Below are 50,393 nucleotides of genomic sequence, written 5' to 3' on the forward strand. Positions count from 1 at the left end.
AAATCCAGTGAACAGCAATGTTCGTGCGGGTTCAAGTCCCGCTCTGAGTACAAAAGCTTCAAACAATGTTTGGAGCTTTTTTTGTAATATTAAGTTATGTTTTTTGTATATATATTGTTTTTAGAAAAGCTCAACGGATATTATGTTGGAATAACCGATGAAGTCCAGAGAAGGCTTTCAGAGCATAATACTATGGTTTATCAAGGCTCGTTTACTTCAAAAGGAATTCCTTGGGAGTTAAGATTTAGTTATGAATGTGAGTCAAGTGCACAAGCATATCGTTTAGAGTTGTTTATTAAAAAAATGAAGTCCAGAAAATTCATAGAACGGTTGATTGAAGACAAAAACATTATTAAAGATATGCTAGTAAGTTATAGTTCGTGAGGGTTCAACTCCGAAGCTTCGGAGCCGCTCTGAGTACAAAAGCTTCAAACATAGTTTGGAGCTTTTTTTATTTAATGCCTTTAAATTTCTTATGGGAACTTTTGTTATCAGTAAAAAATTAAATGATTTCTACAAATTTGAGTTTGTTTCCCGAAAAGGGAAGACCATATTCGTGAGCAGTAGTTACGAATTGAAATTTGAATGTGAAGAAGAAATAGAATTGTTAAAATCATCAACAGAAAATTTTAACTATTTAAAGTTTAAAACTTCGCGCGGAAAGTTCTTCTTTAAAGTCATATTAAAAGAAAAGATATTTGCAACAAGTAGAAAATATTCTACAGAATTAATGATGCAAAAAGGAATCGAAGAAATTATAAAATACATTTCAAAATCAGAAATTTTAGATTTTGCAAATGAAGATGTGATATTTGGAGATTTATAAAGCTACTTCTGTTAAATAAAAAAAGCCACGCAATGCGCAGCTTTTTTAAAATAATTAGGTTCTAATTATTTTTTTACTTCTTCTTTAGCGTCTTTAACGGCATCAGCAGCAGCTTCAACTTTTGCAGCAGCAGTATCAACAGCCATAGCAGCAGTATCAACAGCAGCAGCAGCAGTGTCAATAGCTTCAGTAGCAGTTGAATCAACAGCAACTTCAGCGTTAGCATCAGCTTGTTTACAAGATACTACAGTTAATGCAGCGATAACAGCTAAACTTAAAAATACTTTTTTCATCTTACTTAATTATAAAAGGTTAATTATTAATTCGACGCAAAGATATAAATTTTTTAATACGTTAAAATAAATTTTTAACTTTTTTTAAAAAACATATATTTTACTTCGAATTTAACTTACCAATAACCGTGCCATAAATTAATATAGTGTAAATGTTTACTATTGTTTTTTTGAACTAATGATTTTTAATTCTTTAACTAAATTTTCTGCACCAGCAAATTTATCGATAATGAACATTATATAGCGAATGTCAACCATGATATTTCTACATATTTCTGGTGAATAGTAAATGTCGCTCATGGTTCCTTCCCAAACTCTGTCAAAATTCAAACCAATAAGATTTCCGTTAGCATCTAATGCTGGACTTCCTGAATTTCCTCCAGTGGTGTGGTTTGTAGCAATGAAATTCAAAGGCATTTTACCATTTATACCATAAACACCATAGTCTTTCTTATTGTATAAATCGATCAATTTTTTTGGTACATCAAATTCATAATCGCCAGGAATGTATTTTTCCATAACACCATCAAGGTAGGTAAATGGTTCGTAAATTATAGCGTCATTAGGTTTATAACCCTTAATTTTACCGTACGTTACGCGAAGTGTACTGTTCGCATCTGGAAAAATTCTGTCTTTTGGGAATAATTCTAATATAGCTTTCATGTAGGTTCTTTGAGTAGCCATATTTCGTAAATTAATTTCGTCATACTGTGGTGCGACATTTTTGAAATGAGCATCGGCCATAGCTTTTATAACTTGAAATCCTTTATCGTTGTTTAGTTTTTCTAAAACTGTTTTACTGTCCCCATTTAGTAACTGTTTGATTTTATCATAACTTACCAACTGCGATTGGGTATAGACGTCTTGGGCTAATTTTTGAGCATCGCTATATTCTATGGAATTTGGTAAAAATTGTTTTGGAAATTTTTTAGAATATATGGTTAGCAATTGTTCAAAAACCTTTTGATCTAATATTGGATTGTATTCTTTATAAAAATCACCAAGACCATTAACTAAATTATTTCTCCTGTCAGTGAAAGACTGTTCTCCTTTGCTAGTATATATTTGTTCTAACTGATAGAGTTTATATCCAACAGAAAGTAATTCCGTATTGCGCAACGCTATTTCGGTAAACAAATCTCTGGCTAATGCATATTCTTTAATGGCACTATAATTTTTTTCAAAATCGGAGAGAAGTGAGCCATATTCATTTAGTTTTCCTTCTTTTATAACTTTGTCTTGAAATTCGGCTTCGAATTTTTGTTTAACAGAAACCGCATTTGATTTTTTTAATCCTTTGGCTTCCCCAATCCATTTTTTCCAAGCATTAGCAATCGATGCGTTTTTTGCAGCATATTGAATCTTAATTGCATTGTCTTTTCGCATAAATTCATTTTGAATTTTCAAAGTGGCGTCTCGAACTTCGATTTTAGCTGGGTTTAAATTGTTTACAATCTGTTCCACAGCAAAAGAAGGTAAATATTCTTGTGTTCTTCCAGGATAGCCCATCACCATTGTAAAATCATTTTCCTTCAAACCTTTAATAGAAATTGGGAAAAAATATTTTGGTTTATAAGCGACATTTTCTGGGGAATATTCCGCTGGACGATTGTTCTTATCGGCGTAAATTCTGAATAAAGAAAAATCACCTGTATGTCTAGGCCAAACCCAATTATCAGTATCAGAACCAAATTTTCCAATTGCACTAGGTGGCGCACCAACCAATCGAATATCTTTAAACGTTTCGGTTACAAATAGTAGGTATTGATTGCCGTCATAAAAAGTCTTAATGTTGTTTTCCTGCCAAGTTTCTTTTGGTAATGATCTGCTTAGCATTCCAATGTTGTCTTGAATTTTCTTCTGTTTTTCGATTTCTGTAGATAGTGAAGAAACACCTTCCAAAACTTTCGTTGTAATATCTTCAATTCGAACTACAAATGAGACTACCATTCCTTTATTGGTTAATTCATCTTCCATTTTATAGGCCCAAAAACCATCAGTAAGATAATCGTGTTCTGTTGAAGAATGATTCTGTATGGCATCAAAACCGCAATGATGATTGGTTAAAATCAAACCCTTATCCGAAATTACTTCCGCAGTGCAGCCACCATCAAATTGAGGCACAGCATCTTTTATGCTTGATGTGTTAACCGAATAAATTTCTTCGGCAGTTATTTTCATACCAAGATTTTTCATTTCAGTCTCGTTCATTCCTTTTAATAAAGAAGGAATCCACATGCCGCCTTGTTGAGCAGAAACTTGTACAAAAACAAATAAAAGGAGTAATCTTATAAATTTCATAGGGTTGATTTTATTTAGTAATGCAATAATAGAATTTTTATTTTTTTTTGAGGATTACTTTATAGTTTCATTAAGAATATGTCTCATAATAACGGCTGTCGCGCCAATATTCATTTCGACAAATGTTGCGCAGATATGGCCTTTTTCGTTACGAATATCAGCATTGGAAATCAAATTGGAAAAGGCATCATTCAGTGCGTTTTGATTCGAAATAGATGCACATCCTTCCTGGTGAACTAACGCAACCGCTTCTGGAAAATGAGAAAAGTTGGGACCAACAATGATCGGAATTCCAAAAGTTGCTGGTTCTAATATATTGTGAACACCTGGATTTCCAAAACCGCCACCAACATATGCAATGTCAGCATAACTGTAGATTTTAGTTAGAATGCCAATGGTGTCAACGATTAAAACATCATAACTTGACAAATCACAATTTTCTTTTTCGGAAAATAAAATAGTCTTTTTAGCAATCGATTTTTTTAATTCCTGAATTTGTTCGGATTTAATATTGTGTGGTGCAATGATAAATTTCGCATTTTCATTGCTTTGATTGATATAATGCACAAGCAAACTTTCGTCTTTTGGCCAAGAACTTCCAATCACGATTGTAGTTGTATTGTTTTTAAATTGTTCGATAAAGTCTAATGAATTATCTCTTTCCAAAATAGCAACAACTCGGTCAAATCGAGTGTCTCCTGAGATTTTTACATTATTGAAACCCAAACTTTGAAGTAGTTTTTTTGAGCTTTCATTCTGCACAAAAAAGTAATCAAATGTTTTTAAAGCGTTTCTGTAGAATCCACCATACCATTTGAAAAAGGCCTGGTTTTCTCTAAAAATTCCAGAAATTAAATAGGTTTTGATGTTTGTTTTCTTCAATTCATTCAAATAATTAGGCCAATATTCATATTTGATAAAGAAAACTAAATCAGGATGAACCAACTTTAAGAATTTTTGAGCATTAGTTTTGGTGTCCAAAGGCAAATAAATAGTCACATCAGCAATAGTATTATTTTTTCGAACTTCGTAACCCGACGGCGAAAAAAAAGTCACAACAATTTTATGTTCTGGAAACTGAACTTTGATTTTCTCCATTACGGGCAATCCCTGTTCAAACTCTCCTAAGGAAGCCGCGTGAAACCAAATTGTTTTGTCATCTGGGTTTATTTTGCTTTCCAAAGTCTGAAAAACTACTTTTCTTCCATCCACAAAAAGCTTGATTTTGGGACTAAATAGCGCCAGCAATTTCACAACTTGTGCAGCAAAAAGTAGTAGTAAATTATATAGAAATAGCATCCTAAAAAATTTGATGTGCTAAAATACGTTTCTTTTGTGGAACATGAAATTCTACTTCAGAATTTCTTACTTTTGTATCTCAAATTGCAGAACTATGAAAAAATTACAAATGGTTGACTTAAAAAGTCAATACGAAAAAATAAAAGCCACAGTTGACGCTTCTATTCAGGAAGTTTTGGATACTACAACCTATATCAACGGGCCAAAAGTTCACGAATTTCAAAAAAACCTTGAAGAATATCTCGACGTAAAACACGTAATTCCATGTGCAAACGGGACAGATGCTTTACAAATTGCAATGATGGCATTGGATCTAAAACCTGGAGATGAGGTTATAACGGCCGATTTTACCTTCGCAGCAACTGTTGAAGTTATTGCATTATTACAATTAACACCCGTTTTAGTAGATGTTGATTTTGTGAATATGAACATTTCTATTGATGCTATTAGAAAAGCGATTACCCCAAAAACAAAAGCCATTGTTCCAGTGCATTTGTTCGGAAGAGCAGCGAATATGGAAGCCATTATGGCTATTGCCAAAGAGCATAATTTGTTTGTAATTGAAGATAATGCGCAAGCCATTGGCGCTAATTGTAAATTCTCTGACGGAACCAAAAAGAAAGCTGGAACGATTGGACACGTTTCGTCAACATCATTTTTCCCTTCAAAAAACTTAGGGTGTTATGGTGATGGTGGAGCAATTTTTACGAATGATGATGCCTTGGCGCACACGATTCGCGGCATTGTAAATCACGGAATGTATGTTCGTTACCATCACGATGTTGTTGGTGTGAACTCCCGTTTGGATAGTGTTCAGGCAGCGGTTTTAAATACTAAATTACCTTTATTAGATAGTTATAATGCGGCTAGACAAAATGCAGCTCGTAAATATACTGCAGCTTTTGAAGGGCATAAAAATATTATTGCTCCAAGTATTTGTGATATCTGTGACTGTCACGTTTTTCATCAATACACGTTACGAATTATAGATTCCGATAGGGATGCGTTGATGCAACACCTGTTAGATAAAGGAATTCCATGTGCTATTTACTATCCAATTCCGTTGCATTTGCAAAAAGCCTATTTGGATCCACGATATAAAGAAGAAGATTTTCCAGTAACAAACCAATTGGTGAAAGAAGTAATTTCGTTGCCAATGCACACTGAATTGGAAGACGACCAAATAAAATATATTACAGAGAGCGTTTTAGAATATTTTAAATAGTTTATAGCCACAGTTTACAGTCACAGCAACTGTATACTGCGACTGGGATTGAAAACTTACTAAATGAAGATACTAGTAACAGGCGGTTTAGGTTTTATTGGTTCACATACTGTTGTAGAATTACAAAATGAGGGTTTTGAAGTTGTCGCTATAGACAATCTTTCTAATTCTTCTATTGAAGTTCTCGACGGAATTGAAAAAATCACAGGCAAAAAACCAATTTTTGAAAATATTGATCTTCGGGATAAATCAGCAGTTCAAAACTTCTTTAAAGCACATCATAATGTCGCAGGTGTAATTCATTTTGCTGCGTCAAAAGCAGTGGGTGAAAGTGTTGAAAATCCTTTATTGTATTATGAAAACAACATTAATTCGTTAGTCTATCTTTTACAGGAATTAATAAATTTACCTGATGCTAATTTCATTTTCAGTTCTTCTTGTACAGTTTACGGTCAGGCCGAAAGGATGCCGATTACAGAAAATGCCGCTGTGCAGCCCGCAAATTCACCTTATGGAAATACAAAACAAATCGGAGAAGAAATTATAACTGATGTAGCAAAGGTTGCGAATATCAATTCGATTTTATTGCGTTATTTTAATCCGATTGGTGCGCATGCAAGTGGTGAAATTGGAGAATTACCGATTGGTGTTCCACAAAATTTAGTGCCATTTATCACGCAGACTGCTTCTGGTGTGCGAAAAGAATTGTCGGTTTATGGAAATGATTATCCAACACCTGATGGAACTTGTATTCGCGATTATATCCATGTGGTAGATTTGGCGAAAGCACACGTTATTGCGCTACAAAGATTATTAAACAAACAAAACCTTGAAAAAGTTGAAATCTTCAATTTGGGTACAGGAACCGGAAGTTCTGTTTTGGAAGTCATAGCGGCTTTTGAAAAAATTTCAGGACAAAAATTACCATATAAAATCGTTGAGAGAAGAAGTGGTGACGTAATTTCAGCTTATGCTAATACCGATAAAGCCAACACTGTTTTAGGTTGGAAATCCGAACTTTCGTTAGAAGAGGCATTGTCTTCTGCGTGGAAATGGGAACAGAAAATTAGAGATTAGCCTTCTTTTAAACTTAAAAAAGCCCGTTTCATTAGTTTTGAAACGGGCTTTTTGAATTTATTTCTTAACAGATTCTTTTAATTTTTTAGCGGCTGCTTCCATTCTTTCCGCGCTTTTCATTTTCATGCTGTCTACTTTGGCATTGGCTTTTTCCTTTAAGGTGTCCATTCTTGCTTCCGCTTTCATTTGGGCCGAATCAATTGATGATGAAACTTCTTCACTTACGGCATCTCTAGCATCTTCTAGTTTTTCCTTTGTTTTTTCTTGGCAGGAAACTAATGTTACAGCTAGGGCTAATGATAAAATTATTGATTTCATAATATTTAGGTTTTAATTTTTAATAATAAATTTGGATCTGGGCAATTCTGCAAGTAGAACGCCAAGGTATTTGAGCTACAAACTCCAGGATAATCACCGCTTTTGTTTTCTATGTCAATAATGATTTGGAAATGTAAATGGGGCGCATAATCGCCATTTATCGGGGGTAAACCAAGTGTAGCAATCTGTTGTCCTTTCTGAACAAAGTTACCCGCTTTTTTGTCTTCTAGGCTATCCAAACTCAAATGACCATATAAAGTGTGGAAAGTTATACTTTCAATTTGATGTTCTAAAATAATAGTCGGCCCATAATCGCCCAAAGCGTCATTGTTTTGCAAACTGTGAATTTTACCCTCTAAAGCGGCATAAACCAGTGCAGATTCATTGATCCATAAATCTAATCCAATGTGAATGTTGCGCTCATCGCTTGTATCGTTTTTAAAAACGGTGCTTCTTTGATATAAATTCCGGATTTCATTGTAGCCGCCATAAGCTATTTTGGCATTGTTTTGATCTAAATAATTTTGGATGAAAAGTTCGTAATCTTTGGCGGTTGTTAATTTTTTACTGGCTAAAGTTTCATTGGTAACCGATAAATCCAAAGCCACATAATCAGCATAATCAATCTCTTTTGATATGACTTTGATGTCTTGCAGGTTTTGAAATAAGGCTATAATTTTTTCCATAACAATCTATTTATAAAACTAATTCGGCATATAATTTTTCAAAAGTGGTATCCAAATCCAAACTAAAACCCGAATGCGGTCTTGATGTTTGAATACTAGAACTCTTGATAGCACTTAACCATCGGAAACGTTCTGAAGTTTCAAATGCCGCTATTGGTCCACCGTCTTTAGTTCCTTTTCCGATTTTTACAAATGAATCTAGATTTTCTTTTAGTTGATCCATATCAAATTCAGAACAAATCGATTTAATTTTTTCGGGTACAACATGATATTCAATTCTTAGATATTTTTGTCTTTTACAAAACAGCATCAATCCAATATTGACAAATTCTTCGCGTTCTACCCTAGGCACAACACGAATAACGGCGTATTCATATAAGTGTTTTTCGAGCATCTTGCGCTTGTTTTAAAAATAGATTTGCATTCGCCAATCGGATGGACAAAAACTTAAAATAAACATCTTTAATTTCATCCGGAGAAAGTGTACGATCTTCCCAATGCAACCAATCTTCTGGAATTTGGTTTACAATTTCTCTAAGAACGGTATCATTTAATTTCGTTGTAAATTCGGCATGAACTTCGTCAAGTTTGGAAGCTTTAGGCAATAAAACATGATCTTTAATTAGAGCAAAAGGCGTAATCGCATTTGCTTCCCAATTGTCCCAAGAATGGTGAAAATAAAAAGCAGCGCCATGATCAATCAGCCACAATTCTTTTCTCCAGATTAAAAGATTGGTGTTTTTAAAAGTACGATCAACATTGGTAATAAAGGCATCGAGCCAAACAATTTTGGAAGCTAATTCTGGTTCGCAATCATTACTCGCAGCATCATAAGTTATCGCTCCGGAAAGATAATGCAATCCCAAATTTAATCCTTGGCTAAACTGCAGCAAATCCTGAATTTCCTCATCTGCTTCAGTTCTTCCAAAAGCTTCGTCGAGATTCGCAAAAACCAATTCTGGAATAGGCAACTCCAAAAATTTAGCGATTTGTCCGCCCAAAAATTCGGCAATCAACGCTTTTACTCCATGACCGGCTCCGCGAAATTTCAAAACATATTTAAAATCATCATCGGCTTCAGCCAAAGCAGGCAAGGAACCGCCTTCGCGAAGTGGCGTGATATAACGTATTACATTTACAGTTCGTAAACTCATAATTTGACTTTCTACTAACAAAGATATCATAAAAAAAACCTCATAAAGTAAATTTCATGAGGCTTTGCTATTTATTTGATTGGCAATTATGCCGAAATCGTTTCTACTTCTTTATCGATTTTATTTACTAATCCAACTAAAACTTTTCCAGGGCCAACTTCTGTAAAACTGGTAGCGCCGTCTTTTATCATTTGTTGTACCGATTGTGTCCATCTTACTGGAGCTGTCAATTGGATGATTAGATTTTTCTTAATTTCATTAGGATCCGAAACTGCGCTTGCCGTTACGTTTTGATAAACAGGACAACTTGGCGTTGAGAATGTTGTTGCTTCTATGGCTGCAGCCAATTCTTCTCTTGCGGGTTCCATCATAGGCGAGTGAAATCCTCCGCCAACAGGTAAAATCAAAGCGCGTTTTGCTCCAGCTTCTTTCATTTTTTCGCAAGCTAATTCCACTGCTTTATATTCTCCTGAGATTACTAATTGTCCCGGGCAATTGTAGTTTGCTGCAACAACTACTCCGTCAATTGCTGCACAGATATCTTCTACGACTTTATCCTCTAAACTTAAAACAGCAGCCATAGTAGAAGGCTTAATTTCGCAAGCTTTTTGCATCGCTAAAGCACGTTGTGAAACTAATTTTAATCCGTCTTCAAAAGATAAAGCACCATTGGCCACCAATGCTGAAAATTCGCCTAATGAATGTCCGGCAACCATATCTGGTGCAAAGTTTTCCAAAGTTTTGGCTAAAATTACCGAATGCAAAAAAACGGCTGGTTGCGTAACTTTGGTTTCTTTCAATTCTTCGGCAGTTCCTTCAAACATGATGTCTGTGATTCTAAAGCCTAAAATTTCGTTTGCTGTTTCGAAGAGTTGTTTGGCTAAAGCCGAATTCTCATATAAATCTTTACCCATTCCGGTAAATTGTGCTCCTTGTCCTGGAAAAACGTATGCTTTCATTTATGCTGAATTTATTTCAGCATCTAATAATGCTGAACGTTAGTTTTGTGTGACAGCAAAAATAGTATTTTATTTAAATAGTGTAACTATAATTATCTTCTTCCGTATAATAGCCGATAAACAAATCCTAACCATGAAAAAAATTATTCTTTTAGTTCTAGTTGCGTTTTTATTATTTTATTTTAATCTTCCGGTTATTGGTTACGGATTTTTGGGGTTCCCAATCATTCTTTTAGCACTTTGTGTTTTGGCAATTATTTTGTTTACCAAGCTTGAAGTAGGAAAAGATAAAAAAGTCCGTTTGATGGAAAAGCCTAAGAAAATCTTTTTCATGTTGCTAGGTTTGATTTTAGTTTATATCATGGTGTTTCCATTATTTACAAGTTTGCCAATGTTCAGAAGTGAATCGTATAAAAATTTAATTGGAAATGTTGTGGACGGAAAGAAAATCTCGAATCATATTGCTCCGATTTCTATTGATGAAATTCGAGTTGTTGATGAAGATTTAGCGCATTTATTAGGCGAAAAAATTCTCGGTTCACAGCCCGCTTTGGGAAGTCAGGTTGAATTGGGTGATTTTTGCATTCAGAAAGTTGGTCATGATTTATATTGGGTAGCTCCGTTATTGCATTCAGGGTTTTTTAAATGGTGGAATAATAGTGAAGGAACTCCCGGATATGTAATGGTTTCGGCAACTAACGAACGTGATGTGAAGTTGGTGGAAAACGTTAATGGCAAAGCAATCAAAATCAAATTCCAGCCAGAAGCCTTTTTTCAAAGTGAGCTCGCAAGACATATTTATTTAAATGGATATACAACGGTAGGTTTAGAAGATTATACATTTGAAATTGATGACGCTGGAAATCCATTTTGGGTGGTCACTTTATTTGAAAAGAAAATTGGTTTCGGCGGAAATGATGCGGTAGGAGTTTTAGTTGTTGATGCTCAAACGGGAACAATTACACCGTATACCATAGCGAACGCTCCGCAATGGATTGACAGAATTCAACCCATTAGCTTCATTGAAGAGCAATTAAACGATTGGGGTGAATATGTTCACGGCTATTGGAATTTTTCTAATGCAAATAAATTACAAATAACAGAAGGATTGACATTGGTTTACGGACACAATAACAGATCGTATTGGTATACGGGTTTAACTTCGGTTGGGAAAGATGAATCGGCTGTTGGATTTATTTTAGTCGATACAAGAACTAAAGAAGCAACGTTCTACAAACAAAGCGGTGCTACTGAATTTGCGGCTCAGAGCTCAGCAGAAGGAAAAGTTCAGGAAAAAGGATATAAGACTTCGTTGCCCATTCCTTATAATATCAACAATATTCCGACTTATGTAATGACGCTAAAAGATGATGGTGGATTGGTCAAAATGTATGCAATGGTTGCCATAAGCGATTACACGATCGTTGGAGTAGGTAACACGATGCGCGAAACCTTGATGTCTTATAAAAATGTTTATAATATGGCCGGAAACAAAATCAATCCGAACAGTGAAAGCAATAAGAAACAACTAAAATCTATTGTAACCCGAATTCACAATGACGTCAAAAACGGTAACAGTTTTTACTATTTTACTGTAAAAGATTATCCAAATATTTTTGTAGGTTCGTCACAGCTTTCTAACCAATTGCCCGTTACTATTGTTGGAGACAGTGTCAAAGTTTCTTTTGATTTAGATTTAGAAGAAGTAATTGATGTTTCCAGTTTTGAAAATTTAAACCTAAAAACGAAAAGTAAGTAACATATTTATAAAGCAAAAGCGTCCTGGTTTATTGGGACGCTTTTTTTATTTATAATTCAATCGAATTTATAATTTTCTTCAATTTCACATCTAATTCTTGGTTGCTGATGATTCCTTTTTCAGTATCAAAATTAGCATTGAAACTTGGTAATGAAAAACTTCCTTTTACGATTCCAGCTTGGCGCGGAAAGCGATCGGATGCAATTTCTAAAACCGAACTTCCGCCTCTAGCTCCAGGCGAAGTAGCTAATAAAAGCATTGGTTTTTCTTGAAATGTTTTCCCATTAATGCGAGACATCCAATCGAAAATGTTTTTGAATGCTGTAGCATAAGCTCCGTTGTGCTCGGCAAAAGATATCAGAATAAAATCAGCAGCACCAATTTTGTTGTAAAAAGTATGTGCTAATTGCGGAAAACCATCATTCGTTTCTCTGTCCATTGAATAAATGGGCATTTCATAATCGTTAAGATCTAATAATTCAACATCCGCATTTTTAAAAAGACTGGATGCGTATTTTGCTAATTGTCTGTTTATAGATGTTGAGCTGTTTGAAGCGCCAAAGGCAAGGATTTTTTTATTCATTTTAGTAGTTTAAATAATAGTTAAGAGCGCTTGATGGTTATTTTTAACTGTGGTGATTATCTTTTCAAACCATAATTATAGCGTTGTTTCTATGGTGATATTTCCTTTTAATAATTTCGAAATCGGACACTTTTCGGCTATGCTAAGCAAGCGTTCTTTTTGTTCAGTGCTTATTTCACTAGAAAAACTTATTGTTCTGAAAATACTAGTTTGAAAGCCTGGTACGGTCACTTGCGATAAATTTAATGAAATTTTAATTTCCGGAATAGTCCATTCTTTTCTATCAATATACATTCGCAATGTCGGCAAAGTACAACTCGCTAAAGATGCTAAAAAAGTTGAAAATGGATCTGGGCCAAGGTTCTTTCCTCCCAAACTTTCAGGTTCGTCCATCATTAATTTTCCGTTTCGCCTAAAAATGGTACATAAGTATTTTTGTGTACCAATTTGACCTTCTATATTATTTTCTAGAAGATATTCCATAGTTATTTTTTAGTAAGTCTTACTTTAGCTGTAAATTATAAAATGTCTCTAAATTCAGGGACTTTGTCAAAAACACTTTTCACAAATGAACACTGTGGAATGATTTTTAGCTCTTTTTCGCGGGCATATTCCACAGCTTTTGTAACCATCTGTTTGCCAAACGCTTTTCCTTTATTTTTTGGGTGTACTTCGGTATGATCAATAATCATTTTGGTACCGTCTTCAAAAACAAAAGTCATTTTTGCTTCTGCTTTTCCGTTTACCTCAATGTAAAAATAACCTGTTTTGTCATTCACATTTAATTTTACTTCACTCATATTTTACTTTTATTGTTGCATTGGAACTTCCATCAACAATAGTTCTGTAGCTGATACTGCTTCAAAACTTACTTTGTCAAAGTCAGTAATTCCTAATCCATCGCGTTCTTCTAATTCTTGTCCGTCCACTTTTACGGTGCCTTTAATTACAAAAACATATAATCCATTGCCTTTGTTTTTATGGTCATAATTCAATGTTGTACCTTCGTCTAGATTACCCATGTGAAACCAAGCGTCTTGATGAATCCAAGCTCCAGCATCATCTTCATTTGGAGATAAAATTTGTTGTAGTTTATTGTGTCTGTCCGTGGTGTCCAAAGTTATTTGCTGGTAACGAGGCTCCACATTCTTTGTTTTTGGGAAAATCCAAATCTGTAACAAATTGGTTCTTTTATCATGATTCGGATTAAATTCAGAATGTTGAACGCCCGTTCCGGCACTCATTACCTGAACGTCACCAAATTTGATCACCTCGGTATTTCCCATACTGTCTTTGTGAGCCAAATCGCCTTCTAACGGAATTGTGATAATTTCCATATTATCATGTGGATGCGTTCCAAATCCCATTCCGCCTGCAACGATATCATCATTTAAAACTCGAAGTACTCCAAATTGAACTCGCTCGGGCTCATAGTAGCTTGCGAAACTGAATGTATGATGTGCATTTAACCAACCGTGATCCGCATGTCCACGAGTGTTAGCTTTGTGTAAAACCGTATTTTTCATAATGTTTAAATTTACTAATTATTATGATACAAATTTACAATATTGGCTTACGAAATTCACTCAATCATAATTGTCAATTGTAATTATAATTTTTTCTCTGGTTTTTAATATCCTTTATAAATTGCTAATGTTCGTTATAATTATATAATTTAGTGCACTTTTCTATAACAAATATTCTGAAGTAAAGCATATGGTCGTAGATTGAAAACACATCACACATTTGATTACATGAGCAAATTTAATAAGGCATTAGTGTTTATACTATTCGTAAGTTATACTACTTTTTCACAGACGCCATTTAATAATATTATCATTAAAAAAAGTGTTTCGCAACAATGGGAATTAGATAGTATTGATAGAAAAGGAACCTTTCGTTTTGTGTCTTATCGTCCTATTTATTTCTCAGCTGCTCGTTGGTCAAGCAAGAGAAATGAAGAACCCTTCAGTGGAAGTGGTGAATTTGTTACTAAGGGTAAAAACTTTTTCGATAACATTGAAGCTAAATTTCAGATTAGTTTTAAAAGTAAAGTATTGCAAGGTATGTTTTTTGGCAAGGCTGATTTATGGATTGGCTATACTCAAAGAGCGCATTGGCAAGTTTATAATAAAAAGCTCTCTCGTGCTTTTAGAGAGTTAAATTACGAACCTGAAATCATTGTGAATTTTCCCATGAAAATTAATTTATTTCACGGGCGAGTTAAAACTTTAGGTGTTATCTTTAACCATCAATCCAATGGAAAAGACATACCGACTTCACGAAGTTGGAATCGCATTATTTTTAATATTGGTTACGAATATGATAATTGGAACATCAATTTAAGACCATGGTATCGTTTGCCAGATGCAGAAGATGAAAATCCTCAAATCACAAAATTTATAGGGGATGGAGAATTAGAAATAGGAACCAATTTTGGGAAACATGAGGTTTATGCAATTATGTCACATTCTTTTTCTACGTTTGAAAAAGGAAACATCCAACTGAATTATGTATTTCCAATTCATGGTCATTTAAGAGGACATGCGCAAGTGTTTCACGGCTATGGTGAAACCTTAATTGATTATAACGTTAGCCAGACAACTATTGGGCTAGGCGTTTCTTTTGCGAATTGGTAATATAATCTGTGGATTTTGTATAGGAAATAACTAAAAGTTCCTGCTTGCAAAACAATACTGAAATTATTTAGACCTAAAAAAAGCGGAACTCAGTCCGCTTACTTTTTTAATGTTTATGACCTGTGTGATCCGTATGTCCTTGTGCTTCTACTGGAAGTAACTTAAAGCTTGAAGCAATGAATTTTTCACCTTTAACTTGACCAGTAACTTCTGCTTTTCTTACAGTGGAGCAAAATCCGTCCTTACCGTGAGCATCACCATGTTTATTGATATCAGTTCCTTCAACGAAATAGGATTTTCCATCGATACGAACTGCTAAGTCGCAACCTTTTTTATCGGTCATTCCAAATTGACATTGTCCACAAGCAGCTTCAACTGTTTGAGTTTTTGGGGTGTCTTGTGCATTAACAGAAAGGCATACAAAAAGTACTAATACTGATATAATCTTCTTCATTATTTATGAATTTACGGTTACTAATTTGGCAGCCTCTTTGGCTTTTTCAACAACGCCTTCTATAGGTGTTTCTACAGAATCGCTTGTTAAAGCTACACCCATTCTACGAAACGGACGAGAGGTTGGCTTCCCAAATATACGAAAATCTGTTTTAGATAGGCCCGCAATTTCAGCAATTCCGTTAAATGTTGGATTGTTTGAATTCTCGGAGGCTAATATTACGGCACTTGCTCCGGCTTTTTCTAAAGTAATTTCAAAAATAGGCAAGCTTAGAATCGCACGCAAATGCAGTTCAAATTCGTTAAAATTTTGCGTTCCAGCCAAAGTTACCATTCCAGTATCGTGTGGTCTTGGAGATAATTCCGAAAAATAGACACCTTCATCAGTAAGGAAAAATTCTACTCCAAAAAGTCCTGCACCACCGAGAGCTTCAGTCACTTTTTTAGCCATGTCCTTTGCTTCAAATAAGTCTTTATCAGCTACTTTTGCAGGTTGCCAGCTTTCCATATAATCGCCACGCTCTTGGCGGTGTCCAATTGGTGCGCAGAACAAGGTAGGATTTCCATTTTGAGTAACGGTTAATAAAGTAATCTCGGAATTGAAATGCACAAATGCTTCTACAATAACTTCTACCACATCGCCGCGCGAACCTGCAACCGCATAGTTCCAAGCTTTTTCTATGTCAGATTCAATTTTTATTGTTGATTGTCCTTTTCCAGATGAAGACATTAATGGTTTTACAACGCAAGGCATTCCGACTTCGGTAACGGCTTTTTGCAATTCTTCTGCTGAAGTTGCGTACCTGTAGTGGGCTGTTTTTAGTCCTAATTCTTTTGCAGCCAAATCACGAATTGCTTTTCGATTCATGGTGAAATTTGCCGCTTTCGCGGATGGAACTACGGTAATTCCTTGTTTCTCATAATCGTAGAAACGTTCAGTGCGTATTGCTTCAATTTCGGGAACAATAAAGTCAGGATTGTGTTTGGCTACAATTCGATCAAGTTCTGAACCGTCGAGCATATTGATAACTTCAAAACTGTGTGCGACTTGCATTGCTGGTGCATTTTCGTAGCTGTCAACTGCAATTATGTTTTGTCCGATTCGTTGTGCGGCGATTGCAAATTCTTTTCCTAATTCGCCCGAACCTAATAATAGTATTTTTGCCATTTTATAGTACTTGAAAATTCGTTATTGAAGGCTGCTTTTTATTTATTTTTCTGCCGATGTTTGAATTGCGAAAGACGAATATTAATTTGTACTGCCGATTGCGTTAGGGATTGAGGCTTTGTTTGAGCTCTTTTTTAGTGCATGCCAATGCACTAAAAAAAGCGAGTGCCGAAAGCCCGACCTGAAAGGTAACGCCGAAATTAATTTATAAAAAAGCCCCGATTTTACTTGGAGATAATGGTTTATGCTAGCACTTCTTTGATTCTTTTGAAGGCTTCGGATAATAATTCTTCGCTAGTTGCGTATGAAAAACGAATGCAATCTGGGTTTCCAAACGCATCGCCAGTAACAGAAGCAACATTGGCTTCGGATAATAAGTACATGGACAAATCATCTGCGTTGTTGATTAAGGTTCCGCGCAATGTTTTTCCAAAAAAGGATGAAACGTCTGGGAAAACATAAAATGCGCCTTCGGGAACATTGATTTTCATTCCCGGAATTTCTTTTATCAATCCGACTACTAAATCGCGACGGCCTTTGAAGGCAGCGACCATTTCGTTTAAAACACTTGGATCGGCATCAACTGCTGTGATTGTGGCTCTTTGTGCAATAGAATTTGCTCCAGAAGTTACTTGTCCTTGCATTTTCGTACAGGCTTTTGCAATGAATTCTGGCGCACCAATGTATCCAATTCTCCAGCCGGTCATCGCGAATGCTTTGGCAACGCCATTAACGGTTATAGTACGGTCAAACATTCCTGGAATAGATGCCATACTGCAAAAAGTGCCTGAGAAGTTGATGTGTTCGTAAATCTCGTCGGCGGCAATGTAGATGTTTGGATATTTTTCTAACATTGTAGCAATGGCTGTAAATTCTTCGCGAGAATATACAGAGCCACTGGGATTGCACGGAGAACTGTACCAAATCATTTTGGTTTTTGGCGTAATTGCTGCTTCTAATTCTTCGGGAGTGATTTTGAAATCATTTTCAATAGAAGTTGGTACTTCAACCGGAATTCCACCAGATAATTTTATGATTTCGGAATACGAAACCCAATATGGAGCTGGAAGAATTACTTCGTCGCCATCGTTTAACATTACCTGAGCGATGTTGTACAAGGATTGTTTTGCACCTGTTGAAACTACTACGTTTGCTGGTTTATAATCTAAATTATTATCTCTTTTGAATTTTCTGCAGATGGCTTCTTTCAAATCCATATAGCCGTCAACGGGAGAATAGGTTGAATAGTTTTCATCAATCGCTTTTTTGGCAGCTTCTTTGATAAAATCGGGTGTGTTGAAATCAGGTTCGCCTAAACTTAAACTGATAATGTCTTTTCCTTGGGCTTTCAGTTCTCTTGCTAATGCCGCCATTGCAAGTGTTTGGGAAGTGGATAAATTATTGATTCTGTCCGATAATGGATTCATTGTTGTGCCGTTGTTAGTTAGAAATTTAAAAAGTAAAATTAAAAAAAATATCCCAATTTGTGGTTGGGATATTTGAAATTATTTATGCTACTTGGGGTTGCTGTCCTAAATCTCTTAAATGTTTGAAATGGGCAACAACAGCGCCTCTCATTGTTTTAAATTCATGATAAGGCAAGTTGCATTCTTTTGCAGTTTCTTTTACGATTTCAGCAATTTTTCCGTAGTGAATGTGACTGATGTTTGGGAAAAGATGGTGTTCTACTTGGTGATTTAATCCGCCAGTGAACCAATTAATAATTTTGTTTTTAGGAGCAAAATTAGCAGTGGTATACAATTGATGTATCGCCCATGTGTTTTCTATTTCGCCATCTTCATTCGGAACAGGATTTGTAGTTTCGTCAACTACGTGTGCCAATTGAAAAACGATACTTAATATCAATCCCGCCGTATAATGCATAACAAAAAATCCAATTAAAACTTGCCACCATACAATTCCTAAAACCATTGGAACAGCAATCCAAACTGAAAAATAAATTACTTTGGTAATAATTAAGGTGGTCCATAATATTTTTGGACTCTTAGCTTCTCCGTATGACAATTTTCTTTTTAAATAACCCCTCATTTGTTTGAAATCAGTAGTTAATGACCAGTTGAAAGTCAATAAACCATATAGGATGAAGGAATAATAATGTTGAAATTTATGAAAACTGTACCATTTGGCTTCTTTGGTGAAACGAATGACTCTTCCGGCATCCAAATCCTCATCATGCCCATGAATGTTGGTATAAGTGTGGTGTAGCACATTGTGTTGTACTTGCCAATTGTATACATTTCCGGCCAATATATAGATGCTGCCACCCATAAATTTATTTATCCAAGATTTGTTAGAATAAGCGCCATGATTCCCATCGTGCATCACGTTCATTCCAATTCCAGCCATCCCAATTCCAATTACAATTGACAATAAAAAGAATACCCAAAAAGGCATTGAGGTTAAAGTAAGGATTAAGAAATAGGGCGTCAGAAAAACGGTAAAAAGGATCACAGTTTTTAAATGTAATTTCCAATTTCCAGTTTTTTCAATATTATTTTCTTTGAAATAAGTATTTACACGAGAATTTAAAGTTCTAAAAAACTTAAGTGAATCATTTTTAGAAAAGACAGGTGTTGTTGGATTCATATTTTTGATATTCATAATTTTGTGTAAATGTAATTATTAATATTTTTTAAAGAATATAAACAAATCATAATTATTAACGAAAAGCACTATTTTTGTTCAAAATTCAATTTATGGAAGAAATTATTAAGCAATTCCCTAATCTTACTGAAAATCAAACACTACAGTTTCAAAAGTTAGAAGCGTTATATCACGATTGGAACGCAAAAATAAATGTTATTTCGCGTAAAGATATTGACGAATTATATACCAAACATATTTTGCACTCATTAGCGATTGCCAAAATACAGCCATTTGAACCCGGAACTTATATTCTGGATGTTGGAACTGGCGGCGGTTTTCCTGGAATTCCGTTAGCGATTTTGTTTCCAGAAACGCGTTTTTATTTAATTGATATTATTTTAAAAAAAATAAAAGTCGTTCAAGCTGTTGCCGAAGCCTTAGAATTAAAGAATGTAAAAGCAGAACAATTGCGTGCAGAGCATGTAAAAGGCGACTATGATTTTATAGTAAGTCGCGCCGTTACCAATATGCCCGATTTTGTTTCGTGGATTAAAGATAAAATCAAAAAACAAAACAAGCATAAGCTAAACAACGGAATTCTTTACTTGAAAGGCGGCGATTTAGCAGAAGAATTAAAAGATTTCCCAAGAGCAACCGAATATTCTATCGCCGATTTCTTTTCAAATGCATTCTTCGAAACTAAGAAAGTGGTGCATGTTCCTCTGAAGTTTAAAGCATAAAAAAAGTCTCCGATTGGAGACTTTTTTGTTTTTAGTTCTTAACAATCTTTTTAGTTATGCTTCCGTTTTCCGTTCCAATGGAAATTAGATAAACTCCTTTAGATAATGAAACTGGAATTTCAAGTGTTTCATTTATGGTTTGATTTTTTAACTGGTAAATTGTTTTTCCAAGAATGTCTGTAAGATGGATCGTCGCACTTTCAATAGTATAAGAAGAATTAATTTCTAGCGAATTACCCACTGGATTCTTTACCCAAAGACTATTTAAATTTTCCGCAATTGGCGTTGATAAAACCGGATTTAAAATTTCATTCAAAGCAAAGGCTACATTAGCTGGTGTGAGTGTAATATGATTTTCATTTGTTGTTGGAATATAAGAAGCCGCGAATGGTGTAGTAGAAGCCGCATTTACATTAGAATATAAATTGGTTGAACTCGAAACCGCCATCGAACTCAGTGTTGGTATAAAATCGAAATACAAGATATTTAGATTCGTAAAAAACTCGGTTAACAATGCGTTACTGCCAAAAGAACTGCCTAGAGCTGTTAAATCAAATCTGCCTCCTGGAGCAGAATCTAAACCGTTTGTAAATGTGGGAGATTTTGATTTAGCAAGACTTTCGTAAACGGTAAACCAGATAAAAAGGTTCGTTTGAGCTCTAAAACGACTGACATCATTTGTAACGTTGGCCAACGGAGTAAAACGAAGATCGATAATCGCTCGCTGCGTTGGGGTTATGTTGAAAGTATGCCCCATTACAACCATATCCGGTGTTCCAGTCATTGTTCCGTTTCCAGCGCCGTTCGCGATAGATATATTTCTTGTGGTGGTTGGAAATCCTAAGGTATTCAACTCAGTTTGAAATGCTGTTCTAAAATTTGGAGCACCAGTTGGAACTAAACTCGCCGATGCCGTATTAAATTCAGTAGCACTACCAGCTTGCAAATGTCCTTGAAAATGATCAATCAACATTTCTTTTGCTGCCGGACTTTTTAACAATCCGTCTACAATTCCTTGAACCGTAACATCACCAAGTGGACCGTATGCCATATAATTGAATAAATGCTGGAAACCTATTGGAACATTTGCGCCAAGATGCGGTGAATCAAACGAAAGATACAAACGCGTGTCGGAATTTAAACTATTGGTTTCCATGTAGCGAAGCGCATATCTCGCAATCAATCCGCCCATACTTGGTCCGATAATTACGTTTTTTTCGGTACCAACTTTTTGCGCGTTAATCTGATTTATTAAAGCAACAAGAATCATTGCATTTCGTTGAATATAATCTACGCCGCCGTCAATAACCGTTGTTGTTCCAGGTCTTGTGTACGTTGGAAAATTTAAAACTACAATATCATAACCTTGGGCACGAACAATATCGCCAAGATTTTGACCCGTTGTTCCATAGTTTAAAAGAGAATAAATTGCAGCTGTATTTCTAGTGTCTCCAGGATCAAAGCCGTCCAATAAAAAAATTGGCTTATCTAAAATCCCATCAGTGGTATCCAAATAAACATCATATTCACCCTGTCCTAAAAATGCGGCTGTTTCTCCATATCCTTGATACGGAATTGCAGATGAAATGGTCGTAACTGCATTGGTTACATTAGAATCGTTTTTGTTAGATGCGCCTAAATTTTGATTTTCAATATTAAATACGATGGACTGTTCTATAATTTCACCAGTCGATAGCGCAATTTTAAATCGGATAATCTGCTTTCCGTTTTCAGTGAAATTTATTCTGAAAGTTTGATCAATTAGTACCGATTTCCAGTTTTTCGAATTGTTATAATTAACTGAAACTGAATTTACAGTTCTGTTTGTCGTGTTAAAGATTAAATCATTTTTAAGGATAAAATCAACCTGATTTGTTTTTGATTTTTGAAGTAAAGCACCTAGCAAATTGACGCTGTGTTTTTCAAACGGATAGTTACTGTCTATTTCAGATAATTTAACGCTTTCAAAATCAGTGATTAATAGTGATAATGGAATTTGTTTTTGAGCAAAACCTAAATTCGCTTTTTCTTTGATGATTTCTATTTTTGGTAATCTTTCATTGAAATCTGCTCGTTGCATTTCGTTGTAAACTTGAAGAAAATAATTGGTTGAAATGTCTTCCAATTTTATTTTGGTTGCATTTGAGATACCAAAAACTCTATCGTAAATAATTTTCGTTTCTGATTTATCTTTTAAGAAATCAAAAGATTTGTCTTGTGCAAAAGCTGAAATGGATACAAGTAATAAAGTGAAAAGAGTAATTTTTATCTTCATAATAGTTTAGGTTTTTAGTTTTCGACATTCGAAGGTACAAAAAATTAATAATCAATAACATAAAAAAAGCCCAAGCATAAACTTGGACTTTAAATTCTTCTTTCCTTTAAACGAAAAAGAGTATATTATTCTCCTAAAAACGGATAACGATAATCTTCTGGAGTAACAAATGTTTCCTTGATTGTTCTTGGTGAAACCCAACGCAATAAGTTCTGCATTGACCCCGCTTTGTCATTTGTCCCTGATCCTCTCGCACCACCAAATGGTTGCATTCCAACAACAGCGCCAGTTGGTTTGTCGTTAATATAGAAGTTTCCGGCTGCATTTTGTAATGCTACAGTAGCTTCCTCAATAGCATAACGATCTTGACTGAAAACCGCACCTGTCAAAGCATATTCTGAAGTGCCATCAACCAGCTCTAAAGTTTCTTTCCAATTTTTGTCTTCATAAACGTAAATAGTCATTACGGGTCCAAAAAGTTCGGTCTCCATTGTGGAATATTTTGGATTTGTAGTAACAATTACAGTTGGTTCAATAAAATAACCTTTTGATTTATCATAATTTCCACCAATGATAATTTCGGCATCTTTATCTTTTTTAGCTTGGTCAATATAACGGACTAATTTGTCAAAAGAAACTTCGGTAATAACTGCAGTAACAAAATTACCGAAATCTTGTGGCGAACCCATTTTCATTGACTTAATATCTGCTATCAATTTTTCTTTAACTTCTGGCCACATACTTTGCGGAATGTAAGCTCTTGAAGCAGCCGAACACTTTTGGCCTTGAAATTCAAATGCTCCACGAGAAATTCCCGTAACCACTTGTTTTACATTAGCAGAAGGATGCGCTAGAATAAAATCTTTACCACCTGTTTCTCCTACTATTCGTGGATAGGTTTTATACTGACTAATATTCGTTCCAATTTTTGCCCAAATATCGTTAAATACTCCAGTTGAACCTGTAAAATGAACTCCAGCTAAATTACGATTGGTCAATACTAATTCTGAAATCATAGTTGAATCGCCCATTACCATGTTGATAACACCATCAGGTAAACCAGCTTCTTTGAAGATTTGCATGATCACATTCGCAGAATATACTTGTGATGCTGCAGGTTTCCAAATAACAACATTCCCCATCAAAGCAGCGCTAGAAGGTAAATTTCCTGCGATTGCTGTAAAGTTAAACGGAGTTATAGCGTAAACAAATCCTTCTAACGCACGATATTCAACTCGGTTCCAAACATCAGAATTTGATGCCGGTTGGTCCTTGTAAATTTGAGTCATGAACTGAACATTGTAACGTAAAAAGTCAATCAGTTCGCAAGATGCATCAATTTCAGCTTGATAAATAGTTTTAGATTGCGCAATCATTGTTGCCGCATTAATTCTAGCTCGGTAAGGTCCGGCAATCAATTCGGCAGCTTTCAAAAAGATAGCAGCGCGATGTTCCCACGGCATATTTGCCCATTTTTTTCTGGCTTCAAGTGCGGTAGTAATTGCTTGTTCAATATGTTTTTTTTCTGCCAAATGATAGGTTCCAACGATGTGTTGGTGATCATGAGGCGCGGACATGTTTTTGGTATTTCCGGTACGAATTTCTTCGCTTCCGATATAATTGGGAACATCAATAGTTTCGTTCCACATTTTTGAATAAGCTTCTAAAACGGCTGCTTTCTCAGGAGAATTTGGAGCATATGATTTTACGGGTTCATTAACCGCTTTTGGTACATTAAAGAAACCTTTTGGCATAATATTTTAATTTGAAAATTAAACAATCTGAAAATTTGAAAGTTCCATTTTTTACGGATTTCTCAAATGAAACACAAAAGTACAAAGGATGATTTGATTATATCCAAACACTATCATAAAATAGCAGTAATTCAGTAAACTATTTTAACTAGAATGTAAGTCCATTTAGAATTTTAGAATTAATTTTGAAATTGCATATTGTGTCTATTTATGAAAACTCCGCTACTCGCTTTTAATGACAAAGGAATTTACTGCAAACAAGCAGATGTGTATCTCGATCCTTGGCGTCCGGTAAAAAATGCGATAATCACTCATGGTCATGCCGATCATTCACGTTGGGGAAACCAAAACTACATTACGCATAATACAAACGTTCCCATAATCAGACACCGTTTAGGAGAAATTAATGTTACTGGAAAAGAGTGGAACGAAACATTCGTAATCAATAATGTCAAATTTTCATTGCATCCTGCTGGACATATTTTCGGAAGTGCTCAGGTTCGGGTCGAACATCTCGGCGAAGTTTGGGTTTTTACTGGTGATTATAAAACGGAAGATGATGGAATTTCGGTTCCGTATGAAGTGGTGAAATGCCATACGTTCATTACTGAAAACACGTTCGGATTACCCGCTTTTAAATGGACGCCGCAAGCAGAAGTTATGACCGATGTAAATAATTGGTGGGCAGAAAATAGAGCAGAAGGTAAAACGTCAATTCTTTTTGGTTATTCTCTGGGAAAAGCGCAACGATTATTGAAATATCTGGATACCAATAACGGAACCATATTTACGCATGGAGCGATTGAAAACATGACAAATGTGATTCGTCCGATGGTAGATTTTCCACCAACAACTTTAGTAACTAGAGAAACCAAAAAAGAAGAATTACTCGGAAATATTGTTCTCGCGCCGCCAAGTGCACACGGCAGTACATGGATTCGGAAAATGACTCCTTTTGTAACGGGTTCTGCAAGCGGTTGGATGGCTTTTCGTGGAGCAAGAAGACGTCGTGCTGTTGACAAAGGATTCGTATTAAGCGATCATTGCGATTGGTATTCTTTATTAGATAGTATAAAAGCAACCGGCGCAGAAAAGATAATTTGCACACATGGTTACAGCGATATTTTTTCAAAATATTTACGTGAAATTGGCTACGATGCAAGAACGGAAAAAACGCAATATGAAGGCGATGACGGAGAAACTGCGGAAGTAGAATTAATAGAAAAAGAATCTTAAAACGGTAAATATGAAAAACTTTGCCGAACTTATAAAAACACTCGATAGTTCGAATAAAACGAACGTGAAGGTCGATGCATTAACAACTTATTTTAAGAATGCTTCCGATGAAGATAAAGTGTGGACCATTGCAATTCTTTCGCATCGTCGTCCGCCAAGGCCAGTAAATACAACCTTATTACGGCTTTGGGCGAATGAATTGGCTACTATTCCGTTGTGGCTTTTTGAAGAAAGTTATCACATTGTGGGCGATTTGGCTGAAACAATCGCATTAATAATTCCAGCAACAAAAGAACAATCGGATAAAAGTTTGACTCAGTATTTGCGCGAAATTATTGCATTAAAACCCAAAACAGACGTAGAGAAAAAAGTGTATCTGCAGCAAAATTGGCTGGCACTTAATTATTATGAACGCTTCGTTTTTACCAAATTAATTACAGGAAGTTTCCGAATCGGCGTAAGCCAAAAATTAATGACGAAAGCACTTTCCAAAGCTGAAAATCTGGATGCTGATATTTTGGCCTACAAATTAATGGGGAATTGGAATCCGAATACTATCAGTTTTCAGGAGTTGATTTTGGATGAAAAAAGCAGCGATTACCAATCAAAGCCGTATCCGTTTTATCTTGCGTATGCAATTGAAGGCGAAGTTGCTGGAATTGGAAGTCCTGAAGAATGGTCAATTGAACACAAGTGGGACGGAATTCGGGCGCAAACCATCATCCGTGAAAACGAAATTTATGTCTGGTCAAGAGGCGAAGAATTGGTAACCGATAAGTATCCGGAGTTTCAAAGTTTTCTTGGAGTCATCCCAAACGGAACCGTAATTGATGGCGAAATATTGGCTTATCCGAACAATGAAATCGGGACGTTTAGTGATTTGCAAACCCGAATTGGTAGAAAAACAGTTTCAGCTGCTTTATTAAAATCAAACCCCGTAATCCTAAAAGCCTACGATTTATTGGAATGGAAAGGAACTGACATTCGGAATCTGCCTTATGATGAAAGAAGAAATTTACTTGAGATATTAATAGAATCCATAAAAGATAAAAATTTGCCTTTTTATTTGTCAGACCGAATATCCTTAAACTCTTGGGAAGAAGTTGCCGAAGAAAGAATGCGTGCCAGAGAAATGCGCAGTGAAGGGTTAATGCTAAAACGGAAAAATTCCACTTATCAAGTAGGTCGCAAAAAAGGCGATTGGTGGAAATGGAAACTCGAACCGCTTGTAATTGATGCTGTCCTCACTTACGCCATGCGAGGAAGCGGAAGACGAAGCAATTTGTTTACCGATTATACTTTTGCGTTGTGGCAGAATAATGAAAATGGTCAAAAAGAACTCGTAACTTTCGCCAAAGCGTATTCTGGTTTAACCGACGAAGAATTCCGTAAAGTCGATGATTTTATAAAAAAGAATACACTTGATAAATTTGGACCCGTTAGAAGTGTTACACCTAAACTAGTTTTTGAAATTGGTTTCGAAGGCATCGCACTGTCCAAAAGGCATAAAAGCGGAATAGCCACTAGATTTCCTAGAATTTTACGTTGGCGCCATGATAAAAGTATTGATGAGGCGAATACGATTGAGGATTTGAAAAACATGATTCCCTAAAATGAACAGAGAAGCACTTTTTGCCATCGCCGAAGAATGGTTTGAAAAGCAAGGCTGGAAACCTTTTGCTTTTCAGACGCAAACTTGGACAGCATTTCTTCAAGGTAAAAATGGGTTGCTCAATGCGCCTACAGGAAGCGGAAAAACGTATGCGCTTTGGATTCCAGTAATCTTAAATTATATCAAACAAAATCCAGATTATAAAACCAAACATAAACCTGGACTAAAAGCCATTTGGATAACACCATTACGTGCGCTTTCTGTCGAAATCAAACAAGCAGCAGAACGTGTTTCAAATGATTTGGAAACCAATTTAACCGCAGCGATTCGGTCTGGAGATACATCACAAGCGGAAAGAGCCAAGCAGAAAACGAAAATGCCCGATTTGCTAATCACCACACCAGAAAGTCTGCAACTGCTTTTGGCAACAAAGGAGTATGCTAAAACTTTTAAAGAATGTACTGCCATAGTTGTGGATGAATGGCACGAATTAATAGGCACAAAAAGAGGCGTTCAAATGGAATTGGCGCTGTCAAGATTAAAAGCAGTTGCACCGAATCTAAGGATTTGGGGAATTTCTGCGACCATAGGAAATTTGGAACTAGCGCAAGAAGTTTTACTCGGAACCAATTCGGAAGCATATAAAAATTCGGTTCTAATCAAAGCGCACATCAATAAAAAAATAAATGTAATTTCGATAATTCCAGATAAAATGGACAGTTATCCGTGGCGCGGTCACATGGGTTTGCATCTGATTGATGAGGTTGCTCAAATTATTAAAAGGAGTAGAAGCACGTTGATTTTTACAAATGTGCGTTCAGCTTGTGAATTATGGTTTCAGGCGTTACTCGAAAAATATCCCGAATTTGCCGGAGATATGGCAATGCACCACGGAAGTATCAGTAAAGAAACGAGATTATGGGTTGAAAACGCAATACGAAACGAAGAATTGAAAGCCGTTGTTTGTACTTCCAGTCTTGATTTGGGTGTCGATTTTGCTCCCGTAGAAACCATTATACAAATTGGTGGACCGAAAGGCGTAGCACGTTTTCTGCAAAGAGCGGGAAGAAGCGGACACCAACCCGGCAAACAAAGCACTATCTATTTTTTGGCCACTCATGCTATGGAACTCATAGAAGCATCGGCACTAAAAAAAGCCGTTCGCGAAACCATTGTGGAAGACCGAATGCCGTATTTGAACAGTTATGATGTTTTGGTACAATATTTAAATACGCTCGCCGTTTCGGATGGATTCTTTCCTGATGAAATTTACAAAGAAGTGCAAACTACTTTTTGCTATCAGAACATTACAAATGAAAATTGGCAATGGTTATTGAATTTTATAACGAACGGAAGCCAAAGCCTTCAAGTGTATGATGAATATAAAAAGGTAGAAATTGAAGAAGATGGTAGATTTAAAATAAACAGTAAGCGAATTGCAATGCAGCATCGAATGCAAATTGGGACTATCGTTGGCGATGCTACATTAAATGTGAAATTTATAAAAGGCGGCTACATCGGAAGTATTGAAGAGTGGTTTGCTTCGAAATTACAGCGTGGCGATACGTTCCTTTTTGCGGGGAAAAAACTCGAATTTTATGCGATAAAAAACATGCAGGTTTTGGTACGGAAAGCCAATCCGAAAAAAGTGTCGAGAACGATTAGTTGGATGGGCGGACGAATGACATTCTCTGCACAAATGAGCGAATTGTTGCGTCAGGAATTATATACTGCCAATTCGGATGATCTTACACCCGAATTGAAAGCATTGAAGCCTGTTTTTGATCGACAACGAAAGGAAAGTATTGTGCCCGATGCGAGTCAGTTTTTAATTGAAACTTTTAAAACAAGAGAAGGGTATCACGCTGTTTTTTATCCTTTTGAAGGTAGGTTTGTGCATGAAGCCATGGCAAGTTTGCTTTCCTACCGAATTAGTTTGCTTTCGCCGATTACGTTTTCGTTAGCCTACAATGATTACGGATTTGAATTGCTTTCCGATCAAGAAATTGACTTGGAAGCTGTTTTTGATAATAACTTATTTTCATCGGAACATTTGCATCAGGATTTACAAAACAGTCTCAATGCTACAGAAATGGCACGTCGAAAATTCAGAGATATAGCGGTAATTTCGGGATTGGTTTTTACAGGAATGCCAGGAAAACCGATTAAGACCAAACATTTGCAAAGCGGTTCGCAATTGCTTTTTGAAGTTTTTAGGGATTATGAACCGGATAATTTACTTTTACAACAAGCTTACATTGAGACTTTTGAACATCAATTGGAAGAAGGCAGATTATTGCAATCGATGGAACGAATAGCGCAACAGAAAAGTGTATGGAAGAAATGTGAAAAACCAACTCCATTTAGTTTCCCTATAATCACGGACAGACTTCGAGAGCAATTATCAAGCGAAACATTAGCAGAACGTATTTTGAAAATGACCGTAGCTTACATGAAATAAAATATGGAAATTGAGATAAGAAACAACAAGTTTACCTTACATCCAAGCGGTTCCGTTTTTTGGAAAGAACAAAATGTTTTGCTGATTTCGGATGTGCATTTAGGAAAGATTGCTCATTTTAGAAAAAATGGTTTGGCAATTCCGGAAAGCGCGATTCTGGAAAATTTTGTACGTTTGGATGAAGTGGTAGAATTATTTAATCCGAAGAGAATTATTTTCCTTGGCGATTTGTTTCATAGTGTAATCAATAATGAATGGCACTTTTTCGCCGATTGGGTGCGTAAAACTACTGCAGAAATAATTCTTGTCGAAGGAAATCATGACATCATCGCAAAGCAACATTATTCCGATTTGAATATTGTAATTCATTCCAAACTAATACTAGAAGATTTTCTATTAACGCATCATCCAACTGAAAGTGAATACTATTTTAATTTCTGTGGACACATTCATCCTGGAATAAAACTTAAAGATTTAGGAAGACAGGCACTGAAATTGGCCTGTTTTTTTAATAAAGAAAAACAAATGATTTTGCCAGCTTTTGGAGAATTTACGGGTAACTATTTTTTACGACCGCAAGAAAATGATAGGGTTTATGCGATTGCAAATAATGAGGTAATAAAAATAGTGTAATTTAATTTAAAGCAAAAGGAGCGCTCAATTTGAATGTTGGTACTATCACTTTAAACGTTTTGGTCGTAGTGAAATTGATCATATTGAAATAACCACTCATCGCTCCAAACGGGGAAGACAAAAGACAACCCGAACTATACGAATGTTTTTCGCCGGGTTTTAATACCGGTTTTTTTCCAATCACGCCTTCGCCATCAACCACTTCCAAATCGTTTAAGGAATCGAGAATTTCCCAATGACGCGTGTTTAACTGAACGGAATCCTTACTGTGGTTTTCGATAGTGATTTCATAACTAAAGGCAAAGTGAATCTTATAGTTCTTGAAGTATGTGCCTTCAAAACTAGTCAGAACCGAAATTTTAATACCTCTTGTTATTTGAGTAACCATACGTAAAATTATTAACCGAAGTCAAAATTACAAAAAATACCATTCAACACTATTATTTAGTGTTAATTTTTAGTTAGTTATATCAATTGAGCTAGCAATGCCTTTTCCGATAATTCTATCGTAGCGTTGATTGTTTTCTCGGTAATACACTAAGGCAAAATAGTTGTTTTCTGTTAAATGGAAATTTCCATCAATAGCATTTTTTTCGTCAATTTTCCCCGAGGTATCTGAAATTACATATTGATAATTCGTAAAGCCTTGTTTGATCATAATGGCTTTTTCATAAATGGCTTTTTCAGCATTGTACTCCATTTTGTTTTCATCATTGATGGCAAAATTGTTGAACATGCCATTTACATAAATAGATTTTTTACCAAAATAATTTGGAGCCGAAAGCGAAAAGAAAACCCAGGAATAATCTGCTTCAATTTCATTGTTTTCTGCACCTATGTTTTTCACGATAAAATTTCCGTTAATATCTGGATAATAGGTGTAGGGATTATTTGCCCTTGCATTAGAAGTATACAAATGCGCATTGTAAAGACCACCTTTTGAATCTATAGTAGCTATGCTATTGTTAGCTGCCCGAATATCTTTATTTTCGAAAAACAAAAATTCATTCCCGCCCCAGAACTGAGTTTCGGCGTCATATTTATAAATCAAATCATTACCAATGGTAAACTGTGGTTTGATATTCGTTATGGCATTGTCAAACTTTCCATTTTGCATCAGCATAACTTTTACATTGGTCAACGGGCTTTGAAAATTAATAGTTCCCGATCTTATGGTAAAATCTAAATTCTGTTTTTGCTCAGCAACGCTATTGTTTCGGGCTCTTCTTACTTGCATCGGAACAGCAACTAGTTCTTCAAAAATTATAAACTTTCTTGTAAAAACAACTTCTTTATCGTCGCTTAAAATCTTAATTACATAATTGCCACTTACCCTGAATTGTGTCAATTTATTTGGGAAAGAAAGTCGATAATGTGAATAAATCTGAAGTGCATTGAGCGAATTGGTATAATCCTGAATTCTTTGGTCATCAAAACCGTTTATGTATTCAGCCTTAACTAACTGCGAAGGTTTCCAATCATAATCGCAATGCGTTATCGTATAAAAATAATTGGCTTCATTGCCAAACAAATCATCAAAAAGGAACTGGAATGAATCACCAAGTCTAAAAATCGGAATTGCGTTTTGTCCATTTTGAACAAAGCTAACGGTTTTAATATTGTAGGGCGGAGCGATTTCTTTTTCAACTTGTGAAAAGGAAGCAACAGTAATCAATAATAAGCAGGTGGAAAACAGTTTTCTTAGCATAATTTAGAAATCAGAATTGTAAAGATACTAAAATTTACTTACTGTGATTATGCTAAAACTTAGGTTTTATTTAAAACACACAGGAATAATTTCTCCTTTTGCTAAACAATATTTTTCTACTAATTCAGGGGCGATTTTATTCGTGTAATCTTCTTCAATCACTTTGAAACCAATATTTCTAAGTTTGTCGAAATAATCTCTTCCGTATACGCGGATGTGGTCGTATTGCCCGAATATTTTGGCACGTTCTTTTTGATCCACAATTGAATCGTCAGAAAAAGTGGTCGCGCGTGATAAATCTTGTGGAATCTGGAAAATTCCCATTCCACCCGGCTTTAGGACGCGGTATAATTCCTGCATGGCTTTCGTGTCATCCGGAATATGTTCCAATACGTGATTGCAGAAAATAATGTCATAAGAGTTGTCCTCAAACGGAAGATTACAAATATCCGCTTTAACATCCGCTAAGGGCGAAAGCAAATCGGTTGTGGTATACTCAATGTTAGGTTGCTTTTTGAAACGTTTGTAAAACTCTTGTTCCGGAGCAAAGTGCAGCACTTTTTTCTTTGTTTCAGATGTAAAAAAATCAGTTTCATTCTGAAGATACAACCATAATAATCGGTGTCTTTCTAGCGAAAGCGTACTAGGTGAAAGCACATTATTGCGTTGTGTTCCATATCCGTATGGCAAAAACATGCTGAAACTTTTTCCGTCAATCGGATCAGTGAACCGACTTCCTTTGAGCATAAAAGCCAAAACAGGACGAACGACAATGCTTAAGCGAATAAGGATTGGCCTTGGAATGGTATTGAGAATAAATTTAAACGCTTTCTTCATGGGTGTTTTTAAGTTGTTTCGCGGAGATTCGCGGAGATTTGCAGAGTTTCACGGAGAATTTAAATAGTATTTATAAATCTTTTGATATTGTTTTTCAAGATTTTACTGTCAAAATTCATAAGTAAACCAACTTGAAAACCTCCTAATTTAGTTAGGTAAGTACTTGTGCAAAATGAACATCTGTAAATTTTTCAACGGTTTTTATTTCTAGTACTAATTTTTGTTCAACAAGTAAATCTATTCGATAGCCATGGTCAAGTTTTACTTCTTTATACATTATGGGTAAGGGTTTCTCTTTTTCAACCTGTAATCCTTCTTTTTGCAATTCGTAAAAAAGACATTCTTTGTAAGCTGATGCTAAAAGTCCAGGATCTAATTCTCGATGAACTTCTATTGCTAATCCAATAACTTTATAACTTAATTCATTTATTTCCATTCTACAGATTTTTATACAAATCTGAGAAATTTTAATTGTAAATTAATATACTAAATCTATATCTTTATCTCTGTGAATCTTCGCGATATCTTTGATAATCTCTGTGTAATTATCGTAGCACCAAAGGTTTTTTTCTAAATTCATTTTCTTCACTAGAAGTAATTCCCAAAGCATCGTATATATATTGAAAAGTAGAAAGTAATTCTGGTTTTCCATCAACTAACGCTACATTGTGTTCAAAGTGCGCGCTTGGTTTTTTATCAGCCGTTACAATAGTCCAGCCGTCTTTCAAGGTTTTTATATTTTTGGTTCCCATGTTGATCATAGGTTCAATGGCCACAACCAATCCTTCTACGAATAGTTTACCACGACCGCGTTTTCCGTAATTTGGCATTTCTGGACCTTCATGCATTTTTTTGCCTAAACCGTGTCCGACTAATTCGCGAACTACTCCGTAACCAAAACTTTCCGTATATTTTTGAATCGCATTTCCAACATCTTCCACGCGGTTTCCAATTTTGAATTCTCGTATGCCAACATACAAGCTTTCTTTAGTTACTGCCAATAATTTTTTGGTAGCTTCATCAACATCACCAATTTCAAAAGTATAAGCGTGATCCCCATAAAACTCATTTTTCAAAACACCACAATCTACGGATACGATGTCTCCGTCTTCAATAGGACGGTTCGTTGGTAAACCATGAACAACCTGCTCGTTAACACTCGTTAAAAGTGTTGAAGGGCAACCATACAATCCTAAAAATCCTGGAACTGCTCCGTGGTCTCTAATGAACTGTTCGGCTAATCGGTCTAATTCCAGCGTAGTAACTCCAACTTTTATTTCGGTGGCAATCATACCTAAGGTTTTGGAAACCAATAAAGCACTCTCGCGCATCAATTCAATTTCTTCTCTTGTTTTTGGGATAATCATTTTGCTAAATTTAACTTTATTCTGTTCGGCCAAAGGCTTCGCTTGAGCGTGCAAAAATAGCTAAAAGTGTTCAGTATTCCGTATTTAGTATTCAGAATTTTATCTTAAAACAAATACCCTCAGAATTTGTAAGTAGCTCATTTGAATTCTTCATTTTTATGATTTTTATTAGGTTTTTAAATACATAAACTTGGTAACTTTGCATAAATTTAGTAGGTATGAGCAAATATGTTACCGCAGCACAGGCTGTACAAGTCGTAAAATCTGGAGATAGAGTCTATCTTCAAGCCGCAGCAGCTGCACCAACAATACTAGCAAATGCTTTAGCTGATAGAGCATCGGAGTTAAGAAACGTTGAAATTTGCCATCTTCACACAGAAGGAGAAGCGCGCTATGCTACTCCCGAATTGTCCGAAAGTTTCCATGTAAATTCGTTTTTTATTGGTGCCAATGTTCGTCATACAATACACGCAGGCAATGGTTCGTATACACCCGTTTTTTTGAGCGAATTGCCCAATCTTTTTAGAAAAAATGTACTTCCTTTGGATGTTATTTTCATACACGTTTCGCCACCCGATAGACACGGATATTGTTCGCTCGGGGTTTCAGTAGAAGCTACTGTTGCTGCTATCGAAAATGCTAAAATTGTCATTGCACAAGTAAATCCGCAGATGCCACGAACTTTTGGTGACGGAATTTTACACGTATCTGAAATTAATTATTTAGTTGAGGTTGACACGCCAATTTATGGTCATGAACCCACCCCGTTTTCAATGGAAGAAGAAAAGATTGGTAGTTTTATAGCTTCGTTAATTGAAGATAAAAGTACGCTTCAAATGGGAATTGGTTCTATTCCGAATGCGGCTTTAAGTAAATTAAAAAATCATAAAGATTTAGGCTTACATACTGAAATGTTTTCCGATGGTGTTATCGATTTGATTGAGAATAATGTCATCAATTGTAATTATAAAGGAACTTTACGAGGTCGCGCTTTGGCAACTTTTTTAATTGGTTCCAAAAGATTATACGATTTTGTTAACGACAATCCGTTCATAGAAATGAAAGAATCGTCGATGGTAAATGATACCGCTCGCATTAGAAAAAACCCTAAAATGGTTTCTATAAATTCGGCGATCGAGGTTGATGTAACGGGGCAAGTTTGTGCCGATTCGATTGGTGCTAAAATGTATTCAGGTGTTGGCGGACAGATGGATTTTATTCGTGGTGCTTCTTTAAGTTTGGGTGGAAAAGCAATTATCGCGCTGCCATCAACTACCAAAAGGGGCGAAAGTAGAATTGTTCCTTATTTGAAACAAGGTGCTGGCGTTGTGACTACGCGGTCGCACGTGCAGTACATTATCACCGAAAATGGGATTGCCGATTTATACGGGAAAACATTGCGCCAACGTGTAACGGAATTGGTAAGAATTGCACATCCAAATCACCAAGAAAGTATTGAAAAAGGATATTATGATATGTTAAAGTAATATAACGTCCCAAGAAATTGGGACTTTTTTAGTTTTAAAGCTTTTGCGCGTATGCTTTTTGTAGAGCGTGGAACTGCCTGAATTCGTATTTTTTGGCGCTAAATAAGCAAGATCTGTTTATCCAAATGAAATGAATAAATTTTAACAAACGATTGTTTTTGAGTCTATTACGAGTAGTTCTAAATTTAATTCAAGCTGTGTAGGAGTTAAATACGATAAAAAACAAGGCGGGATTGTATTAGATCAAATCAGAACAGTTGATAGGCAAAGAATAATTTAGGTTTCAGGAAATTTAAGCGTAAAAGAATCCTAAAAAGTTAAAAATGTTCTCCAATTAACTTATATTGATTGCAGTTAGCGGTTAGAGAATCGATAAAGATTTTCTTGTATTTGTTTTAAAATTTCAGATGTTTTAATTTTAAATTCAATGACACTCCAGTTATGGGTTAGGTTATTCTTTTACAAACTTCTCAGTGGTTGTTCCTTTTTCCGTTACCATTTTGATAAAATAACTTCCTGTCTTTAGATTTGACACATCGATGGTCGAAAGGTTTTTGGCATTAGAAATTGTCAGTACTGTTTGTCCCAATAAATTATAAAGATAGATTGATTTCAGGGTAACTACTTCGTTCGATTGCAGATGAAGTAGGTTCTTTGTTGGGTTTGGATAGACAAGAATAAGAATGTTGGCTGCAAAATCTGGTGCAGCCAAATCGCATAAAGAATTGACTTGGCAATTGGAATATCCATATTCGGCAATAAGATTTTCTATGGTGGTAATTTGTGCAACATCGGCACAAATGTAACTCAGATTCTGATTGCCCGAAAGATTTAAAAACTGTTCACTACTTCCATTTTTAATATTTAAAGTAGTTAAAAGTGGATTGTTGTGACAGTTTAGAATAGATAATGAAGACATAGAACTTGCATCTAAGGTACTAATTTGATTCGCACTACAATCTAACACTTCAATATTTTGAGTTTCGTTAAAGGTTATAGAAGGAATGAAGTTCTCTTGGCAATACAATGAATTCAGAGCAGCCATATTACTCAGAACAAAAGGATTGCTTATTTGATTTGACTCACAATTCAGAATAGAAAGATTTGTGAGGTTGGTTAACTCTATAGAAGTGATTTGGTTATCGGCAAAATTTAAAGTGATTAAATGGTTTAAATTATTTACATCTAATGCGGTAAGTTGATTGGACGCACAATTTAGCGCCGTTAAATTCACCAAAGCACTAAAATCCAAAACAGTGAATTGATTTGACGGACAGTTCAAAGTGGTTAATTGTGTTAAAGCACTAACATTTAAAGTGGTCAACTGATTGTAATCACATTGTAACGTTTGAAGATTTAATAAATTATTAATTTCTAGTGCGGTCAGAAAATTAAACTTGCAACTCAGAAATTGGATGTTTGTAGCATTTGCAAAATTAATTTGCGTAAGTGTGTTTTCTGCACATTCCAGAGTGATTAGTTGTGTTAAACCCGTCAGGTTTAAAGAGGTCAACAAGTTTAGGTTGCACAGTAACGATTTAAGACGAATCAAATTGCCGATCTCTATTGTAGAAATTTGATTCTGATTGCAGTTAAGTGACCGAAGATTAACAAAGTATTCAATACCCGCTATATTGCTAATATTGGCTATTGAAACATTCAAAGTAATAATCTGCAACGCTTCGTTAACGTCTATTTCATTATCATTATTACTATCGATTTTTATGAAATCTAAACCGCCATTTGAGGCAATAGTGTTCATCGGACTTGCCGCTAATAATTTTGCTTTAAAATTAGCATCAGGAAAGTTTATAATTTGTGCGTTGGCGAATAGTTTGGTAGCTAAAACGAGCAAAAGAAGATAGTAGTGCTTCATGAAACGGGTTTAATTTTCAAAGATATAAAATATTACTCATGACTTGTTTTTTCTTTAAAATAATGAAAACACATTCTTGACCGACGGATAAAAAATATCGGAAACGCAGAAATATAAAATAAAAATAATCAATTAACGACAAGCGCTGTGCCGAAAACGGAAAAGTAGTCCCTCGTTATAAACTATGAAAAAGCTTGTCAAAAATTTAGGGTACTCGAACAGTTTTATAGAAATTGTGCACAGCCGTTAAACACGATTAGCTTGACAGAATCCCTAAATTTGCGGAGTATTTTGTAGCGTTATCAATCCGGATTTGCCATTATTTTAAATAATTCAGCATTCGAAATTAAATAACGATTTTCTAAACTCAAGGCTGATAGCTGTGAGCCTACCAAATTATTTTCTCTAGTGTTAATTAGAAAAATGGAACTTTCTCCAAACGAAAACAAGCGTTCTTCTGAACTTAACATGACGTTATAATCTTTAACTAAATCAGAAATTAGTTTACGTTGTCTTTCTAACGAATTGATTTCGGTTTGTTGTCCGGTGATTTTGTTTTTTAGTTGCACACGTTCTAAATCGAGATCGTATTTTGTATCTTGAATTTTAAATTTAGCCAATTGCAAACTACCGCGTTCTTTTCTTAAAAAAATAGGATAACTAAAATTCACACCCACTTTATAGTTGTTAAAATTAGTGTCATTCCAATAGTTGGGTTCCGATAGATAGTGATAACCCAAATCAATTTTTGGCAACAACGCATTTCCTTTCAATTGCCGTTCTACTTCTAAAATCGCAATTTTATTTTGCAGTGCATTTATTTTGGGATGGTTCTCAATAGAAACTGTTTCAATCAAAAGTTCATTTGTTTTTAATGTTTCTTTAATGGTAAATTCTAACTTTTCTTCCGGAACAATTTCGTCTTGTAATTCCATTGGGACGTTGTTGTCCAACCATAAAAAATTAGATAATTCTAGTTTAGCTTTGGTTAATTTTAATTGAGAATCTTCTAAGTTTAATTTTCTGTTTCTAACAATGATTCCGGCTTCAATACTATCGATAGCTGGTTTGTCACCATTTTTTATCAAACTTTGAACGCCATTAAACCGTAGTTCTGCATTATTTAAATAATTCTTATACAATTCCACTTCGCTAAAATTCCGTTTCCAATTGAAGTAAGCAACCGACGCGTTATACAAAACCTCTATGGCTTGCAATTTTCTTTGAGCTTGACTCAATTGAATTTGAATTTTAGCTTTACGCAAATCGGCCATTCTTTGGTTAATCAATAATCCTTGACCAATTGGAACGGTAACTCCTAGCGAAGTTAATCCTTGGTTTGGTGTTGTATTTTGTGGATTCAAAAAAACTCCTTCGCTATTGTCAAAACCAGCTTTCACCTCAATTCCGTACCACGTTGGAATTTTAAAGCTGCTGTTCAAAAGTGAATAATATTCCTTGTCTTTGAATTGTTTTTTATTAAAATCTACCTCGATTTTTGGATCAAAACCACCGCGTGCCATCATTAAATTGGCTTGAGCACTGGTAACTTCAAGAGCAGCGCTTTTCACCATCGGATGGTGTTTTTTTACATAGCCTAAATACTCATTATAGGTAAATTCTTTTTGGATTTTTTCTTGTCCAAATAATGAAAAACTAGAAATCAGCAAGAGCACAATGTATTTCATTATTTTTTCTCTTTAGATTTTTCTGCACTTGGTTGATAATAATCGGGAGGAAAACCATTTAGCGTTCGCCAGATTTCAAACCAAATAGGAACATTTTTCAATAATGCCAATGTTTGCGCACCCGAGCCAATACTGACTTGCTTAGGCCAAGCTTGTTCGTTTTTGTCTGGTGCAATCAATACCCTAAATTTTCCATTTGGACTTATGAAATTTTCAATAGCTACAATTTTGCCACCAAAAGTTCCATAACTCATGTTGGGCCAACCTGAAAAAACTATTGTTGGCCAACCATCAAACCAAACGCTTACTTTTTCGCCTTTGTGAATCAATGGTAAATCGTTTGCAGAAACATAGGTTTCAACAGCAAGATCATATTTAGAAGGCATGATGCTTACAATTTGAGTTCCTTCTTTTATAGTTTCGCCAAGTCCCGATTGTATAGCACGGTTCACATAGCCATCTTGCGGCGCTTTTATATAGTATAATCCGTTTCTAATTTGGTAGTTTACATATTGATTTTCTAGTTTATTGACTTGGGCTTCTGTGTCGTATTGACTGCTCAAAGCGGTATATTGGTCACTTCGTGCTTTGGAGTCTTTCTCTGCATATTCAGCACTGATTCTGTTGACTTCGACTTTGCTGTTTATAAGTTCGTTTTTACTTGCTAGTAATTTGTTTTCTTGTGTAATAATTTTAGCTTCCACTTCCTGCAATTTCAATCTTTTTTCTTCCACATCGGTTAGTGGTTTTAAACCTTCTTTATTCAAAGTTATCGAACGATTGAATTGTGTTGTAGCAATTTTTATTTGGGTTTTTACGGCTTCCAAATCCATGCTGTCGCTTTTGATTTTCAAAAATCCTTGGCGGATTTTATTTCTTGCTTGTTCTAGCTTCAATTTTTTTTCGTTATCAATAGCGCTTATTTGGGCAGAAAGCGATGTTACTTTTCCTCCATAAGATTCTACGGACATTTTTTTAGCATCGACTTGACTCTTAGTGTTTTTAACCAAATTTGGATCAAAATAGTCTTCTTTGACTTCAGAAATAAATAAAATGGTATCGCCTTTTTTTACAAAATCGCCTTCTTGAACATACCATTTTTCTATTCTACCAGCAATCGCAGAGTGAATAGTTTGTGGTCTTTGGTCAGGTTTTAGCGTAGTTACGGCTCCACTTCCCGAAATATTTTGTGTCCATGGAAGAAATAAAATTACCAATCCAACTATTGATGTTATTCCGATAATTTTATTTAAAATTTTATAATGTGGTCTGTTTGAAAGACTTTTAATGGTACTATAATGCTGTAAATTTTCAGTAATTGTATTTTTTGTAGAAATATTTAGCATGATGTTTATTTTTTAGAATCAGTAATGATTTTGCCTTCTTTCATGGTTATTTTTCTGGTACATTTTTGTTCCCAATACTTATTTTTTGAGGATACAATAAGTGTCCAATTATTTTTTGGGTCGGTTAAAAAATCAATAATTTCTCTTGCTGCATCTTCATCCATTTTATCAATTGGATCTTCATAAAAAACTATTTTAGGTCTGTTTATAATACTTCTTGCTAAAATAATCTTTTGAGCGTTGGATGAAGAAAGTTGTCTTCCTTCGGGAAAAATTTTTGTGTCTAAACCGTCAGGAAGTGATTTAATAAAAGAACCTAGTTTGACACTTTCAATTGCCCATTTCAAATCTTCGTATGGAATTAAAGGATTGTTAAACGTTATGTTTTCTAAAACGGTTCCTTCAAAAGGAGTTTCGCCTTGAATAATCGTTCCTATTTGAGATCGATAATGATTTAGATCAATTTTTCTGTAACTGTCGTCATTTATAAATAAAGATCCTTTGGTTGGTTGTATGAATCCTGATAATATTCTTAATAATGTTGTTTTCCCCGATCCATTAGCGCCTTCTAAATATATTTTTTCCGACTGTTCTATTTTTAAATTAATTTTTTCAAGTACATAATCTGTAGATCCGGGAAATTGAAAACCAAGATTTTCAGCTTCAAGTGAAATATTTGTAAAACAAAAATCAGCTTCAGTAGTTGTAGTTTGTTCAATTTTTAGGTCGACTATTTGTCCAATTTTTTCAATAGAAGTCAATACATCATATATACTTTCAAGTCCAATTATTAGTTTTTCTACAGAGTTTATAATTAAAATTATAATAATTTCTGCTGCCACAAACTGACCAATATTCATACGTTGATTCAACACAAGATAACCGCCAATGAAAAGTAAACAAGCTGTTATAATAACTTTAAAGCCAATGAGTTGAATGAATTGTCTCTTGATTACTTTAAAATGATTTTCTCTGCTTTTTAAATAGTGTTCTACAAGATCATTGTTTTTTTGTAAAGCAAAATCAAAATTGTCTTTTTTAAGAAAACTAAAATTGTTACGAGCCATTTCTTGCAGCCAACCTGCAACTTTATATTTGTATTTAGATTCTTTTAAACTAGTGCTTATTCCAGCGCTATAAGAAAATCTGAAAATCGAATACAATAAAATTACCAATATGATTCCAAGGAAAATAAAAAATGGATGATACAAGGATAATAGTATGAGTCCAAATAAAATTTGTAGTAATGCGGTTGGAAAATCTACCAATAATTTTGAAGTTCCTTTTTGGATGGATAATGTATCAAAAAAACGATTTGCTAATTCTGGCGGATATTGATTGTATTGTTCATCAAATTTTATTTTAGGTAGTCTAAAAGCAAATTCAAAGGAAGAACGAATGAATATTTTTTGTTGAATATTTTCGGTTATTCGGAGTTGCATTAGGGAAAGAATTCCAACCAATACGACGCCAATAACCACGATAACAACTAGTACAATCCAAGAGATACTAACTCTTCCCGATTGAATTAAGTTTATGATGGCTTGAATTCCTAAAGGCAAAGACAAACTTACAAGTCCTGCAAATATCGCATAAAACATGATTTGAGAAATATCTCTTCTATCTAATTTCAGTAAATTGAAAAATCGCTGTAATGGGTGTGAATTCATTTTTTTATCGTAATGTATTTTCAACTAGATTAATATAAAAATGCGTTGGAGTAACTTCATCATTGCAATTGGTTATCGTTTTTAAATGATTTTTTAAAAAGTGTTGGTGCATAGCTCCGTCAACAATTGATGATGCTAAACTCTTTGGAAATTCATAGGTACTATTTACATCTTGAATCATAGCTACGATTCTATTGATTACCCGTTTGTAGGTTAAAAAAAAGCCTTCTTCATTTTCGTCATCAATTTCCTTGGTCAATAGCGTTTTTATATATTCCGCAATAATGATTTTATTTAATATAGACTCATTTATATTAATAGTTGCAGAATCGTCCTCTATTTTTTCGGTTACTATGGTGATTGCTTTTTTTAGTTTTTCTAACGGATTTTCTATGTTATTGGTAGCAAAAACCAATTTATATTCTATCCAACCCCAATACCAAGATGAAAGATACAGTAACAATTTCTGTTTGCTTTCAAAATAACGGTAAATCGAACTTTCGTTTGATCCAATTCTTTCTCCTAATTTTTTAAAAGTGAAGGTTTCAAAACCAATCTCATCAATTAGAAGAATACTATTTTCGATAATTTTTTTTCCTAAATCAGAAGTTTCAGGATTTTTAACATAGAGTTTTTCATTCATCAATATGATAATGTTTGAAAGAATTGATTCCATATTATTTAATTATTTTTTAGTGGTTGAAGGTATCGTTCTCATCTGAATTACATCTACTAAAAAGGCAAATGCCATTGAAAAATAAATATACCCTTTTGGTATTTCAAACTGAAAACCTTCAGCTATTAAAGATACGCCAATCATCATTAAAAAACAAAGCGCTAAAACTTTAAACGATGGATGTTTGGATATAAACCCACTTATTGGTTTGGAAGCAATCAGCATAATTATAACTGTTACAACTACGGCTGTATACATAATCCAAAGTTCGTTTACCATTCCTACAGCTGTAATGATTGAATCTATTGAAAACACTAAATCTAAAATAATAACTTCTCCTAAGAGTTTTCCAAAACTGCCTTTTTTGATTGGAGTAGGTTCGTTAGAATTAGCAACTTCAGTTTTGTGATATATTTCTTTGGTACTTTTATAAATCAAAAATAGTCCACCCAGTATTAGAATGAGTCCTTTTCCAGTAAATGAAACGTCGTTAATTTCAAAAAGTTCTTGGTCTAGTTTTAAAATCCACGATATTAAGGCTAAAAGTGCTAATCGCATAACCATAGCCAAACCAATTCCCCAATATCGTAATTTATTGCGTTGGCTTTCGGGAAGTTTATCTGCTAAAATGGAGATAAAGATAATATTATCGATTCCTAGAATTACTTCTAATGCGATAAGTGATAGTAGTGGTATAAGTGCGTCTAACATATTTTTAAAAAATAATTTTGAATCCGAAGTTTAAATTTCTCATGTCTTGAAGTTCTGGTTTTATTTTGTTGTCTTTTAAATCAAGATATTTTAAATGATCAAGCGTTTCAATTTTCGGAATTGTTTTTAGATTATTATTGTTGAGATATAAATATTCTAAGTTGTTAAAGTTTAATATTTCACTTGGTAAAGATTCTATGTTGTCATTTTCCAAGTGAAGCGTTTTAAGTTTGGGTAACTTCATTAAAACTTTTAACGTTTTGGGTAGGTTTAAGTTTTTTTCATCGTTGAGATAGATTTCTTCTAAATTTGATAAATCGGAAAAGCTATCGGGCAGTTTTTTAAAATCATTGCCACTTAAATCTAATATTTTTAATGATTTAAGTTTGGAAATACTTTCTGGAATTTTTTTCAAATGGTCATTTTTTAGAGTAAGATATTCTAGATTAACAAATTTCGAAAAATCGATTTTGCTTATGTCTTCTTTCGAGTTTGACAAATCTAAACTAGTAATTTTTTCTGGATTTAGTAGTGCATTTTCTATATTTTGTTTACCAGTTTCAATTTGCGAATAGGTAGAAAAGGAAATTAATAAGACTACTATTAAATATGTAAGAAATGATTTTTTCATGGTAAATGTTTTATTTTAATTAAAGTCAGAACGTTTGATGTAAACTAAACTGCAATTGATCCTTGCCATTATTCTCCGTCGATTGATTCATAAATCGCAATTGAACGCTCATCTGTCTATGATTCCATAACCTAAACCTGCGTAAAAACGGTTCCTGTCAAATACACGTACCGTGTTATTATTACCTATATTTTTTTCTCCATTTATAAAAATTTCGTTGTAAAAAGCGGCATAAATTGCATTTTTAGAAAGTGTAGTTTTGTTTATAGGACTATTTAAAAACAGATTATATCTAAAACGAGTTCTAAAATCTTGGTGTTCTACAAAGCGTTGTTCGTACCTAAAACGATGTGTTAAATAATCTCGGTTTCCTACTTTTTGTGGTAATAAAGCTTCTTGATAAATTCTTGTTTCAGTAGTGGTTTGAGTACTTTCACCCATTGCACCCGTGGTAATGTTTGCTAAACCTAATGTAAAAGTAACCTCGGTATTCTTTGGTTTGTAAGTAACACCGCTTCTTAAAAGTAATTGTTCTAAATCGCCACCTAAGTTAAAATTTCGATATTGAATATCACCTTGAATACCGAATTGGCCATTTTCAAGCTTTTTAATCATGTCGGTGTTTTGTCTTGGTTTAATACTTTTAACTTCGATGAAACGCTTGTTTCCTCCCGTCAATTTTTTTAGTGCAATCCGTGGATCAGCATAAGCAGAATCTCTATCGATGACATAATGTTCTTTTTTCCATTTTACAGAATCAAGTACTGCTGTTCTCGTGGTTTTGGATTTCTTTTTTTTGTCTTGCGAAAATACGGGAGTTGCCAATAAAAGGCAGAGTATAGCTAAGGTTAAATTTTTCATAGTTGATTAATTATCTGATACAAATATATGCAAAGATAATAGTAATACTATTAATAATAAGTATTTAACTTTTATTTATAAGTTGTTCTAAAAAAAAGAGACTCAAACGAATGAATCTCTTAAATAACATTTTTGAAACCAGTTGCTACAACAACGAATCTCTTGTCATGGCTGCGGGTTTTTCAATACCCATTAATTCAAGAATAGTAGGGGCAATGTCGCCCAAAACACCATCGTGAATGGTTTTTAATTCTTTATCTACCAAAATTATTGGTACCGGATTGGTAGTGTGTGCTGTATTTGGCGAACCATCAGGATTAATCATGGTTTCGCAGTTTCCGTGATCGGCAATGATGATGGTGGTGTAATTGTTATCTAAAGCAGTTTCTATAACTTCTTTCACGCATTTATCAACGGCTTCGCAGGCTTTGATCGCCGCAGCCATAATGCCCGTGTGTCCCACCATATCGCCATTGGCAAAGTTTAAACAGACAAAATCAACGTCGCCTTTTTTCAATTCTGGAAGCAAGGCGTCTTTTAGTTCAAAGGCACTCATCTCAGGTTGTAAATCGTAAGTCGCTACTTTTGGGGAGTTGCGTAATATTCGGGTTTCACCTTCAAAAGGTTGTTCGCGACCTCCCGAAAAGAAAAACGTAACATGCGGATATTTTTCTGTTTCGGCAATACGAATTTGTTTTTTGTGATGTTTTTCCAATACCTCGCCTAAGGTTTCGGTAATATTGTCTTTGTCAAAAACGCGGTAAATGTTATTGAACGTATCGTCATAATTGGTCATCGTGACATAGTACAAATTCATTTTGTGCATGTTCAAATCTAAATGATCTTTTTGCGAAAGCACTTCGGTCAATTGACGGCCGCGGTCGGTTCTGAAATTGAAGAAGATCACCACGTCGCCTTCCTTAATCGTAGTTAAAGGCTCGTTATGCTCATCAACCATAACGGTTGGTGGAATAAACTCGTCTGTAATATCATTAGTATAATTTGCTTTTATTGAAGCAACGGCATCAGTGGAATGTGCACCAATTCCGTGAACCATTAAATCATAGGAAAGCTTTACTCGTTCCCAGCGTTTGTCACGATCCATCGCATAATATCTCCCAATTACGGTCGCCAATTTTACAGGAGTATCTTTAATATGATTCAGAATGTCTCCGATGAACCCTATTCCTGATTTAGGATCCACGTCCCGACCATCGGTGAAAGCATGTATGAAAACGTTGTCAATATGCGCCTCGTTTGCCGCATCAATAAGTCCTTTTAAGTGGTTGATGTGCGAATGGACGCCACCGTTAGAAACCAATCCAAGAAAATGAACTGGTTTGTTAAATTCTTTGGCATAAGCAAAAGCATCGGCAATTACTTTTTCTTTACTGAATGTTTTATTTTCAACTGCAAGATTAATTTTTGCCAAATCCTGATAGATAATTCTTCCGGCGCCAAGATTCATGTGGCCTACTTCGGAGTTTCCCATTTGACCGTCAGGTAAACCAACGTTTAATCCGTCAGTTCGTAATTGGGCATTCGGATATTTGGTATAAAGACTATTTATGAATGGAATTTTGGCATTGTCAATAGCCGAAACTTTTGGATCTGGCGATTTTCCCCAACCGTCCAGTATCATTAAAATTACTTTTTTGTTCATGATGTAGTAGTTTGAATAGCAAAGATAAACCTAAATGGTAAATATTAGAAACGGATTCGTTCCTTAGGTTTGGTGAACGCTTTTCCGATTCCTGAATTTTTAATCGAATTATAATCTATATAGTATTTAATGCTTACAGAAAACTGATGGATAAGAGCGCTATCGTTCAACAGATTCTTCACATTATATTCAAAATCCTTTTTAATAATATCATTGAAATTATTGGAACTGTTTCTGTAAAGAATAGAAATCTGGCTTCCGGGTGCAAACCACCAAGAGTAAGTTAAGTCCAGATTCCAGGTGCTGAAATCTTGATTCTGATTGGGCACTATTCCTGCGTAGTCAGTAAATCTTCCATTAGGTTGCAGCAGAAGATATTTTTTATTTTGAGAATACGACCAATAATGACGTACCAGAAGATTAAAACTCATATTACTATTTAAAGAATACCTTCCGGATAGGGTATTGGAATATGAAATTACATTTCTATATCCAAAAATTAAATCGTCAGGAGTTCCTGAATTAGCATCCGTATCAATCTGCGTTACATAGCCGTTGTCATTATCGTATCTAAAGGCATTAAAGCTATATATCATCAATAACTGATTGCTGAAACGGTATCTTGGCGTTAGTGTTATATCGTATGAATTTCGTCCTTTTTCGTTGTATCTAGTATAATTTGGTTCAATATCGAAAGCAAATTTGTAATTGTAATTCGAAGAGATATAGCCAAATGCACCAAATCTGCTTGGATTGATAGAATATTTATCAATTCCAAGTCGTGGGTCAAATTCATGAGTCTCCAAAGGATTAATATTTAACCCGAAACCCAAATCGTGGTTCTTTTTCGTGGTAACATACACCGCAGGATTAAAATTACTAGCTTTTAAAAGTCCAGTTTCCTTTTGAAATTCGGTATAGGTGTTCAGCGCTACTCTAAAACCATTTACTCGTTTTGTAGGGTTCAAGATTCGGTAACTGATATTACTGTAAAAATCAAAATAACCTGTTTCAAAATTGATACCTAAATCATTGTTGTCAAAATCTTGTTCTACAATATTGGCTCCTGCGCCAAAACGTATTTTACCTTTTGTCTTGCTAAATTCGGCAAAAGATCGGATTCCGGATTTATCTTCAGCTCTATTGATATAGCTGTATTCCAAATTTCCTATAGCCTGAAACGAATTGGATTTGGTATTCAAATCCCAAACTAATGCCGAAACGTTAGCATCTCTAAAACTACCATCGCGTGTCACATTAGTATTCACAACTGAAACAGAGGAGTTTTTGTTAAACCTTTGGTCTAAAACCAGTACGCTATAATTGGTCAAAGGAGAAATAGTCTGCAATCTTGTTTCGTTGGTGTCGTTGTTCCTTACGGTAACCGCTGTGTTTTCTGAAACGGCATTTAAAATACCAATTCCTAAACCGCCGCGCGTTCTTCCGGAAACTTTTACGGCATTAACAAGCTTGATAGCGCTTGGAACATCGATTGCGGTTTCATTATCGCCTACTGAAAAACCTCTGGTTTGTCCAATTCTTCTGGTATATAATAAGTTGCCTTTGTTGAATAAATCGGTTCCTTCGGTAAAAAAGGCGCGATTTTCATTGAACTGTTGTTCAAAGGCACTCAAATTCAATTGAATATCGTCAAATTTGGCTTGACCAAAATCTGGAATCAAAATCGCATCCAAGGTGAAAGCATCGCTAATACCATACTTTATATCCATTCCGCCTTTAAATTCTCCAAACGTTTTTCTTGTATCACTAGCATTGATATAAAACGAAGAATACGGAATCAGGAACAATCGGGTAGGCGTTTTGATGTTTTCAATTCCTTCCAAAATTCCCGCTTGATTACTTTCGGAACTGATTTTGTTGTCCAATAAATTCCAAGTGTATTGTGCGTTATTACGTTTGATTTCACGGTAAAAATTAATTCCCCACGTTTGTTTGGACTCAGTTGAAAAGCGCAAAGCAGCATACGGAATTTTCATCTCGACAAACCATCCGGTATCGGTAAGCACTGCTTTACTGTCCCAAATTGCATTCCAGGAAAAATCTTCGCCATTCGATTCAGTGTAAAAAACATCAATCTGAACATCGGCGGCACTAACAAAAAACCGAAATTCCTGCTGACCGTCGTTGTAGCCATTAATCTGAACGCCAAAATGATCAGCGGTTCCAAAAACATCACGGCGCGCTAATTCCTTTGAAATCTTTTTAGGTTCATTATCGTATAGTTTGGCCGCAATATAAATGGCTTCGTTGTCATAAACGACTCTGACTTCGGTCCTTTTTTCAGGGGCTATTTCTTTTCCGTTGTCAGGAAAAACCATTACAAAGTCACTCGCAACATTGACGGTCGACCAAATTGCTTCATCGAACTTGCCGTCAATGACGATTTTTTCTTTTGTGGGTTGGGTAACTAGCGTTTTTTTTGGGTTTTGAGCAAACAATTTGCCTGAAAAAAGCAAAATGAAATAAAAAGAAAAAAGAAAATGTTTGCGCATTGAAACTGTCGTTTGTCGAGCAAATATAGATAAAACCGCTATACTGACAACCACCAAAAAGATAAATTCATTTAAAGTCAGAACGTTAAAAAGGATTAAGATTAACTTAATTAATGACATTTATATTTTGATTTTTAAAAATTTGTCTTATGTTTGTATGCCCACGTCTAACTTTTAAACCTATTTTAATCAATGAATTATAAGCTGTTCCCCCTGTTTTTTGTGGTTTTGTTAACGTCTTTTACAAGTCTTCCAAACAAAACAAATTCAACTGAAATTAGCGTCACAACAGAAACAAATTCTGTTTCAAAAGTAGCCTCAATATATAATGAATTAGATGCCAACTCTTTTGCGTTACCCAATTTCGAATGCTTCAGTTTAGCAATGAATGGATTTCAAAAGCTAAAAGAAAGAGGCCTTGTTGAAAAAAATATCCTGACATTGGTCGATTTCAGTTTGTCGTCAAACACCAAGCGTCTTTGGGTTATTGATTTAGATAAGGGTAAAGTCTTATTTCAAACTTTAGTAGCGCACGGTAGAAATACCGGTAAAGAATTCGCTAGCAACTTTTCAAACAAAGCAGAATCGTTCCAAAGCAGCATCGGATTTTATGCTACGGGTGAAATTTACAATGGTAAACACGGATTGTCACTAAAATTAGACGGACTTGAAAAAGGACTGAATGATAAAGCAAGAGATAGAGCGGTTGTGATTCATGGAGCTGATTATGTTTCGGAGTCGTTTATCAGACAAAACAAAAGATTAGGAAGAAGCCAAGGTTGTCCTGCAATTCCAGTTGAAATGAATGAAAAGATTATCAGCGTAATTAAGAATAAATCGTGTTTATTCTTATATCACCCATCAAAAAATCAGGAGATACTTTCGAAATTAAACGTTTAATTCTGTTTTTTTTGAAAAGACCATAAAGAAAGTTGTGATTTATAAATCACAACTTTTTCATTTTAAATGATTTATGCGGACTATAACTTCCAGTTTCTAAGATCCTGTAATTTTTTCAAAAAAAACTTGCATCTAACGAATGTTATTCTTTATATTTGCACCCACAAACAACAAAACACCAATGTTTGTGAATACTGCGGAAGTAGCTCAGTTGGTAGAGCTCCAGCCTTCCAAGCTGGTTGTCGCGAGTTCGAGCCTCGTCTTCCGCTCATAAAGTCTCAAACGAAAGTTTGGGACTTTTTACATTTAGGTTGTGGCGAGAAGTTTATCCCGATTTTTATCGGGAAGCCTCGTCTTCCGCTCATAAAGTCTCAAACGAAAGTTTGGGACTTTTTACATTT

General features: G+C 34.9%; 46 protein-coding genes and 1 tRNA gene. 14 read left to right on the top strand and 33 right to left on the bottom strand.

Features of this window, described 5'->3' with window-relative positions:
- Positions 1-96: 96 nt before the first annotated feature.
- Together PSU83_RS14765 and PSU83_RS03690 are read left to right on the top strand one after the other, a co-directional pair.
- On the top strand, positions 97-384 hold the full coding sequence (locus PSU83_RS14765) for a GIY-YIG nuclease family protein (RefSeq protein WP_363319861.1): 288 nt from the start codon (positions 97-99) through the stop codon (positions 382-384).
- A gap of 91 nt (positions 385-475) precedes the next feature.
- Positions 476-826: a DUF1508 domain-containing protein gene (locus PSU83_RS03690; RefSeq protein ID WP_300586843.1), complete on the top strand. Its 351-nt coding sequence runs from the start codon at positions 476-478 to the stop codon at positions 824-826.
- Between the two features lie 65 nt (positions 827-891).
- On the opposite strand, the gene PSU83_RS03695 is transcribed toward PSU83_RS03690, so the two are convergent.
- The 3 genes from PSU83_RS03695 to PSU83_RS03705 all read right to left on the bottom strand — a co-directional run bounded on the left by PSU83_RS03695 (position 892) and on the right by PSU83_RS03705 (position 4,719).
- Positions 892-1,119 carry a hypothetical protein gene (locus PSU83_RS03695; protein ID WP_300586844.1) on the bottom strand — a complete coding sequence of 76 codons (228 nt, stop codon included), beginning with the start codon at positions 1,117-1,119 and terminating at the stop codon, positions 892-894.
- A gap of 159 nt (positions 1,120-1,278) precedes the next feature.
- Positions 1,279-3,420 (bottom strand): S46 family peptidase, encoded by a 2,142-nt coding sequence (locus tag PSU83_RS03700; protein WP_300586846.1) that lies wholly within the window; start codon positions 3,418-3,420, stop codon positions 1,279-1,281.
- 54 nt (positions 3,421-3,474) lie between these two features.
- The gene (locus PSU83_RS03705; protein ID WP_300586847.1) at positions 3,475-4,719 is read right to left on the bottom strand and encodes a glycosyltransferase N-terminal domain-containing protein; all 1,245 of its coding nucleotides are present in this window, start codon (positions 4,717-4,719) and stop codon (positions 3,475-3,477) included.
- A gap of 94 nt (positions 4,720-4,813) precedes the next feature.
- Between PSU83_RS03705 and PSU83_RS03710 the strand changes: the two genes are divergently transcribed.
- A complete protein-coding gene (locus PSU83_RS03710) occupies positions 4,814-5,944 on the top strand; it encodes a DegT/DnrJ/EryC1/StrS family aminotransferase (protein WP_300586849.1) in 1,131 nt (376 codons plus the stop codon).
- Between the two features lie 63 nt (positions 5,945-6,007).
- Complete coding sequence (gene galE, locus PSU83_RS03715; protein ID WP_300586851.1) at positions 6,008-7,021, top strand: UDP-glucose 4-epimerase GalE; 1,014 nt, start codon at positions 6,008-6,010, stop codon at positions 7,019-7,021.
- A 57-nt stretch (positions 7,022-7,078) separates the two neighbouring features.
- On the opposite strand, the gene PSU83_RS03720 is transcribed toward galE, so the two are convergent.
- From PSU83_RS03720 to fabD, 5 genes are all read right to left on the bottom strand, one after another.
- Entirely contained in the window at positions 7,079-7,339 is a 261-nt protein-coding gene (locus PSU83_RS03720; protein WP_300586853.1) for a hypothetical protein, read from the bottom strand.
- Between the two features lie 5 nt (positions 7,340-7,344).
- A complete protein-coding gene (locus PSU83_RS03725; protein WP_300586855.1) occupies positions 7,345-8,025 on the bottom strand; it encodes a peptidoglycan DD-metalloendopeptidase family protein in 681 nt (226 codons plus the stop codon).
- A 10-nt stretch (positions 8,026-8,035) separates the two neighbouring features.
- Positions 8,036-8,419, bottom strand: coding sequence for a DUF3037 domain-containing protein (locus tag PSU83_RS03730; RefSeq protein ID WP_300586857.1), 384 nt, complete (start codon positions 8,417-8,419; stop codon positions 8,036-8,038).
- Positions 8,397-9,179, bottom strand: coding sequence for a HipA family kinase (locus tag PSU83_RS03735; RefSeq protein WP_300586859.1), 783 nt, complete (start codon positions 9,177-9,179; stop codon positions 8,397-8,399). Before PSU83_RS03735 ends, PSU83_RS03730 begins: the two co-directional genes overlap by 23 nt.
- An 86-nt stretch (positions 9,180-9,265) precedes the next feature.
- The gene (gene fabD, locus PSU83_RS03740; RefSeq protein WP_300586861.1) at positions 9,266-10,138 is read right to left on the bottom strand and encodes an ACP S-malonyltransferase; all 873 of its coding nucleotides are present in this window, start codon (positions 10,136-10,138) and stop codon (positions 9,266-9,268) included.
- 133 nt (positions 10,139-10,271) lie between these two features.
- Here fabD and PSU83_RS03745 point away from each other — a divergent pair, with 133 nt between their 5' ends.
- A complete protein-coding gene (locus tag PSU83_RS03745) occupies positions 10,272-11,897 on the top strand; it encodes a hypothetical protein (RefSeq protein WP_300586863.1) in 1,626 nt (541 codons plus the stop codon).
- 49 nt (positions 11,898-11,946) lie between these two features.
- Here PSU83_RS03745 and PSU83_RS03750 read toward each other — a convergent pair whose 3' ends face one another.
- From PSU83_RS03750 to PSU83_RS03765, 4 genes are all read right to left on the bottom strand, one after another.
- Positions 11,947-12,480: an NAD(P)H-dependent oxidoreductase gene (locus PSU83_RS03750; RefSeq protein WP_300586865.1), complete on the bottom strand. Its 534-nt coding sequence runs from the start codon at positions 12,478-12,480 to the stop codon at positions 11,947-11,949.
- Between the two features lie 75 nt (positions 12,481-12,555).
- Positions 12,556-12,963, bottom strand: coding sequence for an OsmC family protein (locus PSU83_RS03755; protein ID WP_300586867.1), 408 nt, complete (start codon positions 12,961-12,963; stop codon positions 12,556-12,558).
- Positions 12,964-12,998: 35 nt separating this feature from the next.
- Positions 12,999-13,280, bottom strand: coding sequence for a GNAT family N-acetyltransferase (locus PSU83_RS03760; RefSeq protein WP_300586869.1), 282 nt, complete (start codon positions 13,278-13,280; stop codon positions 12,999-13,001).
- Between the two features lie 9 nt (positions 13,281-13,289).
- The gene (locus PSU83_RS03765; protein WP_300586871.1) at positions 13,290-14,006 is read right to left on the bottom strand and encodes a pirin family protein; all 717 of its coding nucleotides are present in this window, start codon (positions 14,004-14,006) and stop codon (positions 13,290-13,292) included.
- Between the two features lie 228 nt (positions 14,007-14,234).
- On the opposite strand from PSU83_RS03765, the gene PSU83_RS03770 reads away from it, so the two are divergent.
- Complete coding sequence (locus tag PSU83_RS03770) at positions 14,235-15,119, top strand: phospholipase A (RefSeq protein WP_300586873.1); 885 nt, start codon at positions 14,235-14,237, stop codon at positions 15,117-15,119.
- A 106-nt stretch (positions 15,120-15,225) separates the two neighbouring features.
- Here the strand turns inward: PSU83_RS03770 and PSU83_RS03775 are convergent, their stop codons facing one another.
- From PSU83_RS03775 to PSU83_RS03790, 4 genes are all read right to left on the bottom strand, one after another.
- Positions 15,226-15,573, bottom strand: a complete 348-nt coding sequence (locus PSU83_RS03775; protein WP_300586876.1) for a DUF6370 family protein — start codon at positions 15,571-15,573, stop codon at positions 15,226-15,228.
- Positions 15,574-15,576: 3 nt separating this feature from the next.
- The gene (gene purT / locus PSU83_RS03780) at positions 15,577-16,740 is read right to left on the bottom strand and encodes a formate-dependent phosphoribosylglycinamide formyltransferase (RefSeq protein WP_300586878.1); all 1,164 of its coding nucleotides are present in this window, start codon (positions 16,738-16,740) and stop codon (positions 15,577-15,579) included.
- Positions 16,741-16,982: 242 nt separating this feature from the next.
- The gene (locus PSU83_RS03785; protein ID WP_300586880.1) at positions 16,983-18,167 is read right to left on the bottom strand and encodes a pyridoxal phosphate-dependent aminotransferase; all 1,185 of its coding nucleotides are present in this window, start codon (positions 18,165-18,167) and stop codon (positions 16,983-16,985) included.
- 82 nt (positions 18,168-18,249) lie between these two features.
- The gene (locus tag PSU83_RS03790) at positions 18,250-19,347 is read right to left on the bottom strand and encodes an acyl-CoA desaturase (protein ID WP_300586954.1); all 1,098 of its coding nucleotides are present in this window, start codon (positions 19,345-19,347) and stop codon (positions 18,250-18,252) included.
- 110 nt (positions 19,348-19,457) lie between these two features.
- Here PSU83_RS03790 and rsmG point away from each other — a divergent pair, with 110 nt between their 5' ends.
- Positions 19,458-20,087, top strand: a complete 630-nt coding sequence (rsmG, locus tag PSU83_RS03795; protein ID WP_300586882.1) for a 16S rRNA (guanine(527)-N(7))-methyltransferase RsmG — start codon at positions 19,458-19,460, stop codon at positions 20,085-20,087.
- Positions 20,088-20,118: 31 nt separating this feature from the next.
- On the opposite strand, the gene PSU83_RS03800 is transcribed toward rsmG, so the two are convergent.
- Together PSU83_RS03800 and pruA are read right to left on the bottom strand one after the other, a co-directional pair.
- Positions 20,119-22,362 carry a T9SS type A sorting domain-containing protein gene (locus PSU83_RS03800; RefSeq protein ID WP_300586884.1) on the bottom strand — a complete coding sequence of 748 codons (2,244 nt, stop codon included), beginning with the start codon at positions 22,360-22,362 and terminating at the stop codon, positions 20,119-20,121.
- 125 nt (positions 22,363-22,487) lie between these two features.
- Positions 22,488-24,116 (bottom strand): L-glutamate gamma-semialdehyde dehydrogenase, encoded by a 1,629-nt coding sequence (pruA, locus tag PSU83_RS03805; RefSeq protein ID WP_300586886.1) that lies wholly within the window; start codon positions 24,114-24,116, stop codon positions 22,488-22,490.
- A gap of 210 nt (positions 24,117-24,326) precedes the next feature.
- Here pruA and PSU83_RS03810 point away from each other — a divergent pair, with 210 nt between their 5' ends.
- From PSU83_RS03810 to pdeM, 4 genes are read left to right on the top strand one after another with little or no spacing between them, the layout of a single operon-like run.
- Positions 24,327-25,352, top strand: a complete 1,026-nt coding sequence (locus PSU83_RS03810) for a ligase-associated DNA damage response exonuclease (RefSeq protein WP_300586888.1) — start codon at positions 24,327-24,329, stop codon at positions 25,350-25,352.
- A gap of 10 nt (positions 25,353-25,362) precedes the next feature.
- On the top strand, positions 25,363-26,964 hold the full coding sequence (locus tag PSU83_RS03815) for an ATP-dependent DNA ligase (RefSeq protein WP_300586890.1): 1,602 nt from the start codon (positions 25,363-25,365) through the stop codon (positions 26,962-26,964).
- A gap of 1 nt (position 26,965) precedes the next feature.
- Complete coding sequence (locus PSU83_RS03820; RefSeq protein ID WP_300586892.1) at positions 26,966-29,425, top strand: ligase-associated DNA damage response DEXH box helicase; 2,460 nt, start codon at positions 26,966-26,968, stop codon at positions 29,423-29,425.
- A gap of 3 nt (positions 29,426-29,428) precedes the next feature.
- Positions 29,429-30,058: a ligase-associated DNA damage response endonuclease PdeM gene (gene pdeM / locus PSU83_RS03825; protein WP_300586894.1), complete on the top strand. Its 630-nt coding sequence runs from the start codon at positions 29,429-29,431 to the stop codon at positions 30,056-30,058.
- A 1-nt stretch (position 30,059) separates the two neighbouring features.
- Here pdeM and apaG read toward each other — a convergent pair whose 3' ends face one another.
- The 5 genes from apaG to map form a co-directional block, all read right to left on the bottom strand.
- On the bottom strand, positions 30,060-30,446 hold the full coding sequence (gene apaG / locus PSU83_RS03830) for a Co2+/Mg2+ efflux protein ApaG (protein ID WP_300586895.1): 387 nt from the start codon (positions 30,444-30,446) through the stop codon (positions 30,060-30,062).
- A gap of 69 nt (positions 30,447-30,515) precedes the next feature.
- Positions 30,516-31,766 (bottom strand): DUF5103 domain-containing protein, encoded by a 1,251-nt coding sequence (locus PSU83_RS03835; protein ID WP_300586897.1) that lies wholly within the window; start codon positions 31,764-31,766, stop codon positions 30,516-30,518.
- Between the two features lie 66 nt (positions 31,767-31,832).
- The gene (locus tag PSU83_RS03840) at positions 31,833-32,603 is read right to left on the bottom strand and encodes a class I SAM-dependent methyltransferase (protein ID WP_300586899.1); all 771 of its coding nucleotides are present in this window, start codon (positions 32,601-32,603) and stop codon (positions 31,833-31,835) included.
- 151 nt (positions 32,604-32,754) lie between these two features.
- Positions 32,755-33,039 (bottom strand): GxxExxY protein, encoded by a 285-nt coding sequence (locus tag PSU83_RS03845; protein ID WP_300586901.1) that lies wholly within the window; start codon positions 33,037-33,039, stop codon positions 32,755-32,757.
- Positions 33,040-33,148: 109 nt separating this feature from the next.
- Positions 33,149-33,970 (bottom strand): type I methionyl aminopeptidase, encoded by an 822-nt coding sequence (gene map / locus PSU83_RS03850; protein ID WP_300586903.1) that lies wholly within the window; start codon positions 33,968-33,970, stop codon positions 33,149-33,151.
- Between the two features lie 218 nt (positions 33,971-34,188).
- Here map and PSU83_RS03855 point away from each other — a divergent pair, with 218 nt between their 5' ends.
- Positions 34,189-35,457: an acetyl-CoA hydrolase/transferase C-terminal domain-containing protein gene (locus PSU83_RS03855; protein WP_300586905.1), complete on the top strand. Its 1,269-nt coding sequence runs from the start codon at positions 34,189-34,191 to the stop codon at positions 35,455-35,457.
- A 451-nt stretch (positions 35,458-35,908) separates the two neighbouring features.
- Here the strand turns inward: PSU83_RS03855 and PSU83_RS03860 are convergent, their stop codons facing one another.
- From PSU83_RS03860 to PSU83_RS03905, 10 genes are all read right to left on the bottom strand, one after another.
- A complete protein-coding gene (locus PSU83_RS03860) occupies positions 35,909-37,333 on the bottom strand; it encodes a T9SS type A sorting domain-containing protein (protein ID WP_300586906.1) in 1,425 nt (474 codons plus the stop codon).
- Between the two features lie 302 nt (positions 37,334-37,635).
- Complete coding sequence (locus PSU83_RS03865) at positions 37,636-39,021, bottom strand: TolC family protein (protein ID WP_300586908.1); 1,386 nt, start codon at positions 39,019-39,021, stop codon at positions 37,636-37,638.
- Positions 39,021-40,367 (bottom strand): HlyD family efflux transporter periplasmic adaptor subunit, encoded by a 1,347-nt coding sequence (locus PSU83_RS03870; RefSeq protein WP_300586910.1) that lies wholly within the window; start codon positions 40,365-40,367, stop codon positions 39,021-39,023. The genes PSU83_RS03865 and PSU83_RS03870 overlap by 1 nt, the downstream gene beginning before the upstream one ends.
- Before the next feature lie 5 nt (positions 40,368-40,372).
- Positions 40,373-42,037 carry an ATP-binding cassette domain-containing protein gene (locus PSU83_RS03875; protein WP_300586912.1) on the bottom strand — a complete coding sequence of 555 codons (1,665 nt, stop codon included), beginning with the start codon at positions 42,035-42,037 and terminating at the stop codon, positions 40,373-40,375.
- 4 nt (positions 42,038-42,041) lie between these two features.
- Complete coding sequence (locus tag PSU83_RS03880; protein ID WP_300586915.1) at positions 42,042-42,713, bottom strand: TetR/AcrR family transcriptional regulator; 672 nt, start codon at positions 42,711-42,713, stop codon at positions 42,042-42,044.
- 9 nt (positions 42,714-42,722) lie between these two features.
- The gene (locus PSU83_RS03885; protein WP_300586917.1) at positions 42,723-43,424 is read right to left on the bottom strand and encodes a TerC family protein; all 702 of its coding nucleotides are present in this window, start codon (positions 43,422-43,424) and stop codon (positions 42,723-42,725) included.
- 4 nt (positions 43,425-43,428) lie between these two features.
- A complete protein-coding gene (locus tag PSU83_RS03890; RefSeq protein ID WP_300586919.1) occupies positions 43,429-44,055 on the bottom strand; it encodes a leucine-rich repeat domain-containing protein in 627 nt (208 codons plus the stop codon).
- A gap of 108 nt (positions 44,056-44,163) precedes the next feature.
- Positions 44,164-44,916 (bottom strand): DUF2490 domain-containing protein, encoded by a 753-nt coding sequence (locus PSU83_RS03895; protein ID WP_300586922.1) that lies wholly within the window; start codon positions 44,914-44,916, stop codon positions 44,164-44,166.
- Positions 44,917-45,061: 145 nt separating this feature from the next.
- The gene (gene gpmI, locus PSU83_RS03900; RefSeq protein ID WP_300586924.1) at positions 45,062-46,579 is read right to left on the bottom strand and encodes a 2,3-bisphosphoglycerate-independent phosphoglycerate mutase; all 1,518 of its coding nucleotides are present in this window, start codon (positions 46,577-46,579) and stop codon (positions 45,062-45,064) included.
- 44 nt (positions 46,580-46,623) lie between these two features.
- The gene (locus tag PSU83_RS03905; protein WP_300586926.1) at positions 46,624-49,212 is read right to left on the bottom strand and encodes a DUF5916 domain-containing protein; all 2,589 of its coding nucleotides are present in this window, start codon (positions 49,210-49,212) and stop codon (positions 46,624-46,626) included.
- A 72-nt stretch (positions 49,213-49,284) separates the two neighbouring features.
- On the opposite strand from PSU83_RS03905, the gene PSU83_RS03910 reads away from it, so the two are divergent.
- Both PSU83_RS03910 and PSU83_RS03915 read left to right on the top strand, forming a co-directional pair.
- Positions 49,285-49,992, top strand: a complete 708-nt coding sequence (locus tag PSU83_RS03910) for a murein L,D-transpeptidase catalytic domain family protein (RefSeq protein WP_300586928.1) — start codon at positions 49,285-49,287, stop codon at positions 49,990-49,992.
- Positions 49,993-50,188: 196 nt separating this feature from the next.
- A tRNA-Gly gene (locus tag PSU83_RS03915) sits at positions 50,189-50,261 on the top strand.
- Positions 50,262-50,393 lie beyond the last annotated feature (132 nt).

This window comes from Flavobacterium sp. (assembly GCF_029945805.1).
Taxonomy (GTDB): domain Bacteria; phylum Bacteroidota; class Bacteroidia; order Flavobacteriales; family Flavobacteriaceae; genus Flavobacterium.

Coding starts and splice junctions, on each gene's coding strand:
- PSU83_RS14765 (WP_363319861.1), top strand. CDS start 97: ATGTTTTTTGTATATATATTGTTTTTAGAAAAGCTCAACGGATATTAT.
- PSU83_RS03690 (WP_300586843.1), top strand. CDS start 476: ATGGGAACTTTTGTTATCAGTAAAAAATTAAATGATTTCTACAAATTT.
- PSU83_RS03695 (WP_300586844.1), bottom strand. CDS start 1,119: ATGAAAAAAGTATTTTTAAGTTTAGCTGTTATCGCTGCATTAACTGTA.
- PSU83_RS03700 (WP_300586846.1), bottom strand. CDS start 3,420: ATGAAATTTATAAGATTACTCCTTTTATTTGTTTTTGTACAAGTTTCT.
- PSU83_RS03705 (WP_300586847.1), bottom strand. CDS start 4,719: ATGCTATTTCTATATAATTTACTACTACTTTTTGCTGCACAAGTTGTG.
- PSU83_RS03710 (WP_300586849.1), top strand. CDS start 4,814: ATGAAAAAATTACAAATGGTTGACTTAAAAAGTCAATACGAAAAAATA.
- galE (WP_300586851.1), top strand. CDS start 6,008: ATGAAGATACTAGTAACAGGCGGTTTAGGTTTTATTGGTTCACATACT.
- PSU83_RS03720 (WP_300586853.1), bottom strand. CDS start 7,339: ATGAAATCAATAATTTTATCATTAGCCCTAGCTGTAACATTAGTTTCC.
- PSU83_RS03725 (WP_300586855.1), bottom strand. CDS start 8,025: ATGGAAAAAATTATAGCCTTATTTCAAAACCTGCAAGACATCAAAGTC.
- PSU83_RS03730 (WP_300586857.1), bottom strand. CDS start 8,419: ATGCTCGAAAAACACTTATATGAATACGCCGTTATTCGTGTTGTGCCT.
- PSU83_RS03735 (WP_300586859.1), bottom strand. CDS start 9,179: ATGAGTTTACGAACTGTAAATGTAATACGTTATATCACGCCACTTCGC.
- fabD (WP_300586861.1), bottom strand. CDS start 10,138: ATGAAAGCATACGTTTTTCCAGGACAAGGAGCACAATTTACCGGAATG.
- PSU83_RS03745 (WP_300586863.1), top strand. CDS start 10,272: ATGAAAAAAATTATTCTTTTAGTTCTAGTTGCGTTTTTATTATTTTAT.
- PSU83_RS03750 (WP_300586865.1), bottom strand. CDS start 12,480: ATGAATAAAAAAATCCTTGCCTTTGGCGCTTCAAACAGCTCAACATCT.
- PSU83_RS03755 (WP_300586867.1), bottom strand. CDS start 12,963: ATGGAATATCTTCTAGAAAATAATATAGAAGGTCAAATTGGTACACAA.
- PSU83_RS03760 (WP_300586869.1), bottom strand. CDS start 13,280: ATGAGTGAAGTAAAATTAAATGTGAATGACAAAACAGGTTATTTTTAC.
- PSU83_RS03765 (WP_300586871.1), bottom strand. CDS start 14,006: ATGAAAAATACGGTTTTACACAAAGCTAACACTCGTGGACATGCGGAT.
- PSU83_RS03770 (WP_300586873.1), top strand. CDS start 14,235: ATGAGCAAATTTAATAAGGCATTAGTGTTTATACTATTCGTAAGTTAT.
- PSU83_RS03775 (WP_300586876.1), bottom strand. CDS start 15,573: ATGAAGAAGATTATATCAGTATTAGTACTTTTTGTATGCCTTTCTGTT.
- purT (WP_300586878.1), bottom strand. CDS start 16,740: ATGGCAAAAATACTATTATTAGGTTCGGGCGAATTAGGAAAAGAATTT.
- PSU83_RS03785 (WP_300586880.1), bottom strand. CDS start 18,167: ATGAATCCATTATCGGACAGAATCAATAATTTATCCACTTCCCAAACA.
- PSU83_RS03790 (WP_300586954.1), bottom strand. CDS start 19,347: ATGAATCCAACAACACCTGTCTTTTCTAAAAATGATTCACTTAAGTTT.
- rsmG (WP_300586882.1), top strand. CDS start 19,458: ATGGAAGAAATTATTAAGCAATTCCCTAATCTTACTGAAAATCAAACA.
- PSU83_RS03800 (WP_300586884.1), bottom strand. CDS start 22,362: ATGAAGATAAAAATTACTCTTTTCACTTTATTACTTGTATCCATTTCA.
- pruA (WP_300586886.1), bottom strand. CDS start 24,116: ATGCCAAAAGGTTTCTTTAATGTACCAAAAGCGGTTAATGAACCCGTA.
- PSU83_RS03810 (WP_300586888.1), top strand. CDS start 24,327: ATGAAAACTCCGCTACTCGCTTTTAATGACAAAGGAATTTACTGCAAA.
- PSU83_RS03815 (WP_300586890.1), top strand. CDS start 25,363: ATGAAAAACTTTGCCGAACTTATAAAAACACTCGATAGTTCGAATAAA.
- PSU83_RS03820 (WP_300586892.1), top strand. CDS start 26,966: ATGAACAGAGAAGCACTTTTTGCCATCGCCGAAGAATGGTTTGAAAAG.
- pdeM (WP_300586894.1), top strand. CDS start 29,429: ATGGAAATTGAGATAAGAAACAACAAGTTTACCTTACATCCAAGCGGT.
- apaG (WP_300586895.1), bottom strand. CDS start 30,446: ATGGTTACTCAAATAACAAGAGGTATTAAAATTTCGGTTCTGACTAGT.
- PSU83_RS03835 (WP_300586897.1), bottom strand. CDS start 31,766: ATGCTAAGAAAACTGTTTTCCACCTGCTTATTATTGATTACTGTTGCT.
- PSU83_RS03840 (WP_300586899.1), bottom strand. CDS start 32,603: ATGAAGAAAGCGTTTAAATTTATTCTCAATACCATTCCAAGGCCAATC.
- PSU83_RS03845 (WP_300586901.1), bottom strand. CDS start 33,039: ATGGAAATAAATGAATTAAGTTATAAAGTTATTGGATTAGCAATAGAA.
- map (WP_300586903.1), bottom strand. CDS start 33,970: ATGATTATCCCAAAAACAAGAGAAGAAATTGAATTGATGCGCGAGAGT.
- PSU83_RS03855 (WP_300586905.1), top strand. CDS start 34,189: ATGAGCAAATATGTTACCGCAGCACAGGCTGTACAAGTCGTAAAATCT.
- PSU83_RS03860 (WP_300586906.1), bottom strand. CDS start 37,333: ATGAAGCACTACTATCTTCTTTTGCTCGTTTTAGCTACCAAACTATTC.
- PSU83_RS03865 (WP_300586908.1), bottom strand. CDS start 39,021: ATGAAATACATTGTGCTCTTGCTGATTTCTAGTTTTTCATTATTTGGA.
- PSU83_RS03870 (WP_300586910.1), bottom strand. CDS start 40,367: ATGCTAAATATTTCTACAAAAAATACAATTACTGAAAATTTACAGCAT.
- PSU83_RS03875 (WP_300586912.1), bottom strand. CDS start 42,037: ATGAATTCACACCCATTACAGCGATTTTTCAATTTACTGAAATTAGAT.
- PSU83_RS03880 (WP_300586915.1), bottom strand. CDS start 42,713: ATGGAATCAATTCTTTCAAACATTATCATATTGATGAATGAAAAACTC.
- PSU83_RS03885 (WP_300586917.1), bottom strand. CDS start 43,424: ATGTTAGACGCACTTATACCACTACTATCACTTATCGCATTAGAAGTA.
- PSU83_RS03890 (WP_300586919.1), bottom strand. CDS start 44,055: ATGAAAAAATCATTTCTTACATATTTAATAGTAGTCTTATTAATTTCC.
- PSU83_RS03895 (WP_300586922.1), bottom strand. CDS start 44,916: ATGAAAAATTTAACCTTAGCTATACTCTGCCTTTTATTGGCAACTCCC.
- gpmI (WP_300586924.1), bottom strand. CDS start 46,579: ATGAACAAAAAAGTAATTTTAATGATACTGGACGGTTGGGGAAAATCG.
- PSU83_RS03905 (WP_300586926.1), bottom strand. CDS start 49,212: ATGTCATTAATTAAGTTAATCTTAATCCTTTTTAACGTTCTGACTTTA.
- PSU83_RS03910 (WP_300586928.1), top strand. CDS start 49,285: ATGAATTATAAGCTGTTCCCCCTGTTTTTTGTGGTTTTGTTAACGTCT.